At 62.3% G+C, this 41,592-nt stretch carries 39 protein-coding genes; 19 read left to right on the top strand and 20 right to left on the bottom strand.

The features are described 5' to 3' along the window. Positions 1–202: 202 nt before the first annotated feature. From BO74_RS13635 to BO74_RS13645, 3 genes are all read left to right on the top strand, one after another. A complete protein-coding gene (locus BO74_RS13635) occupies positions 203–811 on the top strand; it encodes a TRAP transporter small permease (RefSeq protein ID WP_496442923.1) in 609 nt (202 codons plus the stop codon). Continuing rightward, the gene (locus tag BO74_RS13640) at positions 808–2,088 is read left to right on the top strand and encodes a TRAP transporter large permease (RefSeq protein ID WP_496442924.1); all 1,281 of its coding nucleotides are present in this window, start codon (positions 808–810) and stop codon (positions 2,086–2,088) included. Before BO74_RS13635 ends, BO74_RS13640 begins: the two co-directional genes overlap by 4 nt. Before the next feature lie 139 nt (positions 2,089–2,227). Then, entirely contained in the window at positions 2,228–3,253 is a 1,026-nt protein-coding gene (locus BO74_RS13645; RefSeq protein ID WP_496442925.1) for a DctP family TRAP transporter solute-binding subunit, read from the top strand. A gap of 114 nt (positions 3,254–3,367) precedes the next feature. Here the strand turns inward: BO74_RS13645 and BO74_RS13650 are convergent, their stop codons facing one another. From BO74_RS13650 to BO74_RS13670, 5 genes are all read right to left on the bottom strand, one after another. Continuing rightward, positions 3,368–4,267, bottom strand: coding sequence for a PEP-CTERM sorting domain-containing protein (locus BO74_RS13650; RefSeq protein ID WP_496442926.1), 900 nt, complete (start codon positions 4,265–4,267; stop codon positions 3,368–3,370). Positions 4,268–4,471: 204 nt separating this feature from the next. Beyond that, positions 4,472–5,878, bottom strand: a complete 1,407-nt coding sequence (locus BO74_RS13655) for an SLC13 family permease (protein ID WP_496442927.1) — start codon at positions 5,876–5,878, stop codon at positions 4,472–4,474. 178 nt (positions 5,879–6,056) lie between these two features. Next, positions 6,057–6,857 carry an SDR family oxidoreductase gene (locus tag BO74_RS13660; RefSeq protein WP_496442928.1) on the bottom strand — a complete coding sequence of 267 codons (801 nt, stop codon included), beginning with the start codon at positions 6,855–6,857 and terminating at the stop codon, positions 6,057–6,059. Between the two features lie 34 nt (positions 6,858–6,891). After that, complete coding sequence (locus BO74_RS13665; RefSeq protein ID WP_496442929.1) at positions 6,892–8,859, bottom strand: fructose-1,6-bisphosphatase; 1,968 nt, start codon at positions 8,857–8,859, stop codon at positions 6,892–6,894. Positions 8,860–8,935: 76 nt separating this feature from the next. Then, on the bottom strand, positions 8,936–9,868 hold the full coding sequence (locus tag BO74_RS13670) for a LysR family transcriptional regulator ArgP (protein WP_496442930.1): 933 nt from the start codon (positions 9,866–9,868) through the stop codon (positions 8,936–8,938). Between the two features lie 232 nt (positions 9,869–10,100). Between BO74_RS13670 and BO74_RS13675 the strand changes: the two genes are divergently transcribed. The 4 genes from BO74_RS13675 (at position 10,101) to BO74_RS13690 (ending at position 16,421) form a co-directional block, all read left to right on the top strand. Continuing rightward, on the top strand, positions 10,101–11,648 hold the full coding sequence (locus BO74_RS13675) for an alanine/glycine:cation symporter family protein (RefSeq protein WP_496442931.1): 1,548 nt from the start codon (positions 10,101–10,103) through the stop codon (positions 11,646–11,648). Between the two features lie 180 nt (positions 11,649–11,828). Further along, positions 11,829–12,944, top strand: a complete 1,116-nt coding sequence (ald, locus tag BO74_RS13680) for an alanine dehydrogenase (protein ID WP_496442932.1) — start codon at positions 11,829–11,831, stop codon at positions 12,942–12,944. A 317-nt stretch (positions 12,945–13,261) separates the two neighbouring features. Further along, positions 13,262–15,145 carry a potassium transporter Kup gene (locus BO74_RS13685; protein WP_496442933.1) on the top strand — a complete coding sequence of 628 codons (1,884 nt, stop codon included), beginning with the start codon at positions 13,262–13,264 and terminating at the stop codon, positions 15,143–15,145. 280 nt (positions 15,146–15,425) lie between these two features. After that, complete coding sequence (locus tag BO74_RS13690; RefSeq protein ID WP_496442934.1) at positions 15,426–16,421, top strand: NYN domain-containing protein; 996 nt, start codon at positions 15,426–15,428, stop codon at positions 16,419–16,421. Positions 16,422–16,508: 87 nt separating this feature from the next. Here the strand turns inward: BO74_RS13690 and BO74_RS13695 are convergent, their stop codons facing one another. The 7 genes from BO74_RS13695 to BO74_RS13725 all read right to left on the bottom strand — a co-directional run bounded on the left by BO74_RS13695 (position 16,509) and on the right by BO74_RS13725 (position 21,876). Then, positions 16,509–17,717: an exo-beta-N-acetylmuramidase NamZ family protein gene (locus BO74_RS13695; protein ID WP_496442935.1), complete on the bottom strand. Its 1,209-nt coding sequence runs from the start codon at positions 17,715–17,717 to the stop codon at positions 16,509–16,511. A 63-nt stretch (positions 17,718–17,780) separates the two neighbouring features. Beyond that, positions 17,781–18,797, bottom strand: a complete 1,017-nt coding sequence (locus BO74_RS13700; protein WP_496442936.1) for a glycosyltransferase family 4 protein — start codon at positions 18,795–18,797, stop codon at positions 17,781–17,783. A gap of 19 nt (positions 18,798–18,816) precedes the next feature. Continuing rightward, positions 18,817–19,629 (bottom strand): lysophospholipid acyltransferase family protein, encoded by an 813-nt coding sequence (locus BO74_RS13705; RefSeq protein ID WP_496442937.1) that lies wholly within the window; start codon positions 19,627–19,629, stop codon positions 18,817–18,819. 41 nt (positions 19,630–19,670) lie between these two features. Further along, on the bottom strand, positions 19,671–20,432 hold the full coding sequence (locus BO74_RS13710; RefSeq protein ID WP_496442938.1) for a GNAT family N-acetyltransferase: 762 nt from the start codon (positions 20,430–20,432) through the stop codon (positions 19,671–19,673). A gap of 173 nt (positions 20,433–20,605) precedes the next feature. Then, the gene (locus tag BO74_RS13715) at positions 20,606–20,821 is read right to left on the bottom strand and encodes a YdcH family protein (protein WP_496442939.1); all 216 of its coding nucleotides are present in this window, start codon (positions 20,819–20,821) and stop codon (positions 20,606–20,608) included. 42 nt (positions 20,822–20,863) lie between these two features. Then, positions 20,864–21,193, bottom strand: a complete 330-nt coding sequence (locus tag BO74_RS13720) for an AzlD domain-containing protein (protein ID WP_496442940.1) — start codon at positions 21,191–21,193, stop codon at positions 20,864–20,866. Continuing rightward, a complete protein-coding gene (locus tag BO74_RS13725; RefSeq protein ID WP_496442941.1) occupies positions 21,178–21,876 on the bottom strand; it encodes an AzlC family ABC transporter permease in 699 nt (232 codons plus the stop codon). Before BO74_RS13725 ends, BO74_RS13720 begins: the two co-directional genes overlap by 16 nt. 82 nt (positions 21,877–21,958) lie before the next feature. Here BO74_RS13725 and greB point away from each other — a divergent pair, with 82 nt between their 5' ends. Both greB and BO74_RS13735 read left to right on the top strand, forming a co-directional pair. Continuing rightward, positions 21,959–22,522, top strand: a complete 564-nt coding sequence (gene greB, locus BO74_RS13730; RefSeq protein ID WP_496442942.1) for a transcription elongation factor GreB — start codon at positions 21,959–21,961, stop codon at positions 22,520–22,522. Positions 22,523–22,662: 140 nt separating this feature from the next. Further along, positions 22,663–23,238, top strand: coding sequence for a TMEM165/GDT1 family protein (locus tag BO74_RS13735; RefSeq protein ID WP_496442943.1), 576 nt, complete (start codon positions 22,663–22,665; stop codon positions 23,236–23,238). A 56-nt stretch (positions 23,239–23,294) separates the two neighbouring features. Here BO74_RS13735 and glpK read toward each other — a convergent pair whose 3' ends face one another. Both glpK and BO74_RS13745 read right to left on the bottom strand, forming a co-directional pair. Beyond that, positions 23,295–24,800 carry a glycerol kinase GlpK gene (glpK, locus tag BO74_RS13740; RefSeq protein WP_496442944.1) on the bottom strand — a complete coding sequence of 502 codons (1,506 nt, stop codon included), beginning with the start codon at positions 24,798–24,800 and terminating at the stop codon, positions 23,295–23,297. A gap of 26 nt (positions 24,801–24,826) precedes the next feature. Beyond that, the gene (locus BO74_RS13745; protein WP_496442945.1) at positions 24,827–26,449 is read right to left on the bottom strand and encodes a glycerol-3-phosphate dehydrogenase/oxidase; all 1,623 of its coding nucleotides are present in this window, start codon (positions 26,447–26,449) and stop codon (positions 24,827–24,829) included. 191 nt (positions 26,450–26,640) lie between these two features. Here BO74_RS13745 and BO74_RS13750 point away from each other — a divergent pair, with 191 nt between their 5' ends. From BO74_RS13750 to BO74_RS13760, 3 genes are all read left to right on the top strand, one after another. Next, on the top strand, positions 26,641–27,441 hold the full coding sequence (locus BO74_RS13750; protein WP_496442946.1) for a DeoR/GlpR family DNA-binding transcription regulator: 801 nt from the start codon (positions 26,641–26,643) through the stop codon (positions 27,439–27,441). A gap of 153 nt (positions 27,442–27,594) precedes the next feature. After that, a complete protein-coding gene (htpG, locus tag BO74_RS13755) occupies positions 27,595–29,502 on the top strand; it encodes a molecular chaperone HtpG (RefSeq protein ID WP_496442947.1) in 1,908 nt (635 codons plus the stop codon). A 115-nt stretch (positions 29,503–29,617) separates the two neighbouring features. Beyond that, complete coding sequence (locus tag BO74_RS13760; RefSeq protein WP_496442948.1) at positions 29,618–30,115, top strand: DNA-deoxyinosine glycosylase; 498 nt, start codon at positions 29,618–29,620, stop codon at positions 30,113–30,115. Positions 30,116–30,137: 22 nt separating this feature from the next. Here BO74_RS13760 and BO74_RS13765 read toward each other — a convergent pair whose 3' ends face one another. Next, positions 30,138–30,467 carry a hypothetical protein gene (locus BO74_RS13765; RefSeq protein ID WP_496442949.1) on the bottom strand — a complete coding sequence of 110 codons (330 nt, stop codon included), beginning with the start codon at positions 30,465–30,467 and terminating at the stop codon, positions 30,138–30,140. 185 nt (positions 30,468–30,652) lie between these two features. Between BO74_RS13765 and tfpB the strand changes: the two genes are divergently transcribed. The 3 genes from tfpB (at position 30,653) to BO74_RS13780 (ending at position 34,697) form a co-directional block, all read left to right on the top strand. Next, a complete protein-coding gene (gene tfpB / locus BO74_RS13770) occupies positions 30,653–32,446 on the top strand; it encodes a type IV pilus assembly ATPase TfpB (protein WP_496442950.1) in 1,794 nt (597 codons plus the stop codon). Between the two features lie 148 nt (positions 32,447–32,594). Then, positions 32,595–33,839, top strand: a complete 1,245-nt coding sequence (locus BO74_RS13775; protein WP_496442951.1) for a nitronate monooxygenase — start codon at positions 32,595–32,597, stop codon at positions 33,837–33,839. 12 nt (positions 33,840–33,851) lie between these two features. Next, entirely contained in the window at positions 33,852–34,697 is an 846-nt protein-coding gene (locus BO74_RS13780; RefSeq protein WP_496442952.1) for a 23S rRNA (adenine(2030)-N(6))-methyltransferase RlmJ, read from the top strand. A gap of 19 nt (positions 34,698–34,716) precedes the next feature. On the opposite strand, the gene BO74_RS13785 is transcribed toward BO74_RS13780, so the two are convergent. From BO74_RS13785 to BO74_RS13800, 4 genes are all read right to left on the bottom strand, one after another. Further along, entirely contained in the window at positions 34,717–35,376 is a 660-nt protein-coding gene (locus tag BO74_RS13785; RefSeq protein ID WP_496442953.1) for an aspartate/glutamate racemase family protein, read from the bottom strand. Positions 35,377–35,383: 7 nt separating this feature from the next. Beyond that, a complete protein-coding gene (locus BO74_RS13790; protein WP_496442954.1) occupies positions 35,384–35,809 on the bottom strand; it encodes a GlcG/HbpS family heme-binding protein in 426 nt (141 codons plus the stop codon). Between the two features lie 8 nt (positions 35,810–35,817). Further along, positions 35,818–36,627 carry a beta-keto acid cleavage family enzyme gene (locus BO74_RS13795; protein ID WP_496442955.1) on the bottom strand — a complete coding sequence of 270 codons (810 nt, stop codon included), beginning with the start codon at positions 36,625–36,627 and terminating at the stop codon, positions 35,818–35,820. A 231-nt stretch (positions 36,628–36,858) separates the two neighbouring features. Further along, on the bottom strand, positions 36,859–37,893 hold the full coding sequence (locus tag BO74_RS13800; protein ID WP_496442956.1) for a LacI family DNA-binding transcriptional regulator: 1,035 nt from the start codon (positions 37,891–37,893) through the stop codon (positions 36,859–36,861). Between the two features lie 122 nt (positions 37,894–38,015). Here BO74_RS13800 and BO74_RS13805 point away from each other — a divergent pair, with 122 nt between their 5' ends. From BO74_RS13805 to BO74_RS13820, 4 genes are all read left to right on the top strand, one after another. After that, positions 38,016–39,029, top strand: a complete 1,014-nt coding sequence (locus BO74_RS13805) for a TRAP transporter substrate-binding protein (protein ID WP_496442957.1) — start codon at positions 38,016–38,018, stop codon at positions 39,027–39,029. Between the two features lie 270 nt (positions 39,030–39,299). Further along, on the top strand, positions 39,300–39,836 hold the full coding sequence (locus BO74_RS13810; protein ID WP_496442958.1) for a TRAP transporter small permease: 537 nt from the start codon (positions 39,300–39,302) through the stop codon (positions 39,834–39,836). After that, positions 39,833–41,113 (top strand): TRAP transporter large permease, encoded by a 1,281-nt coding sequence (locus BO74_RS13815; protein WP_496442959.1) that lies wholly within the window; start codon positions 39,833–39,835, stop codon positions 41,111–41,113. Before BO74_RS13810 ends, BO74_RS13815 begins: the two co-directional genes overlap by 4 nt. Before the next feature lie 4 nt (positions 41,114–41,117). Then, positions 41,118–41,255, top strand: coding sequence for a VOC family protein (locus BO74_RS13820; RefSeq protein ID WP_496442960.1), 138 nt, complete (start codon positions 41,118–41,120; stop codon positions 41,253–41,255). 30 nt (positions 41,256–41,285) lie between these two features. On the opposite strand, the gene BO74_RS13825 is transcribed toward BO74_RS13820, so the two are convergent. After that, positions 41,286–41,592, bottom strand: a 307-nt coding sequence (locus tag BO74_RS13825; RefSeq protein WP_496442961.1) for an IS3 family transposase, incomplete at its 5' end; no start/stop codon positions are given.

Raw genomic sequence — 41,592 nt, forward strand, 5'->3', positions numbered from 1 at the left:
AGATCGGTGAAGAGTTCATCAAGGGCTTCTACGCCGAAATCGACAAAGTTCGCGCAGGCAAGTAAGACGCAGTAAAACGCCCCTCTCCTGCCCAGCAGGTGCCTCGGCCCCTTGGGTGGGGAGGTGGCCGGTTCTCTTTCCCCGTATCTGACATCCCGTACGCGCCCTCGCGGGGCTGCGCACGGCCACAGGACACACCACAATGGGACGACTCCTCGACCAGCTCTCCGCCGGCTTCATCCGGCTGCTCGAAGTCATCATGGTGCTCATGATGATCGGCATGCTCATCCTCGTCGGCGTTAACGTCTTCCTGCGCATCGCTGCCAACAGCGGCATCGACTTCGCCGAAGAAATTCCGCGCTTCATGTTCATCTGGCTCACCTTCTGCGGCGCCGTCGTCGCCATGAAGTCCAACACCCACATCAACGTCAACATGTTCGTGCACATGGTCAAGCGGCCGGTGCAGAAACTCTTCTACGGCATCACCCAGGCCCTCGTGCTCGTCTGCGGCATCTACATCACCTACGGCACCGTCATGCTGCACGACATCATCTACGAGAACGCCTCGCCGGTGCTGCAGATCAGCACCCTCTGGGTCTACGGCGTCACCTACATCGCCGGTCCCGCGCTGACGCTCATCGCGTTCGCCAACCTCCTTCGCCTCGCCCTCGGCCGGGTCACCGACAAGGAGCTCGCCGAAACCCACGACGAAGACCCCGAAGAACTCGCCGCGCGCGAACTGGAAAAGGTCGGCCTGGAGATGGCCGCCGAAGAAGAAGCGGCCCGTGCCCACGCCGGAGAAAAGAAATGACCCTCATCATCTACGTTTCCGCACTGCTCTTCTTCGTCATCATCGGCACGCCGATCTCCTTTGCCCTGCTCGGCTGTGCACTCGCCCTGATGCTCCACCTCGGCATGACCGACCCGCAGATCATCGTCCAGAACATGTGGGACGGCGCCAACAGCTTCCCGCTGCTCGCCGTGCCCTTCTTCATGCTCGCCGGCGAACTGATGAACGCCGGCGGCATGACCCGGCGCATCATCAAGCTCGCCATGGCCTGGGTCGGGCACATCAAGGGCGGTCTCGGCTACGTCGCCGTCATCGCCTCGGTGATCATGGCCTCGCTGTCCGGCTCGGCGGTGGCGGATACCGCCGCGCTGGCCGCCATCCTCCTGCCGATGATGAAAAGCGCCGGCTACAACCTCCCGCGCTCCGGCGGCCTGATCGCCTCGGGCGGCGTCATCGCCCCGGTCATACCGCCCTCGATCGGCATGATCCTCCTCGGCGTTTCCGGGCAGGTCTCCATCGCCAAGCTCTTCCTCGCCGGCATCGTCCCCGGCATCCTGATGGGCGCCGCGATCATGACCACCTGGTACGTCATCGCCCGCAAGGACGACGTCGTCGTCGAACCGCGCATCCCGCTCAAGCAACGTCTGATCGAAACCCGCAACTCCTTCTGGGCGCTGCTCCTGCCGGTGATCATCATCGGCGGGCTGAAGACCGGCTTCTTCACCCCGACCGAAGCCGCGGTCATTGCCGCCTGGTACTCGCTGGTGGTCGGCCTGTTCATCTACCGCGAGATCAGCATCAAGGACCTCTACGGCCTGTTCCTCGCCGCGGCCAAGACCACGGCCATCGTCCTCTTCCTGGTCGCCGCAGCGTCCGTCTCGGCCTGGCTGGTCACCGCGGTGAACATCCCGCAGCAACTCGGCGAAGTGCTCACCCCGTTCATGGACAACAAGATCCTGCTGATGGCGGTGCTGATGCTCCTCGGGCTGGTGATGGGCTGCGTGCTCGACTTCACGCCGAGCATCCTGATCATGACCCCGGTGCTGATCCCGATCGTCAAGGCGGCGGGGATCGACCCGGTGTATTTCGGGGTGATGTACATCCTCAACCAGTGTCTGGGACTGCTGACGCCGCCGGTGGGCGCGGTGCTGAACGTGATCAGCACGGTCGGGAAGATGCCGATGGCCCGGGTGGTGTGGGGCGTCTGGCCGTTCCTCCTGGCCGAGACCGGGGTGATGATCCTCCTGATTCTCGTCCCCGACATCGTCCTCGTCCCGCTTCAGTGGATGACCCGGTAATTTCTTGAGCTGCTGGCGGCGAGTCCCGACTCGCCGCCAGCAGCACATTCCGGTTGTTCCCGAATTTTTTCCGCTTGCTTCGTCGTTGTCCAGTAGTCGCGTTTTTCACTTTTTTCGTTGCACTGACAGGAGAGTCATCATGAAACTCAAAACTACCTTGAGCGGTATTGCCAGAGCCCTCGCTTCATTGCTTGGCGCAGCCTGCCTGCTGGCAACCACGCATGCTGCAGCCGCTGATGCGCGCCTCGGCCATGGCTTCACGGACGAGCATCCACGCGGCAAGGCCATGAAATTGTTCGCTGCCGAGGTTGAGAAGGCGACGGGGGGAAAGATCAAGGTCTCGGTCTTTTCCAATTCGACGCTGGGGTCGGAGGAAAAGATGCTCCAAGGAGTCCAGAGCGGGGTGCTGGAGTTCTATATGGGCTCTCTGGTGCCTTTCTCGGTACGCAAGAAGGAACTGCAGATTTTCGATTTTCCCTTCCTGTTTGCGGATGAGCGTGAAGTGGCCATGGTGCTTGACGGGCCGATCGGCAAGAAGATGCTGGACAGCCTTTCGGATACCGGGGCGGTCGGATTGACCTGGGCGGGTGGCGCTTTTCGCAACATTGCCAACGGCAAGCGGCCGCTCAACAAGTACGAAGATTTGAAGGGCTTGAAGATTCGGGTCATGCAGAGCCCGGTGTGGATCGATAGCTTCAAGGCCATGGGCATCAACGCCACGCCGATGGCTTACGCTGAGGTCTATACGGCGCTGGAAATCGGTGCGCTGGACGGACTGGAGCATCCGCCGGTCGATATGTACCAGAACAAGATCTATGAGATCCAGAAAAACCTGGCCATCACTCATCACGGGTATACGCCGGTAGCACTCGTGGTTTCCAGCAAGTGGTTCTCGGCGTTGCCAGCCGACCAGCAGGCCGCCGTTCGCAAGGCGGCGGACATCGCGCGTGATTTCCAGCGGGCGGAAGAGACCCGGCAGGAGACCGATGCAGTCACCCTGCTTCGTTCCAAGGGTATGGCGGTAACCGAATTCGCGCCACAGGAACTGGACAAGATGCGTGCTGCCGTCAAGCCCGCGCTCGAGAAATTCTCGGCCAAAATTGGCCCGGAGTTTGTCGAGAGCTTCTACGCCGAAGTCGAGAAGGCGCGCAAGTCGCTGAAGTAACTGAAGTAGCATATGCGCTGTCCGTCCTCTGGTGATCCGGGGCAGTGCACATAAGGAAAAGGGAGCGGTTGTCGTCGCTCCCTTTTTGCCGTACTGGTGTTTATGCGCCAACGATTAGAAGCTGTGCCTCTTGGCCGCGAAATCATCGGTGTGGCGACTGGCTGGTTTTCGCCTGCTAAGGCAATTCGTGTTGCGTTGGAGTGCTCGTTGATGTCGTTCTTCGATCCACCGCTTGTTCAGAGTCCATCCCAATCCCGCCAGCGCGAACCCCAGCAGGGCGAGTGAACCGGGTTCCGGTATGTAGGCCAATTCTCCGACGAACACGCTGCTTCTCGCGCTGGCAATCTGCGCCGACGTTAGACTGAAGTAGCCGCTGCCGTCCGGCGCGATGTTGCTCATGCTGCCGTCGAAACCAAGTCCGGCGCAGGAAGCCATAAGATTCTTCTTGATGCTGTCCGAAACCGTCTGGTAGCACGATTCTCCCCACGGATCTACGTGCCAGAGACCGAGGTTGTGCCCAAGTTCGTGCGCCATGACGTAGAACAGGTCAGGTTCGTAGCCCTCGAAAATGTTGTCCGAGATCACGATACCGTTCAGAGCAATCGGGTTTTCCTGATTGTCGAACATGCCGTTTGATATACCGGTAACGGACGCAGATCCTGTACCGGTAATTTCGTCGATGAACCACATGTTGATAATGGACGGGTCTGCATTTTGCCCGTGTGATCCGGCGAAGAATGTCGGCACGGTATTTGGCTGGCTTGCCATTAACTCATCGATATCTATCCACGTGTCGGCGCCGTCGTCGTGGAACACCGGGCTGAGAAAGGCAATATCGATACCGGCTTGCGCCCAGATTTTGTCGAGCGCTGTTTCGTAAGCACCATACAGCGCACTGGCAGCCGGTACCACGATTGGCTGGATGGTGACCTGCATATCGATGACTGACGCCGCTGAAGGGGACTGAAGCGCGGCGCCCAGAACGACACAAGTAACGAGTTTGCGGAATGACATGGCACTCCTCCCTTTTCTCGCTGCCTCGAGACGGTAGCTGTGTACTTTTTCAAGCAACAACCGAGCCGGGGATATGAATTCATTTCTAATCAGGTGCTTGTTTGGATGATGTTTTTCCCCGGTCGGTGCGGTGTAAGTTTCGTCGACAGTGAACTCCCGGGAGGATGCACCCCTTCCGGCCTCTTCTTGTTGTGTGGAGTACGCTCAGAGCCACCCGAGCAGCTTCCACCACAGATAATCAAGCGGCAGCAGCACGACGAAGGTGATCAGCGCCAGCGGCAGGGTGATCTTCAGCAGATGCCCCAGCTTTTCGCCGGAAAGTTGCATGGCGACGATCAGCGGGCCGACCTGATAGGGAAACAGCACCGTCGAGAATCCGATGACCTGCGTCATCAGCACGGCCGGCAGACTGAAGCCCGAGGCGGTTGCCAGGTCCGGCGCCATTGGCGTCAACACGGTCGGCACGCCGGGAATCGTGGTGACGATGCCGGTGAGCGTGGACATTGCGGAGAGCGACAGGAAGTTCAGAGCTTCCCGCCCGGGCGCCAGCGGCAATACCTGTTCGAGCGCCTGCCCGACCAGCTTGCCCAGTCCGGAGGCATTGACCAGTGCGCCGAGGCCAAGGGCCGCCGCGACGAAAAGCACCATGCCGAAATCGACCGAGGCGTTGAAGGATTTCGGTGCGACGACGCCGATCCGGGGTAGCAGGAGGATGACCGCCGTGGCGATTCCAATCCAGGCCGGGTTGATGCCGTGCAGGCTGTCGGTCATCCACAGCGCGAGCGTGGCGAGCAGGACCACGGCGACGCGGCGCTGGGCGGCGGCATCGGCCGGTTTATCTTCGACGACGGTGTGGGCGGGTTTTCCGGTGATCGCGTCCTGAGGATGAATCCTGTCAGGGAAGAGCATCAGCACGAGCCCGACCATCAGCGCCGATTTGAGGATGCCGAGAATCGGGAAGTGCAGCAGCAGGTAATCCGTGTAGCCGAAACTCGTGCCGTGCAGCGTTTCGCTGGCACCGGCCAGAATCATGTTCGGAATGTTCGCCGGCAGGATGGCGAAGCTCGGCATGTTGCAGGCCATGGCCAGGGTGGCGGCGATGCCGATTCGTCCGTTCGAGCCCTTGCCGAAACCGACCCGGTCGGCCAGCGCCATGCCGACCGGGACCAGCACTACCGCACGCCCGACGGACGAGGGCATGACGAAACCCAACGCCGTGGCGGCCAGCGTGAGGCCGGCGATCATGTGCGCGTAGCTGCCTGCGAGCAGTGGGGCGAGTAGCGATGCCAGCCGTTGGCCGAGCCCGGAGGTCGTGATCGCCGCGCCGATGATGAAGCCCGAGACGATCAGCCAGACGGCGGCCGAACCGAAGCCCGAGAAGACGAGATCGGGTCGGGCGAGGCCGAAGATCAGCACCAGTCCGAAGAAGATCAGGCTGGTCAGGAAGGGGGGCAGCGCGCCGGTGCTCCAGAGCGCCAACGTGACCAGCACGACCGCAGCGCTGCGTGCGGCGAGCGGGTTCGCGGTGGCGAACGGTCCCAGTGCCAGCCACAGCGCGATGGCGAGCGCGGCTGCGACGAGCGCTTGTCTGATGGAGAATGCAATTTTCATGAATTTGTTTTCGATGGACGGAGGTCGGTGCCTCGATCCTTTGGTTTTGTTAGTCGTTTCATGGACAACGTGAGCCGCTGGCCGAATTACGGGAAAAGCGGAGGAGCGGCTTCCGAAGCAGGCCTTCGTCGAGTCGCTTCAGGCCGGCGGCGAATTTGCCGGCCGTAACGAGCCGAGCCTAGACCACCATCGGCGTGACGGCGCCGTCCATCGACAGGATGGCGCCGGAGATATAGCTGGCTTTCGGCGAGCAGAGGAAAAGCACGGCGTTGGCGACTTCCTCGGGTTCGGCGACGCGCCCTAGCGGAAGGTCGGAACTGGCCTTGGCCAGGGCTTCCGCGAGGGTGATCTGGTGGGCGCGGGCTTCGACTTCCAGCCCCGCCTGCATTCGCTCGGTCCGCGTCGTGCCCGGGTTGATCGCGTTGACGCGGATACCCCGGGGACCGTAGGCCGCCGCCAGACCGGCACTGACCAGCATCAGCGAGGCGTTGGCCGCGCCGCCCGGGAGGTGCAGGGGTTTGGCGATCTTGCCGCCCGAACCGACGACATTCACGATGGCCCCGGCGCTCCGTGCAGCCATCCGCTTGATCACCGGGTCGATCAGGTGGATGTAGGTGAAGAACTTGGCGTCCATCGCCTCGTGCCAGTGCTGCGGCGTCAGTTCGTCCGGCGGTGTCCGCTTGGCGGCGCCGGCGCAGTTGACCAGGATGTCGATCGGTCCCTGTTGCTGCTCGGCGTGCTCGACGACCGCGGCGGCGGCCTCCGCGTCGCGCAGGTTCGTGGCGAAAACCACGATGCGTTCCCCGGCTGCGGGGTGGCTGGCGAGCAGGGTGTTGCGAGCCGCTTCCAGGTGGCCGACGTCCCGCGAAACGAGGGTGACCCGGGCACCCTCGCCGAGAAAGCCCGTGGCGCAGGCGAGGCCGATGCCCTTGCTGCCGCCGCCGATCAGGACGTGTTTGTCGCGAAGCTGCAGGTCCATGCGGTAATCCTCTTTCTGCGCCCGGGCGCGGCCATCAATGTACGTTGTGTTCCTTGATCACGCCTTCGCGGAAGGCATGCAACAGATCCCTGAGGTCGGCGATCTGCTGCTGGATCTCCTTGCCGCGGTCGGTATCCTTCACGCGCAGCCGGTGCGGATGGGTGTGGATGATCTCGGTTTCGCTGTCGATGTCGATTTCCTCGGAGACGGCCTTCTGCGTCGATTCGAACGGCTGGTGCGCGGCGAGCAGCAGGCCGCGCGAGTTGGAGATCAGCGTGTAGCCGGCGATTCCCGTCTCCTTCTGGTAGGCGCGGGAGAAGCCGCCGTCGATGACGATCAGCTTGCCGTTGGCCTTGATCGGCCGTTCGCCCTTGGCGACCTTGACCGGTACGTGGCCGTTGATGATGCAGCCGCGGCTCGGGTCGAGGCCGAATTCGGCGAGGATCTTGCGGGCATTTTCTTCGGTGTCGCGCAGCGTGTAATAGGGGTTGCGCTTCTCGGCGTGCGTGGCCTTCTCGGCCAGGAAGTAGCGTTCGAAGGTGGCCATCTTTTCCTTGCCGAACAGCGGTGACTGGGGCGCACACCACATGAACCACATGGCGTCCATCCCGTACTGCTTGACCGCCGGGTTGTCGGTGGCGAAGTAGCCCTGCCGCGCGAGGCGGTCGACGCGGTCGAGGAACGATTTGCCGGCGAAGGACTTGCCGTCGACGTTGAAGGCGCGGAACTCGCCGTCGTCATCCATGGCGATGCAGCCGTGGTAGAGCAGGTTGCCGTCGTGGATCAGGTAGGTGCTGCCGTTGGAGAAGAGGAAGCGGGTGTGTTCCTGTAGCCGCTGGCTGTTGACGAAGGACAGCTTCAGTTTCTCCATGACGGCCTGTTCTTCCTCGGTCAGGACGTCGGGGTGCTTCGGATCGATGGTCGGGAAGAGAGTGTCGAGCATCGGGTACTCGGTGCCGTTGATGTTAACCACGCCGCGCTCGTAGTCGACCTTGTCGAGCAGCAGACGGTCGTCCATCTTGTAGTGCGGACGGCGCTTGATGATCTGGCTTTCCAGCTTGAACTGAATGACCGCCATGGCCTTCTGCATCTGCGCCATCAACCGGACTTCCTGTTCGGTGAAGTTGTCCTCCGGCGAGACCTTGGGGATGAAGCGCTTGCACGGATCGTTCTTGTACGTTTCCAGCGCGAACGAAGCGAGCGGGATCAGGCTGATGCCGTAGCCGTTCTCCATCGTCTCCAGGTTGCCGTAGCGCAGGCTGGTGCGGATGACGTTGGCGATGCACGCTTCGCTGCCGGCGGCGGAGCCCATCCAGAGAATGTCGTGGTTGCCCCACTGGATATCCACGTCGTGGTAGTCCATCAGCAGGTCCATGATGATGTGCGCGCCGGGGCCGCGGTCGTAGATGTCGCCGATGACGTGCAGCCGCTCGACCGCGAGGCGGCGGATCAGCGCGGCGATGGCGATGATGAAGGTCGCCGCGCTGCCGGTCGAAACGATGGTGTCGATCTGGTTCTGGTAATACACCGACTTGAATTCGGAACCGTCCTGGTCGTAGATCAGTTCCTCGATGGTTTCAGCGAGGTGGCTCGGGAGATAGCTGCGCACCGTCGAGGGCCGGTATTTGGCGGTCAGGTTGCGGCAGAACTTGACGAGGCGGACGATCTTCAGGCGGAACCACTCCTCCTTGTCCTCGACCGACTGCAGCATCAGCGGAATCTTCAGTTCCGGGTAATAGATCAGCGTCGCGAGGTTGCGCCGCTCGGACTTGGAGAGCGTGTTGCCGAACATTTCCTCGATCTGCCGCCAGATCGCCCCGGCGCCGTTGCGGATGACGTGGTTGAACGCTTCGTGCTCCCCGTGCACGTCGGAAAGAAAGTGCTCGGTTCCCTTGGGCAGTTGCAGTTGCGCCGAGTAGTTGATGATCGCGGTCGAGGCCGCCTGGATCGTCGGGTACTTTTCCGAGAGAAGCTGCAGGTACTTGAGGGAAGGTTTGGGCATGATGGGCTCTTATAAGTCGTTGTGTGGGATGAAGACAGGTCGAAGCCGGGTTTTGTTCCGATGTGTCATGGGGCGGTCATTCGGGCGATGCCGGGACGGATTCCGCCGCGAGGCAGCGTTCGGCAGCGGCCTGGATCGCGCGGGTCAGTTCGTCGAGCAGCGGTGAGTCGAGATTCCAGCAGTGCCAGTATAGGTTGACCGGCAGGGCGGCGTCCGGCGCGAGGTTGACGAGTCGGCCGGCGTCGAGCAACGGGCGGACCAGCAACTCCGGCACCACGCTGGCGCCCCAGCCGGAAAGGACGGCACACACCTGCCCCTCGCAACTGGGCACGAAACTCTGCCGCAGGTTGACCTGCTTGATGTTCAGCACGTGGCGGACGAATTCGGTTTGCAGGTCGTCCTTGCGGTTGAAGGCGATGAATGGAAGTTGCCGGATGCCCGGGGCCGAGATCCCGTTCGGACAGAACTTGCGCAGCGTTTCGGGCGTGGCCACGGCAACATAGCGCATCGCCCCGAGCGGGGTGATCCGGCAGCCGCGCAGCGCGTGGGCCAGCGCCGTCACGCAGCCGAGTACCTGCCCTTCGCGCAGCCAGTCCTGGGTGAAGTCCTGGTCGTCGGCGATGATTTCGAGCGAGAGGCCGTCCTGTTGCAGCGCATCGAACGCTGGGAGCGCCCAGGTGGCGATGCTGTCGGCGTTGACCGCGATCGAGATGCGCTCCTTGTAGGTGCCGCCGCCCGCCCCCGGAACAAACTGGCGCAGATCCTGTTCGAGGCCGGTGTGCAGCAGGCGCATCTGCATCGCGTGGCGGAGCAGGAGACGCCCGGCCGGGGTCGGCCGCAACGGCCGGCCGCGTACGACCAGCACCGTGCCGGCCTGCGCTTCGAGGGCGTGCAGGCGTTGCGATACCGCGGACTGCGTGATCGACAGCCGGCGCGCGGCGCGCTCGAAGCCGCCTTCCTCGATGACGGCAGCGAGGCATTCGAGCAGATCGGGAGAAAAGGGAGTCATGGATTCGCGATTTGCAGGACCGTTCCGTCTATTAACGATACTTATGAGAAAGCAATTAATTTAATACATCTTTGGTTTTTTTTGTGTTCAATAAAAACTATACTTTCCCGCTTTATGAGTCCTGATCGCGGGATTCATTCTCACGGCCGGCAAACAACAGCCAATAACAGCGATAGCTGGCCGTTCCATTCGCGTTATAGCAACGAAACTCTCTTCATGGAGGCGGGTGTCAATGAACATGCATAATTTTTCCGTCGCGGTCGATGACTTCTTCTGGAGCCAGATCATGATCTACGGATGCCTGGGGGCGGGCATCTTCTTTTCCGTGCTGATGCGTTTTCCGCAGTTGCGGCTGATCAAGGACATGGTTCGCCAGCTGTTCAAGGGCAAGGCGTCCGATTCCGGCGTGTCCTCGTTCCAGGGCTTCGCCATGGCACTCGGCGGGCGCGTGGGCACCGGCAACATCACCGGCGTGGCCTCGGCGATCTTCTTCGGCGGGCCGGGCGCGGTGTTCTGGATGTGGGCCATCGCCTTCCTCGGCGCGGGTTCGGCGTACATCGAGTCTGCGCTCTCGCAGGTCTGGAAGGATGAAGTGCACGGCGAATACCGCGGCGGGCCGGCGTACTACATCGAGAAGGGGTTGAAGAGTCGCGCGCTCGGGGTCGCCTTCGCGGTGTTGACCATCTTCGGTTGCGGCCTCGCTCTGCCCGGCATCCAGTCCAACGCCTTCGCCCAGGCGGCCAAACTGTCGCTGGGCATGCAGCCGTGGATGGTTGGCGTGCTGTACGCGGTCTTGATCGGCTACGTCGTGTTCGGCGGCGGCCGGCGGATAGCGAAGGCGGCCGAGCGGATCGTGCCGCTGATGGCCATCGCCTATATGGCCGTTGCAGTCGTGATCCTGTTAGTGAACTACGACCGAATCTTTGGAGTGTTCGAACTGATCTTCAGCAGTGCATTCAACATGAATGCCGTGTATGGCGCCGTGTTCGGCAAGGCGGTGCAGTGGGGTGTCAAGCGCGGCATCTTCTCGAACGAGGCGGGGCAGGGTACCGGCGCGCAGGCCTCCGGCGCCGCCGAGGTGTCGCACCCGGCCAAGCAGGGGCTGGTGCAGGCGTTCTCGGTCTACGTCGATACGCTGCTGGTGTGTACGGCAACGGCGGTCATGATCCTGTCCACCAACGCCTTCAACGTCGCCGATCCGGTCAATCAGGGTGGCTTCATCCTGCAGCATCTGCAAGGCGTGCAGGCGTCGAACTTCACGCAGTACGCGGTCAACTCTCTGGTTCCTGACGCAGGGGGCGCGTTTGTGGCCATCGCCCTGTTCTTCTTCACCTTCACGACGGTGCTGGCTTACGCGTTCTATTCAGACTCCAGCGTGGCCTACCTGTTCAAGCGGAATGCGCAGGGCGACGGCTACAAGTACGGCATCCTGTTCTCCCGTGTTGCCGTCGTCACGATGTCGTTCATCGGCGCGATCAGTTCGGTCGACGTGGTCTGGAACTTCGGTTCTGCCGCCGTCGGCGCCATGGCCTGGTTCAACATCGTCGTGATCCTGCTGCTGGCCAAACCGGGCATCGCCACGCTGCGCGATTACGAGGAACAGCGCAAGATGGGGCTCGACCCGGTCTTCGTGCCATCGCGTCTGGGAATCAAGGATGCGGAGATCTGGGAAGGGATTGCCGCCAACCGTTATCCGCAGCAACTGGCGGCGCTCAACGAAAAGACCCGCCAGTTTCAGTCCGGACTGACGAGCCTGGAGGAAGAAACGGAAAACGCCTGATCTCTTCCGGCTGAAGTACATTGCGGCCCTCCGGTTTTCCGGGGGGCTTTTTTGTCTGACGATCCGCGAAGATCATCAGTTATTCTTATTGGATGTGAATCTGTTTAATTTTTCTGTATTTTCGCGGGGCTCCGGATGACACTAGCGGCATCGTTTCAGAACCCTCGGAGAAGAAGAGTCATGAAAATTGGTGTGCCCAAGGAAATCAAGAACAACGAATACCGGGTCGGGCTGACGCCGGCCAGCGTACGGGAACTCACGTCGCGCGGTCACGTGGTGCTGGTCGAGAGAGGCGCCGGTGCGGCCATCGGGTTGGCCGACGAGCAATACGCGGCGGCGGGCGCGGCGTTGGCGCCGGATGCCGCCAGCGTATTCGCCGCGGCGGAAATGATTGTCAAGGTGAAGGAGCCGCAACCGAATGAGTGCGCCATGCTGCGTCCGGGGCAGGTTCTTTACACCTACCTGCACCTGGCGCCCGATCCCGAGCAGACGGCGGCGCTGGTCAAGTCCGGTGCGGTGTGCATTGCCTACGAGACGATCACCGGGCCGGGCGGCGGTTTGCCGCTGCTCGCGCCGATGAGCGAGGTGGCGGGGCGCATGGCGGTGCAGGCCGGCGCCGCGCATCTGGAAAAATCGAAGGGCGGGATGGGTATCCTGCTCGGCGGTGTTCCCGGTGTACCCGCGGCGCACATCGTGGTGATCGGCGCCGGCATGGTCGGCACCAATGCCTTGCAGATGGCGGTCGGGTTGGGGGCGCGGGTGACGGTGATCGACAAGAACGTCGATCGACTGCGGCATCTCGACCTGATCTACGGCAACCGCATCACGACGCTGTTTTCCACCGCGCATACGATCGAGGAAACCGTGCTCGACGCCGATCTCGTCATCGGCGGGGTGCTGATCCCGGGCGCGGCTGCGCCGAAGCTGGTGACGGCCGACATGGTGGCGCGCATGAAAACGGGCGCGGTGATCGTCGACGTGGCGATCGATCAGGGCGGGTGCGTCGAAACCTCGCATCCGACCACGCACACCGAGCCGACCTTCGTGGTCGACGGCGTCGTCCATTATTGCGTGGCGAACATGCCGGGGGCCGTGGCCCGTACCTCGACCTTTGCACTGAACCACGCCACCATCGGTCATGCCGTCGATCTGGCCGACAAGGGCTGGAAGCAGGCGCTGAAGGAGAGCGAACATCTGCGCAACGGGCTGAACGTGGCGCTGGGCAAGGTGACTTACGCGGCCGTGGCGCGCGACCTCGGCTACGCGTATACGCCTGCTTCAGCGTTGCTGGATTGAGACACTCGACAAAAAGGCCGGTGTCGGGAATAGCGCAGAAAACGTCATTTTACTTGCTGTGATTGACGTGTTTCCCACTGCGCCATTTGGTCAATGATGTCGTTTACAAAGCTTTTCTTGTGAGGAGTTAGGGTTCTTCGATCCGTCGAAACATCACTTTCCATCATTGCCAAAGTGACAAGGCAGTTTGCCTCGGGGGGAGCGGGAGGAGTATCCTCCGCGTCTCCCCGTTCCCTAAGGGAACAACGTAGCGATAAGTCCGCGAGTGGCATTTTCGGACACTCCGTCGCTGCATCACGGAAGGTGAGGCAAAGCAGATGCAACATGGAACAACGAAAACGCCAGCGCAGCAGGCTGCGCTGGCGCTGGCTGCGCTGGGCGTCGTTTACGGCGACATCGGTACCAGTCCGCTATATACGATCAAGGAAGTCTTCTCCGGGGTACACCCGATTCCGCTCAATCCGGCCAACGTGCTCGGCATCCTGTCGCTGATCCTGTGGTCGCTGATCATCATCGTCTCGATCAAGTACGTCGTCTTTATCATGCGTGCGGACAACCGCGGCGAAGGCGGGATCATGGCGATGATCGCCCTCGCGCTTCATTCTGCGGGCAAGGACAAGACCAAGAAACGGCTCATCACGCTGGCCGGCCTGCTGGGGGCCGGGATGTTCTACGGCGACGGGATGATCACTCCGGCAATTTCGGTGCTCTCGGCGCTGGAAGGACTGGAGGTGGCGACGCCGCTGCTCAAGCCCTACGTTTTGCCCGCGACGCTGGTCGTGCTGTTCGTCCTGTTTTTCGTCCAGAAGCGCGGAACCGGTTCGGTCGGCGCGGCGTTCGGTCCGATCATGATCGTCTGGTTCTCGACGCTGGCGGTACTCGGCGTGTCCAATATCATTACCAATCCCTCGGTTCTGTGGGCGGTCAATCCGCTGCACGGACTGCGCTTTCTCATCGAGAATCGTGGCCTGGCGCTGGTGGCGATGGGCGCCGTGGTTCTGGCGGTCACCGGCGCCGAGGCGCTTTATGCGGATATGGGGCACTTTGGCGCGCAGCCGATCCGGCAGGCGTGGTTCTTCTTCGTCCTGCCGTCGCTGACCTTGAACTACTTCGGACAGGGCGCACTCATTCTGGCGCATCCAGAGACCGTGGAAAATCCGTTCTACCATCAGGCGCCCGACTGGATGCTCTATCCGCTCGTCGGCTTGGCGACGGTGGCCACGGTGATCGCCTCGCAGGCGGTCATCTCCGGTGCCTTCTCGGTGTCACGGCAAGCCATGCAACTCGGTTTCCTGCCCCGCTTCGAAGTGCAGCACACCTCGGAAAAGGAACAGGGGCAGGTCTATCTTCCTGGAGTTAACTGGGGCTTGTTCTGCGCCGTGGCCATCCTGGTTCTCGGTTTTCGTTCGAGTTCCAATATCGCCGCGGCGTACGGCATCGCGGTGACCAGCGACATGGTCATTACTTCCTGCCTGGCAACGTTCGTCGCCGCCAAGGCATGGGGCTGGGGTTGGCCCCGGGCTGTCGCGCTTTTTACCGTGTTCCTGGTCGTCGAAGTGACTTTCCTTTCAGCGAATGTCCTGAAAATTCCTGATGGCGGCTGGTTCCCGCTGGCGATCGGTTCGGTGGTCTTCCTGCTGATGAGCACCTGGAAACGCGGTGGCCAACTGCTCACCGAGCGCACCAGCGGCGAAGCCATCGAACTGGACATGTTCATCGATGCCTTGCTGATTTCCGAACCGGTGCGCGTGGCCGGGACGGCCGTGTTCATGACCTCGGACAACTCGCGCGTACCGAACGCCATGCTGCACAACCTGATGCACAACAAGGTGCTGCACGAGCGGGTGCTGGTGCTGTCGGTCGAGGTCTTCGACGTACCTTATGTGCCTGAGATCGACCGCGTCGAGATCCACCCGCTGAAGGGCGGCTTCTACAAGGTCACCGTGCAGTACGGATTCAAGGACGAACCGGACATCCCCGCGGCGCTGGCCTTGTGCACGGCGCAGGGAATGGACTTCGACATGATGGAAACGTCGTTCTTCCTCGGCCGGGCCACGCTGATTCCGAAGGTCGGCTCGGAGATGGTCTACTGGCGCGAAAAACTGTTCGTATTGATGTATCGCAACGCCAGCACGGCGATGAGCTTCTACAAGATCCCCACCAACCGGGTCGTCGAACTCGGGGCGCAGGTGGTACTGTAAGTAAAGCGGCGGCGAGAAACTTCGATCTGCGAGGCTATACGTGTGCCCTTACCGTTGCTACTCTGTTTCCTTCAAAGATAGTAGTGGTGGGTGCGCGGGTAAGTCTCGAGCTTTGTTCCGCGACCATCACCACAAAGGCATGCCATTTCACACCCGCTTTCAGTCTTGAAGTGGAGGCCGGAGGCGGGAGGTGTTCTCGTTTGGCATTGTGTTGATAGCCGAATCCAACGTGATTTAAGCGAAATCCCAATCGATTTGACTGCCTGACGAGCCTGCTGCGATGAAAGATGATCTACCCAATTTCGCCTTGTTGATCGATGCCGATAACGATACGCCGGACATCATCGCTCCGATCATCGAGGAAATTACCCGTGAAGCTCGCTTGTCGGTGCGCCGGGTCTATGGCGACTTTACTTCACCGCATCTGGCAAAATGGCGTGAATCCCTAGCCAATCATGGCATTCAACCTGTGCAGCAATACCGCAACTCGGTTGGCAAAAACGCGAGCGACAGTGCGTTGATCATCGATGCCATGGATTTGCTCCATGGCCGGCGTTTTGATGGATTTTGCCTGGTCAGCAGTGACGGTGACTTTACACGTCTGGCGACTCGGATCCGCGAGGACGGTCTCAGCGTTATCGGCTTCGGTAGAAAGCACGCTCCCAAGGCGTTTGTCAGTGCCTGTGAACGTTATGTGTACATTGAGAATCTCGGCGTAAGTAGCGCCAAAACGAATGAGCCTATCCAGATGGCGCCAATGCCGTCTGACTCGGAAAGCGAACTCAAGCCCAGTCTTGTTCTTGATGCGGCGGCAGATCGGAGCAAACTCAAGAACCTCTTGTTACGCGCCTACACCAATGTCGCCGATGACGATGGTTGGGCCTTGATCTCGCGCATCGCCGTCTATCTGCGCGCTAATCACAGCGATTTCGATCCACGCAGTTACGGTGCCAGCAATTTCGTCAGGTTGCTGCAGTCAAGCGGACGTTTCGATGTGGAGCAGCACAGGCAGGGGAATGGAACCGCCCATTTTTGTCGCCCGGCCAAACGCCCGATGCCTGCCAGCTACGTCGCTGCGTTGAAAGATGCTGTCGCTGGGAGCCAGGGCGACGACGGCTGGAGCACTTTGGCAGCGATCGGCAACTATCTGCGCTCACATGGAAAAACCTTGGATGAATCCGGTTGTTCAAGCCTGACCGATGCCCTGCGTACCTGCGGTTTATTTGCCATGCGTGATATCGGAGGGGCGAACAAGGATTTTCGTCTTGAAAAATAGCGGAAGTCGAAGTCATTTCGATCAGATGTGATCGTTCGAATACGGCTGGGAATTTCAGAGCATGGCCAATTTTTTTCCTCGTCTTTCTCAGTAAAGCAGATGGTCGCGCCGCGCTTTCGACCAGGTTGCCTCATCGTCCGCGGCTAGCCGGTCAAGATCGCTTGGTACGCCGGCCGGATCATCAACCCATTCGCGCAAAAATGGCCCGCCGTTGATCAGGTCGATGGCCAGCCGGTTGAACTCGTACTCGTAGGCGAATTCGCGCCACAGCGGGTAGTCCGGGTAAAGCCGGCGGATGGCCTTGAAGGCCAGTGCCTGCAGGCGCCACGGGCGGAATTCGTGATGGCGGTAGGCGCCGTCTTCGACATGGGTCTGCACGCCGTGGCAGAGTTTGCCGGCGTGCTTGTGGAAGGTCGGCTCGAACCAGCAGTCGCGCAGCCGGCAGCCAGCCAGCCAGTGCGGCGCCAGCGCCTGCATTTCGGCGATGATCGCGTTGGCGTCGATGTCCGGGGCGCCGAACAGTTCGAGCGGCCGCGTCGTCCCGCGCCCTTCGGAAAGCGTCGTTCCCTCGATCATCACGGTGCCGGCGTAGCAGCGCGCCATCGAGAGGTTCGGGGCGTTCGGGCTGGGATTGACCCAGGTGCGTTCGCCGAGCGGCCAGCCGTAGCCGGGGGCGGCGTCGGGCAGCCAGCCGTTCATCGCAATTACCTGGCAATCGACATCCAGCCGCAATTCGGCGATGAACCAGCGTGCCAGTTCGCCCATCGTCAGACCGTGGCGCATCGGCATCGGACCGGCGCCGACGAAGCTATCCCAACCCGGGCGCAGGGTCAGTCCTTCGATCGGCCGGCCAGCGGGATTGGGGCGGTCCAGTACCCACACGGCTTTGCCGTGCGCCGCAGCCGCTTCGAGCATGTAGCGCAAGGTGGTGATGAAGGTGTAGATGCGGCAGCCGAGATCCTGCAGGTCGATCAGCAGCACGTCGAAGGTGTCGAGCATCGCCGGGGTCGGCCGGCGCACTTCGCCGTACAGGCTGAACACCGGGATGCCGTGTCGCGGGTCGAGGAAGTCCGGCGATTCGACCATGTTGTCCTGCTTGTCGCCGCGCAGGCCGTGCTGCGGGCCGAAGGCAGCGGTCAGGCGGAGGTCCGGCAGCGCGGCCAAGGCATCGAGCGCGTGTGTCAGGTCGGCGGTGACGGAGGCCGGATGGGCGAGCAGGGCGATTCGCTTGCCGGCGAGCGGCTTGCGCAGGTCAGGATCGGCGATCAGCCGGTCGAGTCCGAAGGAAACGGTCATGAGGCGACTTCCTGGGTGACGAAGCCAGGAAGTCTACCGCGAAGTCGCGGGCGAGGTGGCCGTTCAGACCGCAGCAGTGCGCGGAATGACCTGCAGGGCGTCGAGAATTTGTCCGGTCGCCGCGCTCCAGGAAAATTGCTCGGCACGCTGGCGGGCTTTTTCCCGCGGGATCGCCAGGGCCTGCAGGCAGGCTTCGCGCAGATCGGCGTGCATCGCGCCGCCGCCGGAACGGCCGATGACGTCGATCGGTCCGGCCACCGGGAAGGCGGCGACCGGCGTGCCGCAGGCCATGGATTCGACCATGACCAGCCCGAAGGTGTCGGTGACGCTCGGGAAAACCATCACGTCAGCGGTACGGTAAAGGGCGGCCAGTGCCGCGCCACTGAGGACGCCTAGCCAGCGGGCGTCGGGGTAGGCTGCTTGCAGGCGCTTGCGCTCCGGCCCTTCGCCGGCGACCCATTTCTCGCCCGGGAGATCGAGGCGCAGAAACGCGTCAACCTGTTTCTCGACGGCGATGCGGCCAACGTAGAGAAAGATCGGCTTGTCCGCCGGACGCTCGAGGCGTTCACCCAGATGGCTGAACGTTTCCAGATCGACACCGCGTGACCACAGGCGGGCACCGCGGAAGCCCTTTGCTTTTAGATCGTTGACGATGGCCGGCGTCGGTGCCAGCGTGGCGCGGGCGGCGTTGTGGAAGCGGCGCAGCAGGGCGTACGTCCAGCGGGTGGGAAGGCGGAAGCGGGCGTGCACGTATTCCGGGAAACGGCTGTGGTAGGCCGTGGTGAATGGCCACTTCCGACGCTGGGCGACGCGCCGCGCCAGCCAGCCAAGTGGGCCCTCTGTGGCGATGTGCAGGCAGTCCGGCGCGAACCGGTCGATGCGCCGGGCCAGTTCGCGCTCGCCGGTCATCGCCAGGTTGATTTCCGGGTAGGTCGGGCAGGGGATCGAGCGGAAGCCCTGCGGCGAAATGATCTCGACGTGATGACCAAGGTGTTCCAGTTCGCGCCGGGTCATTTTCAGGGTGCGTACGACGCCGTTGACCTGCGGCTCCCAGGCATCGGTGACGATGAGGATTTTCATGGCGTCCTTTCGGCGGTACTTAGAAATCGTTGGCGGTGCCCTGGAAAGCGAACCGTTCTTCGCCGGAGGTTTCCCCACAAAGCGTTTCGACGTCCTCGCCGGACATGTTCTCTGTCTCCGGCGACAAGCCGAGGTGGTAGGCCACCGCACCGTGGGCCATCGCCGCGACCTCCCGCCGAGTTAGATGTTCCGCAACGATCGGTGGAGTCGGGCGCAGGCGCACGCGCAGCGACCGGCAGGCAATGATTTCCGCCATGCATTCGGCCATCGTGGTCTCGCCGGCGTAGGCCGGGACCGTGCTGCGTTGACCGCTGGCGTCGAAGTAGGCGAGGGCGAGCGGCTGTACGGGGCGCCTGCCGTCGATGGCCGGTTGCAGCAATGCCCCGTGGAAGGGCAGCAGATGCGAGCCGTCGGTCGTCGTGCCTTCGGGAAACACCGCAACGTCCTTGCCGGAGGCGAGCATGGTTTCGATCCGGGCGTTGATCTCGACCGCGTCGGCGCGCCGCCCGCGGCGCAGGAACAACGTCTCCGTATTCGCAGCGAGCCATCCGGCCAGCGGCCACTCGCGTACCTCGGACTTCGAGACGAAGGCCATCGGCCGCGCCGCGTTGAGGACGAAGATGTCGAGCCAGGAGATGTGGTTGGCGACGATCAGGCTGCCGCGCGCCACCCCGTGCAGATTTGCATCGAGGCGGATCGCCAGGATTTCCAGCAGTTGCCGCGACCAGCGCTGCTTGAGCCAGAGCCGGGCGGCGGCGTTGAGAAATCGATAGACGGTGGCGATGGTCAGCGCCCCCCAGAGCAGGTGCAGCCCGAGGCGCGCGTAGCGCACCCACTGCAGCGGGCGCGCTGTCCGGTTGTGTTTTGTGGGCTTCAGTCCTGACTCCCCATGAAGTGCTTGGCGTAACGCGAGTCGATCCGCGAAACGGGCATCAGGATGGGCAGGTCGGCGGTGTTGAAGTCGGGATCCCAGGCCGGTTCGCCGCAGATGTAGGCCCCGGCGCGCAGGTAGCCCTTGATCAGCGGCGGCAACTCGGCGTCGAGGTCGTTGCGTAGCGCCTCCAGCGGCAGCGGGCAGCGCGGGAAGACGCGATACTCGAGCGGACTCATGTGCTCGCCGAGGCGGCTGAACATGCTGGCCGCGGCGTGGCCACCGTCGGCCATGCTGATGCTGGCGCAGCCGATCAGGTATTCGTAGTGGTTTTCGAGCATGTACTTCGCCAGTCCGCCCCAAAGGAGCGCGATGGTCGCGCCGCTGCGGTAGTCGGGATGCACGCAGGAACGGCCGATTTCGACGAGGCGCGGGCGCAGCAGTTGCAGGCGGGTCAGGTCGAACTCGTTCTCGGAGTAGTAGTTGCCGACGCGGCGGGCGTTTTCCGGCGACAGGATGCGATAGGTGCCGACCACGATGCCTTCGTTCTCGTCGCGCACGATCAGGTGCTCGCAGAAGGGATCGTAAATGTCCTGGTCGACGCCGGGCGTACGGGTCGGCAGGTTGGCGCCGAGTTCGCCGGCGAAAATTCGGTAGCGCAGCCGCTGGGCTTCGAGAACGTCCCACTCGCTGCGCGCCAGCGCGACGGAAAGCTTGCGCCGGGCGGGTTTGGCCTTCAGGCCGGTCTGGATATTCGTGCTCATCGTTTGTCCTCCTTGCTATGGCGTCGGAGGAACTTTAGGTGCGTCACGTTACCGGCATGTTGCGCCGAAATTACGGTTCGGTTGATGTGTTCGGTCAGTGGAACGGCGGGCGCAAAAAAGCCGGGGCGTGCTGGCCGCCCCGGCCGAGGTTTGCTTTCAGTTTGTCAGGCTGTTCAGGCCGGGATGTCCGGCACCAGCTCTTTTTCGAGCTGGTAGATCTTGTCCTTGATCGCCAGCTTGCGTTTCTTGAGTCGCTGGACCAGCAACTGGTCCTGGTTCGGCAGCGGCGTGGCGGCGAGGTGTTCGATGATCAGATTGAGATCCCGGTGCTCGACCTGAAGCTCGTTGAGCGTGGCGCGGGTGTCGGTGATTTCTGTTTCGGTCAGCATCGTTCTTGATCCTTTGGCAAGGTTTTGCAAGGTTGTCTACGGCTAACTCAGAAGTGCCTGCAATCCCCATAACACGACCATCCCCAGGATCACAGTCCACAACGCACTCCGCGTTTTCCAGGCGACCAGCACGGCGAACGTGGCGGCCAGCAGGCGCGGAGGGTCGAAGGCAATGGTAGGCGCTCCCCCGGGAAAAAACAACGCGGGCGTGATGATCGCGGTGAGTACCGCCGGCGGGACGTAGAGCAGGGCGTGCTTGAGCCAGTTCGGCAGTTCGAAGCGCGCGATCAGCGCGATCGGGACGAAGCGCAGGGTGAAGTTGATCACGCCGATGACGATGATCAGCAGCCAGGCGGTCAGTTCTTTTTCCACAGTTTCTCCGAGGCGAGACCCGCGAGGATGCCGACACCGGTGGCGGCGATCAGGTTCAGTCTCAGCGGCAGGTCCAGTGCAACCGAGGCAATGCCGCCGGCGAGCGCTGCGTGGAGCATCGCCGGTTTGGTGATTACCGGCACCACCACGGCGATGAAGGTAAGCGGCAGGATGAAATCCATCGACCAGCCGGACGGGATCAGGCTGCCGACCAGGATTCCCCCGAGTCCGGCCAGTTGCCAGCACAGCCAGATAGCGAACGAGACGCCGAAGAGATACCAGTGACGATGGCGCGGATCGCCCTTCTCCATGTAGTGCATGAGGCCGAGCGCATAGGCCTGGTCGGTCATCATGTAGGCCAGAAGCACCTGCCATTTCCGGTTGAGGGTGCGCAGCGACGGGCCGATCGACGTGGCGTAGATCATGAAACGCAGGTTCATGATGGTGGCCGTGGCGACGATCACCAGCAGCGGGGCGCCGCTGCCGTACAACTGGGAGGTGATGATCTGCGCCGAGCCGGTGAAGATGATCCAGTTCATCGAGAACGCCTGCCACGGGGTCAGGCCGGCCGCCAGGGCGGCGGCACCGCAGATCAGGCCGAAGGGCACGATGCCCATGATGAGCGGCACGAAATCGCGAACACCGGCGATGAACTCGGTTCGCGCTTCGGAGAGTTGCTGCATGGTACGGCGGGGGAGATAGAATGAAGGCCTTGATTTTACTCCCAGAACGCTGTTCCATTCTTGCTGCTATCTGCTGATTTTCATGAACAAGGCCTTTATTCGCGAAACGGACGACGACGAGGACGAGGGCGCCGAGCAGGCGCCCAGCCTGCCGCAGGGAACCCGCAACTACATCACGCCGGGCGGCTATGCCCGAATCAAGGATGAGCTTGACCAACTGCTGCGCGTCGAACGCCCGCATATCGTGGAGGTCGTGCATTGGGCGGCCTCGAACGGTGACCGCTCCGAGAACGGTGATTACATCTATGGCAAGAAGCGCCTGCGCGAAATCGACCGGCGCATTCGTTTCCTGACCAAGCGGCTTGATTTGGCCGAAGTCGTGGATCCCGCGGCGCGGCAGGAGAATTGCGAGCAGGTGTTTTTCGGGGCGACCGTGACCGTCTGCGACGAGCAGGGCGACGAGCAGACCTACCAGATCGTCGGCGTCGACGAGACCGATTTCGCGCGTGGCCGGATCAGCTGGGTGTCGCCGCTCGCCCGGGCGCTGATCCGCGCCCGCGAGGGCGACCAGGTGCGCTTCCAGAGCCCGGCCGGGTGGCGCGAGATCGACGTGGTGAGTGTCGCCTACGTGACTATCGATCCTTGAAGAGGACGGAAACCGCCTTTTTCCGGTTCTTGTGGTGGTTGTTATAATGCGCGCCTTCTTTTGGGGAGGCGTGGCAACCGTCGCTACAGGTGCGACGGAGCGATTGTCGAACGCGTCCTTTTCAGACCGGAACACCACTCATGGACGCATTTCTCGTTTCGGCAGGGATCGTTGCCCTGGCTGAAATCGGTGACAAAACCCAATTGCTGGCCTTCATCCTCGCGGCGAAATTTCGCCGGCCGACGCCGATCATCCTCGGCATCCTGTTCGCGACGCTGGTCAATCACGGCTTTGCCGGAGCCATCGGTTCCTGGCTGACCTCGCTGGTTACGCCCGGCGTGATGCGCTGGGTGCTCGGGGTGTCGTTCATAGGAATGGCGTTATGGACGCTCATCCCCGACAAGTTCGACGAGAGCGAGGCGCGCTTTGCCCACCTGGGGGTGTTCGGCACGACGCTCGTGGCGTTTTTCCTGGCTGAAATGGGTGACAAGACCCAGATCGCCACCATCGCGCTCTCGGCCCAATACAAAACCTTCCTGACCGTCGTGGCCGGGACGACGCTGGGCATGATGGTCGCCAACGTTCCCGCGGTCATCCTCGGCAACCGGATCGCCAACCGTATTCCGGTTCGCCTCGTGCATGCGATTGCCGCGGCGATCTTCGCGATTCTCGGGGTGGCGACCCTGGCCGGGGTCGGAGAGAGCCTCGGGTTCTGAATGAACAAGGCCACGCCGTTTATGGCGTGGCCGAAGCGAATCCGCGCGTGGTCGCGTCAGTTGTCGCTGTCTTCCCAAGCGCGTGAGCGTTCCACGGCCTTTTGCCAGCCCTTGTACTTCACTTCGCGGGCTTCGGCAGCCATCGTTGGCTGGAAGGTGCGGTCGACGTTCCATTTTTCGGCTATTTCCGCCTTGTCCTTCCAGAAGCCGACGGCGAGGCCGGCCAGGAAGGCCGCACCCATCGCCGTGGTTTCGGTGACCTTCGGCCGGTCCACCGGCACGCCGAGGATGTCCGACTGGAACTGCATCAGGAAATTGTTGGCCACCGCGCCGCCATCGACCTTGAGCGCCTTGAGGGTGATGCCCGAGTCTTCCTGCATGGCCTGGAGCACGTCGCGGGTCTGCAGCGCGATCGATTCGAGCGTGGCGCGGACGATGTGGTTTCTGTTGGCGCCGCGGGTCAGTCCGACGATGGTGCCGCGGGCGTACATGTCCCAGTAAGGCGCGCCGAGTCCGACGAAAGCGGGAACGACGTAAACGCCGTTGGTGTCCACCACGGCGGCCGCCATTTCCTCCGACTGTGCGGCGTTGTCGATGAGCTTCAGTTCGTCGCGCAGCCACTGCACTGCGGCTCCGGCGACGAAGATCGCGCCTTCCAGTGCGTACTCGACCTTGCCGTCAACCCCCCAGGCAATTGTCGTCAGCAGGCCGTTGCGCGACGGGACCGGCGTCTTGCCGGTGTTCATCAGCATGAAACAGCCGGTGCCGTAGGTGTTCTTGGCCATGCCGTCGGCGAAGCACGCCTGGCCGAACAGCGCCGCCTGCTGGTCGCCGGCGACGCCGGCGATCGGGATCTCCGCGCCGCCGAAGGTTTGCGGGTCGGTGTGGCCGTAAACACAGCTCGACGGCTTGACCTCGGGCAGCATGCACGCGGGAATGCACAGCTCGTCTAGGATCTGCGCGTCCCATTCGAGCGTCCTGATGTTGAACAGCATGGTGCGCGAGGCGTTGGTGTAGTCGGTGACGTGAATCTTGCCGCGGGTGAGATTCCACATCAGCCAGGTGTCGACGTTGCCGAACAGCAGTTCGCCCTTCTCGGCGCGTGCGCGGGCACCTTCGATGTTGTCGAGGATCCACTTGATCTTGGTGCCGGAGAAATAGGCATCGATCACCAGTCCGGTGTTTTCACGGACGTAGGCTTCCAGATCACGCGCCTTCAACTCGTCACAGATTCCGGCGGTACGGCGGCATTGCCAGACGATGGCGTTGTAGACCGGCTTGCCGGTAGCCTTTTCCCAGACGATTGTCGTTTCGCGCTGGTTGGTGATGCCGATGGCTGCGATTTCCTCGGGCCGGACGCCCAGCTTTTCCAGTACCTCGCGCGCGACACCACTTTGCGACCCCCAGATTTCCATCGGGTCGTGCTCGACCCAGCCGGCCTTCGGGTAGACCTGGGTGAATTCCTTCTGCGCGACGCCGACGCTTTTTCCGGTCTGGTCGAAAAGAATCGCGCGTGAACTGGTGGTGCCTTGGTCAAGTGCCAGAACGTATTTCTTCGTCATTTCCCCGCTTCCTCGTGTTTTGTTTTCTATGCGCCGTGTTCCGCAAAATATTCGTCGAACTTGGCCTGGGCCTGTTCCTCGAAGAGGATTTCGCAGGCTTCCATCAGCCCTTCAGCGTGGCGAATATCCTCTTTCCTCACGACCAGGGCAATCTTCGAACGCCGGCGCAGGAAGTCATCCAGCTTGGTGATCATCTCCTGCTGCTTGGCGAGGCGGATTTCGCAGCGGAGGTAGTCGGTTCCCTTGATCAGGATTTCCGCCTGGCGCGGATCTTCGCGGATGTCGGCGAGCAGTTCCAGCGCCTGCAGATCGTAACGCCGCCACAGGCGCTGGCTGAGCTGCTCGATCGCCTCGGGCGAGGTGTAGCCGTCGAGATTCATCTGCTTCGCCTGCCGCATGTACTCGTCGTAAACCGAACGATGCGGCTCGCCATACCATTTGTACTCGGGGTTGTCGAGATGCACGCCCATCGCGGCCACGTAGCCGGCGACCTCGTTGCCGACGTTCACGCAGTCGGTCAGCTTGCCGCCGAAGATGCTGATGTGCGCCGTCTCGTTGCTGATGTCGATTTCGTGCTTGCGCGACATCTGCAGCCAGTCGCGCTCGTTTCCCTTGCCCTTGCCATTTGCCGTGCCGACGACCAGCGGCCGGACGCCGCAGCGCTCGGCGATGATGTCCTCGCGCGTGAGCGGTTTCTTCAGGTTGAGCCGCTTGTTGATGTTGTCCAGCACGAACAGGCGGTCTTGTTCCGTCACCTCGCTGAACGGCGATTCGGTGCGTGTGTCCGTCGTTCCCACGCACGTGCGCACGCCCATCGGGATGACGAAGAACAGCCGGCCGTCGTCGGCGAAGAAGGTCAGCACGCGCTGGCTCTTCGTGACCTGCGGCACGATCAGGTGGATGCCCTTGGAGAAAACGTGCCGGTGTGCCGTCTTTTCGCCGGTCTTCTGATTGTGTTCGTCGACGAACGGCCCGGCAGCGTTGATCAGTACCTTCGCGCGGATCTCGAACTCGCGGCCGGTCATTCCGTCGCGCGCCCGGGTGATCCAGATGCCGTCCTCGCGGCGGGCGCCGAGCGATTCGACGTAATTGGCCGCGATGCAGCCGCGATCCATCGCCGAGCGGATGAACTGGAAGACGAAGCGCGCGTCGTTGTCGTGCAGGTAGGCGTCGGAATACTCGAAACCGCCGTAGAAGTTGTCGGTCCGGATGAACGGTTCCTCGGCATTGATCGTGCGCTTCGGCAGCCAGCGCGGGGTTTTCGTGAAGCCGCGGCCGAAGAACCAGTAAAGCCAGGTGCCGAGCCAGATGAAGCGCGGATGGAAGCGGAATCCCTTTTCGATCGTCGAGTAGAAACGGATTTCCTTGACCCGCGACGGGTAGTTCTCCATCAGGTGGTTGCGGCTCTTGCACAGTCCCCAGACGAGCCTGAAGTCGTTGCTTTCCAGGTACTTGATGCCGCCCCAGGCGAGGTTGCTCGACTGCTGGCTGGTGAATCCGGCGAAATCACGCTGGTCGATCAGGGCGACGCGGGCGCCCTTGCCGGAAAGCGCCGCGGCGGCGACGGCGCCGTTGATGCCGCCGCCGATGATCAATACGTCGTAAACGCCCTGATCGAGTTTTTCGATATTGCTGTCACGAAGTTTCATTGAAATGCGCCAATATGTTCGTCTAAGTTCGAAGTGTTCTAAATCGAATAGAATTGTAGTCTGTATTGTTTCTAAAGGAATATATTTTTTGTATCCAGGGGAATGACGGTGCCTGTTGATCGGAGGGTGTTGGGGTAAAATTCGTGCCTGCAAGGCCGTGCGAAAAGGGTTGCGTGTCAGGGGGATGGGTTATGAAAAATCGGAATTCGCAAACGAATCTTTCGCCAAGGCATCTTGAAATCATCGAGATGGCAAAGCTCAACGGTTTCCTGTCGACGGAGGAGTTGAGCAAGACGCTCGGGGTCACCGTGCAAACCATCCGCCGTGACATCAACGAATTGTGCGAACAGGGAATGTTGCGGCGATTCCACGGCGGCGCCGGGCTGGCCTCCAGCGTCCAGAACGTTGACTATCCGACGCGGCAGGTGCTGAACCACGAAGAGAAGATTCGCATCGCGCGCATGGTGGCGGACTACATCCCGGACAACGCGTCGCTGTTCATCAACATCGGGACGACGACCGAAGAAGTGGCCAAGGCGCTGCGTGGCCACAAGAACCTGCGGGTGATCACCAACAACCTGAACGTGGCCAATGTCCTGTGCGACAACCCGAGTTTCGAGGTCATCGTGGCGGGGGGCGTGGTGCGCAGCGACCGCGGGGTGATCGGTGAATCGACGATCGATTTCGTGCGCCAGTTCAAGGTCGACTACGGCATCATCGGCATTTCAGGGATCGACGAAGACGGTACGCTGCTCGATTTCGACTACCGCGAAGTACGCGTGGCCCAGGCGATCATCGAGAACGCGCGGCAGGTGGTGTTGGTGACCGATCATACGAAGTTCAGCTGCAATCCGATGGTCCGCCTGTGCCACATCTCGGACATCGATGTTCTCTTCACCGATTGTCAGCCGCCGGAAAGCATTCTGGCCGAACTGGGCAAGGCGAAGGTCGAACTGCACGTTTCAGAACCTGCCGGGGAGCCCTCCGTCTGATCCGATCGTGCCCTGCGGGTTGCGGTGTGCATGCCCAGCCTTGAAATATGCGGCGGTAACCCCATTTAGCCTCGGCTCGCTTGCCGCCGGCGCTCGCGCCTGGCTGTGCATTTCTGACCAATCTATGTAAATCAACGTCTTACGGAGTTATTCATGGGCGCCAACAAGGAAACCCTCGGCTTTCAGACGGAAGTCAAGCAACTGCTGCATCTGATGATCCACTCGCTGTACAGCAACAAGGAGATCTTCCTGCGCGAGCTGGTCTCGAATGCCTCCGATGCCTGCGACAAGCTGCGTTTCGAGGCCTTGAACAACCCGGCGCTGTATGGCGACGATGCGGAACTGAAGATCCGTTTGTCCTTCGACAAGGCAGCGCGCACGCTGACCATTTCGGACAACGGCATCGGCCTGTCGCGCGAGGAGGCCGTCGAGCACCTCGGCACGATCGCCAAGTCCGGTACGCGCGAGTTCTTCTCGGCGCTGACCGGCGACCAGGCCAAGGATGCGCACCTGATCGGCCAGTTCGGCGTCGGCTTCTACTCGTCATTCATCGTTGCCGACAAGGTAACGGTCATTTCGCGCCGTGCCGGGCTGGAAGCCAGTCAGGCCGTGCAATGGGAGTCGGCCGGCGAGGGCGACTTCAGCATCGAGATGGTCGAGAAGGTCGGGCGCGGAACCGATGTCATCCTGCATCTTCGCGACGGCGAAGACGATTTCCTGTCGAGCTGGAAACTACGCCAGATCGTGCGCAAGTACTCCGACCACATCACCCTGCCGATCCTGATGCAGAAGGAGCAGTGGGACGAGGAGAAGAAGGAGCAGGTCGTCACCGACGAGGACGAGACGATCAACCAGGCCTCGGCGCTTTGGGCGCGGCCGAAGTCGGAGATCAGCGACGAGCAGTACAAGGAGTTCTACAAGCACGTCGCGCACGACTTCGAGGAGCCGCTCGCCTACATTCATGCCAAGGTCGAAGGCAAGCAGGAATACACCCAGCTCCTGTATGTCCCGCAGCGCGCGCCGTTCGATCTGTGGGACCGCAATGCCCGCCACGGCGTCAAGCTCTACGTGCGCCGCGTGTTCATCATGGACGACGCCGAGCAGTTGATGCCGTTGTACCTGCGTTTCGTCCGCGGGGTCGTCGATTCGAACGACTTGCCGCTCAACGTTTCGCGCGAGATCCTGCAGGAATCGAAGGACATCGAGACGATCCGCGGCGGCTGCGTAAAGAAGGTGCTGTCGATGCTCGAAGGGCTGGCCGACAGCGATGACGCCGCCGAGAAGGAGAAGTACGGCAAGTTCTGGACCGAGTTCGGTCGCGTGCTCAAGGAAGGCGTCGGCGAGGATTTCGCCAACAAGGAACGCATCGCCAAACTGCTGCGCTTCGCCTCGACGCAGACCGATACCCCGGACGAAACCGTGTCGTTGGCCGATTACGTGAGTCGGATGAAGGAAGGGCAGGAGAAGATCTACTACGTCACCGCCGAAACCTTCACCGCCGCGAAGAACAGCCCGCATCTCGAAATCTTCCGCAAGAAGGGTATCGAAGTGCTGCTGCTCTCCGATCGCGTCGATGAGTGGGTGACCGGCTACCTGACCGAGTTCGACGGGAAGCAGTTGCAGTCTGTCGCCAAGGGCGGGCTCGACCTCGGCACGCTGGAGGACGAAGCAGAGAAGAAGGAATCCGAACAGGCAGCCGACGAGTTCAAGGAACTGCTGGAGAAGATGAAGTCGGCGCTCGGCGAGAAGATCAAGGAGGTGCGGGTGACGCATCGCCTGACCGATTCGCCGTCGTGCATCGTTGCCGACGAGAATGACATGGGCGGCAACCTGGCGCGCATCCTCAAGGCCGCCGGCCAGAAGGCGCCGGAGATGAAGCCGATCCTTGAGATCAATCCGAAACATCCGGCCGTGCAACGCCTCAAGTATGAAGAAGCCCGCTTCGACGACTGGGTCAATCTGCTCCTTGAGCAGGCAACGCTGGCTGAAGGCGGCACGCTGGAAGATCCGGCCGGCTTCGTCAAGCGCATCAACGACCTGATGCTCGCCCTGTCGAAATAATGGATGGAGAATCGCCCCTGGCTTTGTCGACTTCGCCTCGCCGTGCTACAGCACTGTCTTCGGCTCGTCTTCGCGCCATGGGCGATTTTTGAGGTGCGGTGAAGCCGGAAACGCCGTGAACACCGACCCGTCTTTGCTTGAAGGTCTTCCACCGATTCTGGATCACCGAGTCGGGACGCTGATCCTGGGCAGTTTCCCGTCGCCTGCCTCGCTGGCCGCACAGCACTACTACGCACACAAGCAGAACCAGTTCTGGCGGGTGATGGCCGAACTCCTCGGCGAGCCTCTGATGACCTTCGATTACGCCGAGAAGCAGCGTTGCCTGCTGCGCCACCACGTCGGCGTGTGGGACGTTTATCGCACCTGTCGGCGGGAAGGTGCGCTCGATTCGGCGATCGAGGCGGCGGAACCGAACGATTTTTCGCAGCTCAAAAAGCACGCGCCGCGATTGCGGCGCATCTGTTTCAACGGCAAGACGTCCGGAAAATTCGAACGCTGGTTCGCCGGGCAGGGGTATGAAACCTGTGTCCTGCCCTCGACCAGTCCAGCCTATACGTTGTCGTTTGTCCGCAAGGTAGAGCGCTGGAAAGAAGTTTGGGCGGTAGGTTCATAGGCTCCCCTCCTGGGGAGCGGTTCTACTTCTTTTTTGCCTTCAGCTGGTTGCGGACGCACTGCTTGTATTTGGCCTTCGGAGTCCCCTTGCAGGCCGCTTCGGCTTTCTTGCGTGCTTCGACACGAGCGACGCAACGGCCTACGTTCTTCGATTTGGTGCACTCGCGCGGAACCGGCGGCGGAACGTCTTTCTTTGGTTCGGGGGGCGCGGGCGGTGGAGGTGCCGGGACCGATACCGGGTCGGGGTCGGGCGCGAGACCGGGGGCGCCGGGAACGCCGGCGGGACCCAGCTGCGCGTAGGCCGGCAAGGCCATCGTCGCCAGCAGGGAAAGAACAAGCACAACGCTTTTCATCAAAACTCCAGGGATGGGTGGGGCAGGAGTGGGGCAGTGGGCGCTACGTGCGCGATTGTATCCGCACCCGGGCGTTCAAGTCATCAAGGAGATATCCAGAATGAATGTTCTTTACGTTTCCTGACGTTGAGCAGACAAGAACGAGTCGGGTATAGTTCCCCGGGTCTTTTCCTGGATTGAATCCCATGCCCGCGCCGAGCCCGAAGTCCCTTCCCGAACATCGACTGACCGTTCCCGAGGTGCTCGGCATGCTGGTCGAGGATGGTCTGGCCGACCGGGCCGAGGCGGACGCCTTGATCGCCGAGGTGCGGTTGAAGCGTTTTTCCGCCCACCCGCTGGCCATCATCGCCGAGCAGAAGTGGAAATCGTTGCAGCCGCCGTTCCGGCCGCTGACGCTGGAAGAACTTGGTGAATGGTTCGCTGCGCGGGTCGGGCTGGAGTATTTCCATATCGATCCACTGAAGGTCGATTTCACTTCGGTGACCGACGTCGTCTCCAGTGCCTACGCGACGCGTTTCGGCATTCTGGCAGTGCGGGTGACGGCCAGCGAGATCGTTTTCGCGACCACCGAGCCGTTCCTGCGCGAGTGGGAGCAGGAGATCGAGTCGATCACCAAGAAGCGGATCCGGCGGGTGATTGCCAACCCGCTTGACGTCGCCCGCTATCTGGTCGAGTTCTACAACCTGGCGCGTTCGGTGAAGAAGGCGTCGCAGATGGGCAACCAGAGCGCCGGACTGTCGTCATTCGAGCAGTTGGTCGAGCTCGGGCGATCCAACCGCCAGTTCGACGCCAACGACCAGCACATCGTGAACATCGTCGACTGGCTGTGGCAGTACGCCTTCGAACAGCGCGCCAGCGATATTCACATCGAGCCGCGCCGCGAACTGGGCATCGTGCGCTTCCGCATCGACGGCGTGCTGCACCAGGTTTACCAGATCCCGATGAGCGTGATGGCGGCGATGGTCAGCCGGATCAAGATCCTCGGGCGCATGGACCTCGTCGAGAAGCGGCGCCCGCAGGACGGGCGGATCAAGACGCGTACCGCGGATGGCCTGGAGGCCGAGTTGCGCTTGTCCACGCTGCCGACGGCGTTTGGCGAAAAGCTGGTGATGCGCATCTTCGACCCCGAAGTGCTGGTGCGCAATTTTTCCGACCTCGGCTTTTCCGACGAGGATCGCGAGCGCTGGGAAACGATGTCGAACAGCCCGAACGGCATCATCCTGGTGACCGGTCCGACCGGTTCCGGCAAGACGACGACCCTTTACTCGACGCTGAAGCAGCTGGCCACCCCGGAAGTCAACGTCTGCACCATCGAAGACCCGATCGAAATGGTCGAGCCGGCGTTCAACCAGTTGCAGGTGCAGACGGTCATCGACCTGTCCTTCGCCGAGGGCGTGCGCGCGCTGATGCGGCAGGACCCCGACATCATCATGGTCGGCGAGGTTCGCGACCTGGAAACCGCCGAGGTCGCCATCCAGGCGGCGCTGACCGGTCACCTCGTGCTGTCGACGCTGCATACCAACGACGCGCCGTCGGCCGTGACCCGCTTGCTCGATCTCGGTCTGCCGTCGTACCTGATCAGCGCGACGATGCTCGGCGTGATGGCTCAGCGGCTGGTGCGCGTGCTCTGTCCGTCGTGCAAGGAAGCGCGGCCGGCGACGGGCGAAGATAGCGCCATGTGGGATCGCCTGGTGGCACCGTGGAAGGCCAACCGCCCGGCACAGTTCCATCACCCCGTCGGCTGTCTCGATTGCCGCATGACCGGCTACCGCGGCCGGATCGGCCTGTACGAGATTCTGACGCTTTCGCCGGACATGAAGCAGTTGGTCAGCGACAACGCCGAGATCGCCAAGATCCGCGATCTCGCCTACCGGGAAGGGATGAAGCCGCTGCGCATTTCCGGGGCGATGAAGGTGGCGGCGGGGCTGACGACGCTGGCCGAAGTGTTCAAGGTCGCGCCGCCTTCGGAACGCGTGTGACGGATGCCCGACAAGCGTGGGTGAGCAGTGTTTTTCCATGTTTTTTCAGCGCCTTGTGTGTCAACCGGGCTTCCGATGAGCGATAATGGCAAATTATTTTTCAGCCTGCCCGGATCGTCGCGCAGGCGGGTCTCGTGGAAGGTGCTGGATGAAACGTGTTGATGATTTCCGTTTGCGGCTGGGCAACAAGGAACTGGTGCCGATCGTTATCGGAGGGATGGGCGTCGATATCTCGACGGCCGATCTGGCGCTCGAGGCGGCCCGGCTCGGCGGCGTCGGGCACATTTCCGACGCCATGATCAACACGGTGACCGATCGCCGTTTCGACACCAAGTACGTCAAGGAAAAGCTCAAGCAGTACAAGTTCAACGTCGCCAATCCGAACAAGTCGGTCGTCCAGTTCGATCTCGGCCAACTCGCCGAGGCGACCAAGATGCACGTCGGCCGGACGATGGAGCGCAAGCGCGGCGACGGCCTGATCCTGGTCAATTGCATGGAAAAGCTGACCATGAACGCGCCGCGCGAGACGCTGAAGGTGCGGCTCGAAGCGGCGCTCGATGCGGGCATCGACGGCATCACGCTTGCCGCCGGCCTGCATCTCGGCTCGTTCGGCCTGATCGAGGACCATCCGCGCTTCCGTGATGCCAAGCTGGGGATCATCGTTTCGTCGTTGCGCGCGCTGCAGTTGTTCCTGAAAAAGTCGGCGCGGACCAATCGCTTGCCCGACTACATCGTCGTCGAGGGGCCTCTTGCGGGCGGGCACCTGGGGTTCGGCCTGGACTGGGCGAAGTACGACCTGGCGACGATCGTCGCCGAAATCTATCAGTACCTGCAGGCCGAGAAGCTGGACATTCCGCTGATCCCGGCCGGCGGCATCTTCACCGGCAGCGATGCGGCGAGATTCCTGGAGAACGGCGCGGGCGCCGTGCAGGTGGCGACGCGCTTCACGGTCACCAACGAATGCGGTCTGCCCGACCCGATCAAGCAGAAATACTTCGAGGCCAACGAGGACGGGATCGAGGTCAACATGATCTCGCCGACCGGCTATCCGATGCGCATGCTGTCGAACAGCCCGGCGATCGGCGACGGCATCCGCCCGAACTGCGAGGCCTACGGTTACCTGCTCGACGCCAGTGGCAACTGCTCGTACATCACCTCATACAACCGCGAAGTGGCGGCTCATCCGGGCGCCAAGCGCGTGTCGGTGATGGACAAGACCTGTCTGTGCACGCAGATGCGCAACTTCGACCTGTGGACCTGCGGGCATTACACCTATCGCCTGAAGGACACCACCCGCAAGCAGGACGACGGCTCGTTCCGCCTGCTGACCGCGGAGCACGTCTTCAAGGATTATCAGTTCAGTACCGACGGCAAGATCGCGCTGCCCGAATAAGACAGCCGCGCCGTGCTTAGCTACCGTCACGCCTTCCACGCCGGCAACCATGCCGACGTGCTCAAGCATCTGGTACTCATCCAGCTGACCCGCTATCTCGGGCAGAAGGAGAAGCCGTTCTGGGTGATCGACACGCACGCCGGAGCGGGCGCCTACGAACTCGAGGGCGGCTATGCCGCCAAGCTCGCCGAGTACCGCGGCGGTATCGGTCGTTTGTGGGCTCGGGCCGATCTGCCGGCGCCGGTCGCCGATTACGTCGATCTGGTTCGGCGCTTCAATCCCGACGGGCGCCTGCGCAACTATCCCGGCTCGCCGTTCTTCAGTCTGTGGACGCTGCGCGAGCAGGACCGGTTGCGTTTGTTCGAGCTGCACAGCACGGATGCGCGCCTGTTGCGCTCGAATTTCCTCGACGCCGGCAAGCAGGTGGTCGTCGAGGACTCGGATGGCTTCGCCGGACTTCGTGCCTTGTTGCCGCCACAGTCGCGTCGTGGACTGGTGCTCGTCGATCCGTCGTATGAGGAAAAGCAGGACTACGAACGGGTTATTCAGTCGCTGAAAGAGGCACTGACGCGCTTCCCCGGTGGTACGTACGCTGTTTGGTATCCGCAACTGACCCGGATCGAGTCGCGCGAACTGCCGCGGCGCCTGAAGCACCTGCCGGGCAAGGGCTGGCTGCACGTCGCGCTGCGCGTGCGGGAGCCGGCGCGCGACGGCTTCGGGATGCACGGCAGCGGCATGTTCGTGCTCAATCCGCCGTGGACGCTGCACGACACGCTGGCCGGGGTCATGCCGTTCCTGGTCGAGGCGCTGGGCGAGGATGCCGGTGCCGGATTCATCCTGGAGCAGCAGGCGGCCTGAGCCGCCAGCCTTCCTTTCTTTACTGCAACTGCTCGATCCGTTCCTTCAGGCGCTGAATACCGCGTTCCGGCGAGGTTAGCACCGGCACGTCGCTCGGCGGCATGCCGGCCATGGCGCGGGCCATCGAGGCTTGCGCGAGGACGACCACGTCGGCGTTGCCCAGCGCCTCGCGCAGTCCGGCGGCGACGATGCGGTCGTGCGTTTCGTTGTCGCCGGCGAGCAGTGCCTTGAATGCGTCGGCCATCAGCGTCGGGCGGACGTCGATGGCCGCGCCGGCCTCACGCGCACGGCGGTGCAGGTAGTCGAGCGTCGGGCGGAGGGTGGTTTCCACCGTGGCGAGCACGGCGATGCGCGGCCCCTTGCGGATGGCCTCCTCGATCATCGCCTCGTCGATCCGCGTCACCGGCATTTGGGTGAGAAACTGGCACTGTTCGACGCTGCCGCCGATCGACGAGCAGGCGGTCATGAAGATCGCGCAGCCTGCCTTCTCTGCGGCCTGCACGTAACCGGCAATGCGGGCGTTGATCTCGGGCGTCGGTCCGCCGTTCTTCATCACCTCGCGGATCATCGATTCCTCCACGAAATGGACGATTTCTACTCCGGGTAGAACGTTCGCCGTGAGGTTCTGGAACAGTCCGAGCGTGGCGGCGCTGGTATGGAATAGTGCGGCTTTGGTCATTTTGTTTTCACGAAGACAGGTTGTTTTGCAACGCGGCGACGAGTGCTTCGGCAGCCTCGACGTCCTCCTGGGCTGAAATCCCGCCGATCGCCAGTGCGCCGATCAGCTTCTTCCCGACGTTGAAGATCGGAACGCCGCCGGGCATGGCGGCGAATTTCTCGTCGCCGAACCACGAGAGTTCGAGGTTTTCCCGTTGCAGGCGTTGCTGGAAGGCGAGGGTCGAGCACGCCATGCGCGACGCGGTGTAGGCCTTGCGCAGGGTCAGTTCGATGCTCAGCGGGCGTGCGTTGTCGGTGCGGCCAAAGGCGAGCAGGAAGCCGTTGCGGTCGCAGACGGCCACGCTCAGGCCGGTGGCGGCGTACTTCTCGGCAGCGAGTGCGAGCGCGTGGTTGACGGTCGACTGCGCGGTACGCTGCGGCAGGTTGTCGGTCATGTCGGTGCTTACGGTTTGGGCTGGATGTTGAGGATGCGCCGCGCTTCGTCCGGCGTGGCGACTTCACGGTCCATCGCGCGGATCAGTGTCACCAGCTTCTCGACGAGTTGCAGATTGTTCTCGGCCCGCTGTTCGGCGTCGATGAACTTGCTGTCTTCGAAGCCGATGCGCACCAGGTCGGCGCCCATGCCGATCGCCGCGGCGAGGAAGTCGAAGCTCTTGCGGCCGAAGTGGGTGACGCCCCACAGTGCATCCTTGGGAACGAAATGCCGGAAATGCACCAGCGCGTCGATCGTCGCCGGCATCGTGCCGCGATGACCGAATACGGTGTTGATCAGCATCGGCTTCGAGACGCTGATCTGCTCTTCGAGCTGGCAGATCGAGTTGATCATGCCGACCTCGAACACCTCATACTCGGGGACGGTCTTCTTCTCGGCAGCGATCGTCGCGCAGTAGAGGATGTCCGGCAACGAATTGGCGTACACGGCATCGCCGAGGTTGGTCGAGCCGCCGTTGAGCGAGGTCATTTCGACGATCGGGCACTTGAACAGCGGCGCGCAGCGCTGCTCCATGGTCATGTCGGAGATGCCGCCCGAAGAGGCCTGGATGACCAGGTTCGAGCCTTTGCGGATCAGGCCGATGGTTTCGGCGAAGTCGCTGACGTCGGGCGTCAGCTTGCCGGTCTTGTCGCGCACGTGCAGGTGGACCATCGCCGCGCCGAGTTTTTCCGCCTGTACCACTTCGGCTGCGACTTCGGCGGGGATGACCCGCGTGTCGGCGGCGGAAACCGGGGCGAGCGAGATGATGACCTTGTTCATTCTGCTGTCTCCTTCAAGAGTCGCGATTGTTGGCGTCGGGCGATTGCCCGAGTGCGATGCGGCGTATTAGATCGGCCGCGCTGAAGGCGTGTCAATGAGCAAGTGGTGATCTTTTGTGATTGATTTTGATGTGTTTTTGCGGCTTTGGCGAGGCAACCCGCTGTTTCGGAAGCCTTTTGGCCGACTCCTGCGAATGTCGGTGATGCCCGGCATGCGCCGGGCAGGGGGCGGTCAGGGCAGGTTTTCGCGGAAAACCACGCTGATGCGCAGCGCCTCGACGCCGGCGAGTGGGTCGCGTTTGTCGCGCAGGTTGCAGAAGATGCGCACGCAGTTCATCACCACGCTCAGCGGCGGCTGCGTGAGCACGGCGTCCATCGCGCCGTCGATCAGCAGCGAACGCGTGTCGGGCGTCAGGCCGTGGCCGACGAGGACGATCTTCTGGTCGCGGCCGGCGTCCTTGAGCGCCAGCGCCACGCCGTCGGCACCGCCGCCGATGTTGTAGATGCCGACGAGGTCGGGAAACTGCTCCAGCAGTTGCCGGGTTTCCTTGCGGTTCTTTTCGGCGTCGTCCTGGCCCTCGCGCAGGCCGACGACGCGCATGGCAGGGAACATCTCGCTCATCACGCTGAGAAAGCCGACCTCGCGCTCCTCGTGGCCGCGATAGGCGCGGCTGCCGGCGATCAGCGCCACCGCGCCGCGTCCGCCGGCGAAGCGGCCGACGATCAGCCCGGCGGTGCGTCCCGCCGCGCGGTTGTCCAGGCCGACGTAGGCGACGCGGCGTGAATGGGTCAGGTCGGAGACCAGCGTGACCACGGGAATGCCTTCTTCCGCCAGCGTGGCCACCGCTTCGCGCACGCGGGGGTGTTCCAGGGCCATGAAGGCGACCCCGTCGGAGCGGCGGCCGTGGTAGAGCAGGCGCTCGGCCAGCACGTCGGGATTGAAGCCCTCGATGAAATAGCTGCGGCAGCGAACGTTGAACGGGGTCAGGTGTTCCTCCGAGGAGGCGACCATGTCACCGAGCATACGCAAGTAGCGGTTGGTTCCCGAGGGAAGGAGAAAGCTCAGGCGCAGCGGCTTGGGGCGCAGCGATTCGAACAGGCTGGCTTCCGGCAGGTAGTCGAGGTTGCCGGCGACCTTGAGCACGCGCTGGACGGTGGCCTCGCGCACGCCTGGGCGGCGGTTGAGGACGCGATCGACGGTGGCGGTGGAAACGCCCGCCTCGCGGGCGATATCAACGATGCGGGTTCGGGATAGTTTTGATGACATGGCGTAAAAACATCAAAATAAATCAATTCGATCGTTTGACCGGAGCTTGGATACGGGCATAAGGTTCGCTTCGTGGCAGGGTCACAACAACATTTCCATTCAATTAAATATCAGGAGACATCATGGTTGCAAGCCGCTTGTTCTCTCGTCGCACGATTCTTGGCCTGGTTTCGGCCGTCTGTCTGGGGGCGACGCCGTTCGCTTACGCGCAAAAAACCATCGAGTGGCGCTACGGCCACATGAACCCGCCGTCGAGCGCTGCCGGCATTCAGGCCAACTGGCTGGCCGAAGCCGTGGAAAAGCACACCAACGGGCAGATCAAGATCAAGGTTTACCCGGCATCCAGCCTTGGCAAGCTGCAGGAGCTGGCTGAAGCGGCATCGACCGGGACCATCGCCCTGTCGCACAACACGGCCGCCGGCATTGGTTCGCTGCACGAGCCGTTCGCCGCCCTCGATACGCCGTATCTCTACCGCGACGTCGACCACCTGATGAAGACCGTCGATGTCGACTCGCCGGTGATGAAGAAACTCAATGACGGCCTGATCAAGTCGGCCGGCGTGCGCGTGCTCTACGCCTACTACTTCGGTACCCGCCAGCTCACGGCGAACAAGGCGGTGACGCAGCCTTCCGAACTCGCCGGGACGAAAATCCGTGCGATTCCGTTCCCGATCTACATGAGCACCGTCGAGGGGCTGGGTGCGGTTCCGGTTCCGGTCGACTGGTCGGAAGTGCCGACGGCGCTGGCGACCGGCGTCGTCAACGGCCAGGAGAACCCGGTCAACGTGGTGCTCTCGAGCAAGCTGTACGAGGCGCAGTCGCACATGATGCTGACCGGCCACATCATGAACGCCCAGGTCATCATCATCAACGAGAAGATCTGGCAGGGACTGTCGCCGGAGCTGCGCCAGTCCGTGGCCAAGGCCGCCGCCGAGGTTCGCCAGCGCGCCACCGAGACGGTGCGTGCGCAGGAGTCCGAGGAGCTGGCCAAGCTCAAGAGCCTGAAGATGACCGTCATCGGCCCGGATAACGGCCTCAAGCTCGATGCCTTCAAGGCGTCGGTCAAGAAGGTGATCGACCAGAAGTTCGCGGCGAAGTACGGCGACCTGTACAAGGAAATCGCTGCCGTCAAGTGACGCGGGAGTTGCTGGTTTATTGCTGAGTCGTCATTCCGGCGAACGCCGGAATCCAGGAGTTCAAGAAACTGGGCCCCGGCTTTTCCGGGGTGACGAGCGATCGCCGTACATATTGCTCCGGCCCGATGAAGTAGAAAGTTGCCGTCATACCGGCGTAGGCCGGTATCCAGTATCGGAGAGCAATCGCCGACTGGACCCCGGCCTTCGCCGGGGTGACGAATCTATACATCTTCAGGCCTCATCGATAAGAAGCACAGAGAGGTTCAGACAATGCAACACGATACATCGCCGCCCGACAGCGGGATCTTGTACCGCGCCTGCCGGTTCTTCGAAGTCGTCGCCATGATCCTGCTCGGGGTGATGACGTTCCTGGTGCTGCTGCAGATCGCCGGGCGGGATCTGTTCGGCTCCGGCTGGCCCTGGGCCGACGAGCTGGCGCGTTATGCCGGGCTGGGACTGGTCTATCTGACCATTCCGCTGCTGCTGATGCGCGACGGGCACGTCAAGGTCGACATGATTTCCAGCCGGTTTACCGGCAAGGCGGCCTATGCGCTGCACCTGTTCAACGAGGCGCTGATCGTCCTCTTCTGCGGCCTGTTCTTCTGGGGCGGCTGGGCGTTCATGCAGAAAGCCGCGAAATTCTCGACGCCGGCGCTGGGCATGCCGAACTGGCTGTTCTACCTGCCGGCGGCCATCGGCATGCTGCTGTTCGGGCTTGTTGCGTTGTCCCGCCTGCTGCGTGCGCTGAAGGGTAAATCGCCGGCCGCCTGCCACGCATCGACCGTGACGGAAGGAGCCGCATCATGATGAGTCTTTCCGTGCTGCTGATCTTCGTCGTCACCATGATGTTGGGGCTGCCGATCGCCGTCTCGATGGGGCTCTCCGCCGGGGTGGTGATCTGGCTGGCCGACATGCCGTTGTCGGTGCTGGCCCAGCGCACCATCAACGCGCTCGACTCCGTGCCGCTGCTCGCCGTGCCGATGTTCATTTTCGCCGCGGCCCTGTTCGGCGCGTCGGGGATTACCCGCCACCTGTTCTCGGTGATCCAGATGCTCGTCGGACGGATTCGCGGCGGCATGGGGCATGTGACCGTGCTCGCCAACCTGATCTTTTCCGGCATTTCGGGGGCGGCGCTGGCGGACATCGGCGCACTCGGCGGCACGCAGATCAAGCAGATGCGCGACCGCGGCTACAGCGATGAATTCGCCACCGGCATCACCATGGCGGCGGCGACCATCGGGCCGATCTTTCCGCCGAGCATTCCGCTGATCATCTTCGCCGCCGCGGCGGAAGTGTCGGCGGTGAAGCTGCTGCTGGCCGGGGCTATTCCCGCAATCGTCCTGGCGATCTTCCTGATGGCGCAGGTGAGCGTCATGGCGCGGCGGCAGAACCTGCCGGCCGACACCACGCCGTTCGACTGGGGCGCTTTTGGCAAGTGCTTCATCGTCGCGCTGCCGGCGCTGATCGCTCCGGTCATCCTGGTCGGCGGGCTGATCAGCGGCTGGTTCGGGCCGACCGAAGTGGCCGGCGTGACCGTGGTCTACGGGCTGCTACTTGGCACGCTGGTGTACCGCGAGCTGACCTGGGCCGGCGTGGTCGAAGCGGCGCGGGAGACCGTGCGTTCGACGGCCAGCGTGCTGTTCATCGTCGGCTCGGCGGCATTGTTCGCCTGGGTTCTGACCATCGACCAGGTGCCGATGAAAGCCAGCGAGTTCCTCCTGGGCATGTCGCAGAGCCCGTATGTCCTGCTGCTGCTGGTCAACGTGCTGCTGCTGGTCGTCGGCATGGTGATGGAGTCGATCGCCGCGATCCTGATCCTGGCGCCGATCCTCACCCCGGCGCTGATGGAGGCGGGCGTCGATCCGGTGCAACTGGGCGTGGTCGTCGTCCTCAACCTGATGGTCGGCCTGCTCACGCCACCGGTCGGCATGAGCCTCTACATGGTGTCCTCGATCTCGCGGCTGCCGCTGCAGCGTGTCGTGGCGGGCGCCATTCCGTTCCTTATTCCCCTGGTTCTGGCGTTGGGCGTGGTGACCTTCGTTCCCGCCGTTTCGACCTGGTTACCCAACCTGATAATGAAGTGATCCCATGAGCAGACATCTAGGAGCAATCCGTCAACTGGGCTACGTCGTGCCCGATATCGAAGCGGCCATGGACTACTGGTCGCGCACGCTGGGCGTCGGTCCGTGGTACTACAACCCGCAGGTGCCGATCAAGAACTACTGAGGTAGGTCGTCAACCGTAGAGTCCAACGGGTTAAGCGGCTATCTGTTTTGCATGGTATTGCTGGGTGAATTGTGCCGGCGACAGATAGCCCAGTCTCGCCTGCTTACGAATTCGGTTGTAGAAGATTTCAATGTACTCGGTGATTTCCTGCCGGGCCTGTGTGCGCGTAGTAAAGCGCCTGTGATGCACCAACTCGTTTTTCAGGGAACCCCAGAAACTCTCCATCGGCGCGTTGTCCCAACAATTGCCCTTGCGGCTCATGGAAGCTTGCATGCCGAATTGTTGCAGTTGCTTTCGATAAGCGTGGGCGCAGTACTGGCTGCCGCGATCTGAATGG

The organism is Propionivibrio pelophilus DSM 12018, from assembly GCF_059569095.1.

Bases quoted from the DNA above. Each gene is read 5' to 3' on its own strand.
- BO74_RS13635 (WP_496442923.1), top strand. From the start codon at position 203: ATGGGACGACTCCTCGACCAGCTCTCCGCCGGCTTCATCCGGCTGCTC.
- BO74_RS13640 (WP_496442924.1), top strand. From the start codon at position 808: ATGACCCTCATCATCTACGTTTCCGCACTGCTCTTCTTCGTCATCATC.
- BO74_RS13645 (WP_496442925.1), top strand. From the start codon at position 2,228: ATGAAACTCAAAACTACCTTGAGCGGTATTGCCAGAGCCCTCGCTTCA.
- BO74_RS13650 (WP_496442926.1), bottom strand. From the start codon at position 4,267: ATGTCATTCCGCAAACTCGTTACTTGTGTCGTTCTGGGCGCCGCGCTT.
- BO74_RS13655 (WP_496442927.1), bottom strand. From the start codon at position 5,878: ATGAAAATTGCATTCTCCATCAGACAAGCGCTCGTCGCAGCCGCGCTC.
- BO74_RS13660 (WP_496442928.1), bottom strand. From the start codon at position 6,857: ATGGACCTGCAGCTTCGCGACAAACACGTCCTGATCGGCGGCGGCAGC.
- BO74_RS13665 (WP_496442929.1), bottom strand. From the start codon at position 8,859: ATGCCCAAACCTTCCCTCAAGTACCTGCAGCTTCTCTCGGAAAAGTAC.
- BO74_RS13670 (WP_496442930.1), bottom strand. From the start codon at position 9,868: ATGACTCCCTTTTCTCCCGATCTGCTCGAATGCCTCGCTGCCGTCATC.
- BO74_RS13675 (WP_496442931.1), top strand. From the start codon at position 10,101: ATGAACATGCATAATTTTTCCGTCGCGGTCGATGACTTCTTCTGGAGC.
- ald (WP_496442932.1), top strand. From the start codon at position 11,829: ATGAAAATTGGTGTGCCCAAGGAAATCAAGAACAACGAATACCGGGTC.
- BO74_RS13685 (WP_496442933.1), top strand. From the start codon at position 13,262: ATGCAACATGGAACAACGAAAACGCCAGCGCAGCAGGCTGCGCTGGCG.
- BO74_RS13690 (WP_496442934.1), top strand. From the start codon at position 15,426: ATGAAAGATGATCTACCCAATTTCGCCTTGTTGATCGATGCCGATAAC.
- BO74_RS13695 (WP_496442935.1), bottom strand. From the start codon at position 17,717: ATGACCGTTTCCTTCGGACTCGACCGGCTGATCGCCGATCCTGACCTG.
- BO74_RS13700 (WP_496442936.1), bottom strand. From the start codon at position 18,797: ATGAAAATCCTCATCGTCACCGATGCCTGGGAGCCGCAGGTCAACGGC.
- BO74_RS13710 (WP_496442938.1), bottom strand. From the start codon at position 20,432: ATGAGCACGAATATCCAGACCGGCCTGAAGGCCAAACCCGCCCGGCGC.
- BO74_RS13715 (WP_496442939.1), bottom strand. From the start codon at position 20,821: ATGCTGACCGAAACAGAAATCACCGACACCCGCGCCACGCTCAACGAG.
- BO74_RS13725 (WP_496442941.1), bottom strand. From the start codon at position 21,876: ATGCAGCAACTCTCCGAAGCGCGAACCGAGTTCATCGCCGGTGTTCGC.
- greB (WP_496442942.1), top strand. From the start codon at position 21,959: ATGAACAAGGCCTTTATTCGCGAAACGGACGACGACGAGGACGAGGGC.
- BO74_RS13735 (WP_496442943.1), top strand. From the start codon at position 22,663: ATGGACGCATTTCTCGTTTCGGCAGGGATCGTTGCCCTGGCTGAAATC.
- glpK (WP_496442944.1), bottom strand. From the start codon at position 24,800: ATGACGAAGAAATACGTTCTGGCACTTGACCAAGGCACCACCAGTTCA.
- BO74_RS13745 (WP_496442945.1), bottom strand. From the start codon at position 26,449: ATGAAACTTCGTGACAGCAATATCGAAAAACTCGATCAGGGCGTTTAC.
- BO74_RS13750 (WP_496442946.1), top strand. From the start codon at position 26,641: ATGAAAAATCGGAATTCGCAAACGAATCTTTCGCCAAGGCATCTTGAA.
- htpG (WP_496442947.1), top strand. From the start codon at position 27,595: ATGGGCGCCAACAAGGAAACCCTCGGCTTTCAGACGGAAGTCAAGCAA.
- BO74_RS13765 (WP_496442949.1), bottom strand. From the start codon at position 30,467: ATGAAAAGCGTTGTGCTTGTTCTTTCCCTGCTGGCGACGATGGCCTTG.
- tfpB (WP_496442950.1), top strand. From the start codon at position 30,653: ATGCCCGCGCCGAGCCCGAAGTCCCTTCCCGAACATCGACTGACCGTT.
- BO74_RS13775 (WP_496442951.1), top strand. From the start codon at position 32,595: ATGAAACGTGTTGATGATTTCCGTTTGCGGCTGGGCAACAAGGAACTG.
- BO74_RS13785 (WP_496442953.1), bottom strand. From the start codon at position 35,376: ATGACCAAAGCCGCACTATTCCATACCAGCGCCGCCACGCTCGGACTG.
- BO74_RS13790 (WP_496442954.1), bottom strand. From the start codon at position 35,809: ATGACCGACAACCTGCCGCAGCGTACCGCGCAGTCGACCGTCAACCAC.
- BO74_RS13795 (WP_496442955.1), bottom strand. From the start codon at position 36,627: ATGAACAAGGTCATCATCTCGCTCGCCCCGGTTTCCGCCGCCGACACG.
- BO74_RS13800 (WP_496442956.1), bottom strand. From the start codon at position 37,893: ATGTCATCAAAACTATCCCGAACCCGCATCGTTGATATCGCCCGCGAG.
- BO74_RS13805 (WP_496442957.1), top strand. From the start codon at position 38,016: ATGGTTGCAAGCCGCTTGTTCTCTCGTCGCACGATTCTTGGCCTGGTT.
- BO74_RS13810 (WP_496442958.1), top strand. From the start codon at position 39,300: ATGCAACACGATACATCGCCGCCCGACAGCGGGATCTTGTACCGCGCC.
- BO74_RS13815 (WP_496442959.1), top strand. From the start codon at position 39,833: ATGATGAGTCTTTCCGTGCTGCTGATCTTCGTCGTCACCATGATGTTG.
- BO74_RS13820 (WP_496442960.1), top strand. From the start codon at position 41,118: ATGAGCAGACATCTAGGAGCAATCCGTCAACTGGGCTACGTCGTGCCC.